This is a genomic window from Streptomyces sp. NPDC054841 (genome assembly GCF_053611045.1).
Map to the genome: position 1 here is coordinate 1 of NZ_JBSGZO010000027.1, position 42,723 is coordinate 42,723.

The window sequence follows — 42,723 nt, forward strand, 5'->3', positions numbered from 1 at the left end:
GCCCACGGCACCGCGCGAGGCATCCGGGTCCGCGTCCCCGCCGCCGTCGACCGCCGCGGCTGCGCCGCGCGGCACGCTCACCGCGCCGGTGTTCCCGGCGGCACCCGCCGTGACGGCGCCCGGCGAACCCGCTGCCCCGCCGCGCGCCGAGCGGGCGTCGGTCCGGCGGCTGAGGGCCCGGCGCAGGAGGGGGCGGGCCACCTCGCCCACGAGGAGGGCGAGCGTCAGGTAGAGGAGGGTGGCGAGCCAGAGGTAGCCCGGCCAGGCCAGGGTCTGCTGGAGCCAGAAGGGGGCGCCGGCGCGGCCGGAGGTGAGGGCGCCGACGGAGAGCAGGGGCAGCACGGTCACCGCCACCGTGCCCGCGCGGCGGGCGGCGCCGCCGCTCGCCGTCGTGTCGCGGACGAGACGCCGCCAGACGTACCAGTGGACGCCGCCCAGCAGTGCGAGCACCGCGACCATCACCAGCAGGACGATCAGCACGGCAGCCGTTCCCCTCACGCTTGTTGCTTGTCGCCTATCGCTTGTCCGCGTTCGAGTCCGCGTCAGCGTCCGCGTCGCGTTCGCGCCGCAATGCGCGTACGCCACGCAACCCGATCACTCCGACCACCGTCCCCAGGAGAAAGGACGTGATGGCGAGCAGCAGATGGACCCAGAAGTACGCCGTGGGTTCCCCCGCGTCGTCGAAAGCGAGCCCGCTGCTGTCCTTCCACAGGTTCTTGACGAAAGTGATCCAGATGAACCAGGTCCACACCCCGAACGCGAGCAGGAACCAGGAGACGGGGCGGCTGAGCTTCATGGACCCAGTATCACCGTCGTCCTCCGCGCGGGTGTGGCGGGGTCAGCCGGCCGCGCCCCAGGGGCCGGCCGGGTCCCGCGATGGGCTGTCCCGGCGGCACTCGCGGCGGGTCACCCCGCCGGTGTCAGCATCCGCGTCAACTCCATGTACGTTCTCGTCCGTGTCTGCTTTGAAGAAGACCGCATTGACGGTCGCCGCCGCCACGTTGTTGCCCGCACTCACCGCCGTGCCCGCGACCGCGGCCGCCAAGGCCGACAAGCAGGACGACAAGGCCCCGAAACCACCGGCGGTCATGTCCACGGTCGGCGGCACTCAGCTCGGCAAGCCGGGCACCCAGGTCAATCTCGCGCCCGGCGCCCCCGTCCTTCCGAAGGACGTGACGGGCCGGTCCTGGATCGTCGCGGACGCGGAGAGCGGTGAGGTGCTCGCCGCTCACAACGCGCACTGGCAGCTGCCTCCCGCCTCCACTCTGAAGATGCTCTTCGCGGACACCGTGCTGCCCAAGCTGCCCAAGAATCAGGAGTACACGGTCTCGAACCGCGACCTGGCCGGTGTCGGCGAGGGCAGCAGCCTCGTCGGGGTCAAGGAGCACCACACGTACTCCGTCCACGATCTGTGGCTCGGGGTGTTCCTCCGTTCGGGGAACGACGCCGTCCATGTGCTGGCGGAGATGAACGGCGGTGTCGACAAGACCGTCGAGGACATGCAGGAGCACGCGGACGAGCTCCAGGCCCTCGACACGCATGTCGTCACGCCGGACGGTTACGACGAGTCGGGCCAGGTGTCGAGCGCGTACGACCTGACTCTGTTCGCCCGCAGCGGGCTGCAGAAGGAGGACTTCCGGGAGTACTGCTCGACCGTCCGTGCCAAATTCCCCGGCGAGATGAAGCCGGGCAAGAAGCGCGAGACCTTCGAGATCCAGAACACCAACCGGCTCCTCACCGGCGAGTCGGGCATCACCCCGTACGAGGGCATCGCGGGCGTCAAGAACGGCAACACCACGCACGCGGGCGCGACCTTCACCGGTGTCGCGGAGCGGGACGGCAAGGTGCTGCTCGTCACCGTCATGAACCCGTCGTCGAAGGAGCCCCAGGCGGTCTACAAGGAAACCGCACGCCTCTTCGACTGGGGTTTCTCGGCGGCCGGGAAGGTGGAGCCGGTCGGCGAGCTGGTCCCGCCGAAGTCCGCGCGTTCGGGCCCGCCCAACGACTCCTCGCCGGGGACGACCGGCGAGGAAGGGAAGAAGAACCGGCCGGGACCGGCCAAGGCCTCCGCCACGGCGGACCGTGGTTCGAGCGGCGTCGGTGTCGCGATCGCCGTGACCGGCGGTGTGCTCGTGCTGCTCGCCGGGGCCGCGTTCCTGGTCAACCGGCGCTGGCCGCTGCCGGATCTGGTCCGTCGCCTTCCGCGCCGCTAGGCCCTGTCCTGCCCTGGCCTGCCCTGCTTGCCCTGGCCTGCTCTGGCTGCCCTGTCGGCCCTGTCTGGGGGGCCTCCCCGCCGCCGGCGGCCTCGTCGGGGGCGGGGCTCCGGTCCGTCGCCGTCCACGCCGCGCAGTACAGGAGCAGCTTCGCGGTGAAGTTGATCCACAGCAGCAGCGCGACCGGTACGCCGAACGCGCCGTACATCGAGTTCGCCGCAACTCCCGAGATATAGCCGCTGAGCAGCAGCTTCAGCAGCTCGAAGCCGACTGCTCCGAGCAGCGCCGCGACGATCAGCCGGCCGCGCGGCGGATGCACGCCGGGCAGCAGCGTCAGGACGTACAGAAGCATCAGGAAGTCGGCGAGGGCCGCGACGGCGAGGGCGGCGATCTGGAGCAGGACGCCGCCCGCCCCGTCGCGGTCGATGCCGAGCCGGTCCGCGCTCCAGCCCACGGCGCTCGAGCCGAGGGCCGAGGCGGCGAACGAAGCCAGGCCGACCGCGCCCAGCCCGAGCAGGACGACCGCGTCCTTGCCCTTGCGTACGAAGAGGTTGCCCTCGTCCTTGTCGTCGAGGCCCCAGACGACGCGCAGGCACTCCCGCATCGAGCCGATCCAGCCGATCCCGGCGAGCAGCAGCAGCGCACCGGCGATCAGGCCGACCGTGCCCGCGTTGTCCACGAGTGCGCCGAGGTTGAGCTGTTCCGAGATGCCGGGCACCTGTTCGGCGAGCCTGTCCTCGATCTCCTTGAGCCGGTCCTTGCTGAGCAGCGCGGCACCGATCGCCGCGGCGACCGTGATCAGCGGGAAGAGTGCGAGAAAGCTGATGAAGGTGATCGCGGCCGCGAGCCGGGTCCAGCGTGCCTCCTCGAGCGTTTCGTACGAGCGCCAGGCGTGGGTCCGCATCAGCCGCTGCACGAGCGGGCCGATGACAGGGAGTCGGGTCAGCCAGTCCATGGCGTACGTCTGCCCTCCCGCGGAAAGCCTGATCCGAATACGAGGGTTCTCGTCCCCCAGAAGCGCAGGCAGGTGGCGAGGGCCATACCGACACCGAACCCGGAGACGGTGTCCGCGCGGGGCGAGGTGAACCCGAGTCCGTAGTGGGAGGCGGCGAGGCAGAGCAACTGCACGAGGGCGCCGGCCGCGTTGACGCCGAAGAAGACGGCGTACTCCCGCCAAGCGACGCGGCGTGGGGCGTGACGACGTCCGACTTGACGTCCTTGATGTCCGACTTGACGTCCGCGGTGTCGTCCGCCGTACGTCCCGAGGGCGTTGCCGAGATACGCGACGGTGCACCCGGCGACGAAGGAGAGGGCTTTCGCGGGGAGTGGTTCCCAGCCGGCCGGGCCGCGCAGCGCGAGGAAGAGGGCGAGGTCGGCGGCGTACGCACAGAGTCCGACCAGGGCGAACGACAGCAGTTCCGTCGCCCGCGCGACCAGAGGCCCGCGCGCCGGTCCGCTCATGGGCGCGCTCACCGGTCCGCTCACCGACCCGCTGACAGGTCCGCTCACCGACCCGCTCACGGGTCCGCTCATGGGTCCGCTCATGGGTCCGCTCATGGGTCCGCTCACAGGTCCGCGACCGCCATGGCGTAGATCCCCAGCCACACGAGTCCGATGACGGCGAGCGGGCGGTCGCGGAGGACCACGTCCTCGGGGGCTCCGGCGGCGCCACGATCGGCGAAGACCGCGTACCGCAGCACCGCGAGGATGAACGCGACCATCGAGAGCTGACGCCAGGGCAGCAGCGACCCATTGGCGGTGCCGCCGCTCTCCAGCGCCCACAGGCAGTAGCCGAGGACCGCGACCCCGGCCGCCAACTGCCAGACGAAGCGGAGATATCCGGTGGTGTACGAGGTGAGCAGCGCCCGGGTCGCGCCGTCCGAGCCCGCCATCTCCACGGCTTCCGAGTACCGCTTGGCGGCCACCATGAAGAGCGCGCCGAAGCCGGCGGTGATCAGGAACCAGCGGGACAGCGGGATGGACAGCGCCACACCGCCGATCATCGCGCGCATCAGGAATCCGGTGGTGACGATCGCCAGATCGACGACGAGGACATGCTTGAGGCGGACGCAGTAGGCGAGCTGCATCACGACGTACCCGGTCAGCAGCGCGGCGGTCATCGCGTTGCACAGGACCACCGCGGCGGCGATCGCGGCGGCCCCTAGAATCGTCCCGGCCGCGTAGGCGACCGGGACGGGCACCTGCCCGGCGGCCACCGGGCGCGCGCACTTCACCGGGTGGGCCCGGTCGGCCTCGGCGTCGAGAGCGTCGTTGATCAGGTACACGGCCGAGGCGGCGGCCGTGAACAGAGTGAAGACGACTGCCAGTTGAAAGGCTGTATGCCGGGAGAACAGCTCTCCGGCCGCCGCCGGGGCCGCCGCGACCAGCACATTCTTGATCCACTGGCGTGGCCGTACGGTCCTGATCAGCCCGAGGGGCAGACTCAACGGCCTGATCCTGACGGGCGTGGGCCCCTCGGGCCGGCGCCCCGGCTGGTCCAGCAGTGCGGTGCTGCGCTCAGACATGGGTGCCCCCGGCACCGGGGCGCAGCCCCGAGGCGGCGCTGCTCGTCGCGCGGCCCTGGCTCCGGACCGGGTACCGGACCATGTGCCTGACCGGGGCTCGGCCCGGGGCCCGGAGCAGCGCGGGGCCGGCGTTCTGCCCGGCCCCCAGCCACGCGACGCCCAGCCCTGCCGTGAGGCCCCCGAGGAGGGCGCCCGCGGCCACGTCGGTCGGGTAGTGGACGCCGACGACCAGCCGGGACACGCACATCGCGGCGGCCAGCGGCGGCACCAGCCGGCGACCGGCCGGGCTCAGTGCTCCGAAGGCGACGGCGGCGGCGGCCGCGGAGGTGGCGTGCGAGCTGGGGAAGGAGTGCCGGCTCGCGGTGCGTACGAGCGGTTCGTACACCGGCGGTTCGGGGCGGGGCCGGCGCACCACCTGTTTGAGGCCCATGCTCGCGAGATGGGCCGCACCGATCAGCGCGGTGCCGCGCAGCCAGCCGCTGCGCCGCTCCGGGTCGGCCGCCGCGCACAGGAGGCCCGCGGCGATCCACAGCGCGCCGTGCTCGCCGCTGTGCGACAGCGCGCGGGCCGCCGCGGCCACCCGCGGTTCCCTTCCGCAGTCCCGCATCGCGGCCAGCAGCCGGCGATCGACGCCTGAGCATGACGACCATCCAGACCGGCCCGACCAGCCGGACCGGAACGCCCTGTCCGAACCATCCGGGCTGTCCGAGCTGTCCGAGCTGTCTGCCCTGTCGACCTTTCGCATCTGCCACCCCTTTCCATGGACCAGGAGCGACTCTTCTCAACACAAGGTCGACATTTGTGGTCATCTTTAATGACACCCGTTTAATCACCCGTTCGGCGAGTCCACGAACATTAGGAGCGAACCTCTCATAAAGGGCGATAGCGTCGCGCGCATGTCTGCCGACTCCTCCGCCGTCCCCGGCTCCGTCCACGCGCCGGACGTGCCCGGCGCACCCTCGTACCCGGTGGAGGCCGGGCCCTCGTCCCTCGTTCCCGAGCAGCCCGCCGGGGACGACGGCTTGCCGGTCGCGGTGACCGGCTGGGGCCGCACCGCCCCCACGACCGCGCTGCTCGTCCGCCCCCGTACGTACGAGGAGGCCGCGGCGGCGGTACGCGGCTGCGGGGCGCGCGGCTCCATCGCGCGCGGCCTCGGCCGGGCGTACGGCGACGCGGCGCAGAACGCGGGCGGCGCGGTCCTCGACATGACCGGCCTCGACCGGATCCGCACCATCGACGCCGAGCGGGGCGTCGTGGTGTGCGACGCGGGAGTCAGCCTGCACCGGCTGATGGAGGTGCTGCTGCCCCTCGGCTGGTTCGTGCCGGTCACGCCCGGGACCCGCTACGTGACGGTCGGCGGCGCCATCGGCGCCGACATCCACGGCAAGAACCACCATGTCTCGGGCTCGTTCTCCCGCCATGTCCTCTCCCTGGAGCTGCTCACGGCCGACGGTGAGCTGCGTACGGTGATCCCCGGCACCGACCTCTTCGACGCGACGGCGGGCGGCATGGGCCTCACCGGAGTGATCCTCTCCGCCACGCTGCAACTCCACCGCGTCGAGACGTCACTGATGTCCGTCGACACCGAACGGGCCGCCGACCTGGACGACTTGATGGCCCGGCTCACCACCGGCGACCACCGCTACCGCTACTCGGTCGCGTGGATCGACCTCCTCGCACGCGGCGCGGCGACGGGCCGCTCGGTGCTCACCCGCGGGGAGCACGCGCCCCTCGACGCGCTCCCGCCGCGCGCGCTGCGCCGGCCTCTGGAGTTCCGCCCGGGCCGCTTCCCCGCCGCCCCCCGCTTCGTACCGGAAGGGCTGCTCGGCCACACGTCCGTGGCCCTCTTCAACGAGCTCTGGTACCGCAGGGCGCCGCGCGCACGCAGGGGCGAGCTGCAGAAGATCTCCGCGTTCTTCCATCCGCTCGACGGGGTCCCGCACTGGAACCGGATCTACGGGCGCAGTGGCTTCGTCCAGTACCAGTTCGTGCTCGGGTACGGCCAGGAGGAGGCGCTGCGCCGGATCGTGCGGCGCATCGCGAGCCACCGCTGCCCGGCGTTCCTCGCCGTGCTGAAGCGGTTCGGCGAGGGCGTCCCGGGCTGGCTGTCGTTCCCCATGGCCGGCTGGACGCTGGCCCTGGACATCCCGGCCCGGCTGCCGGGGCTCGGCGCCTTCCTGGACCAGCTGGACGAGGACGTGGCGGGGGCCGGCGGACGGGTCTACCTGGCCAAGGACGCGCGGCTGCGGCCGGAGCTGCTGGCCGCGATGTACCCCGGGCTCGACCGCTTCCGGGCGCTGCGCGCCGAACTGGACCCGCGCGGAGTGTTCATGTCGGACCTGTCCCGCCGACTCTCGCTGTGACGCCCGCTGTGACGCCCGGTGACCCTCGTTGTGACCCCGCAGTCGCCTGTGACCGCCGGGCCGGCCATGACCTCCGGGACGGGCCGGCCACGACCTCTGAGATGAAGGAGCGCGCACCGTGAAGGACGCCTTCGGCACCCCCCAGTCCCTGCTCGTCCTCGGCGGTACGTCGGAGATCGGCCTGGCCACCGCGCGCCGGCTGGTGGCCCGCCGTACCCGCAAGGTCTGGCTGGCCGCCCGCCCCTCCCCCGCCCTGGACGCGGCCGCCGGCAGTCTCCGGGAACTGGGCGCGGACGTACGTACGGTCCCCTTCGACGCGCTCGACCCCACCGAGCACGAGGAGACCCTCGGCAAGATCTTCACGGAGGGCGACATCGACATGGTGCTGCTCGCCTTCGGCGTCCTCGGCGACCAGGCGCACGACGAGGCCCGGCCGCTCTCGGCGGTCCGGGTCGCCCAGACCAACTACACCGGAGCCGTCTCCTCCGGGCTGGTCTGCGCGGGCGCCCTGCAAGCCCAGGGCCATGGCTCGCTCGTCGTGCTGTCGTCGGTCGCGGGTGAGCGGGCCCGGCGCGCCAACTTCATCTACGGGTCGTCGAAGGCCGGCCTCGACGCGTTCGCCCAGGGCCTGGGCGACGCCCTGCACGGCACGGGCGTGCACGTCATGGTGGTCAGGCCCGGGTTCGTACGGTCGAAGATGACGGCAGGGCTGGCGGAGGCGCCGCTGGCCACGACGCCCGAGGCGGTCGCCGAAGCGATCGAGCGGGGCCTGCGGCGGCGCTCGGAGACGGTGTGGGTGCCGGGGGCGCTGCGGGTGGTGATGTCGGCGCTGCGGCATGTGCCGCGGCCGCTGTTCCGCCGCCTCCCGGTGTGAGAGGGCGTCTCTGGTGTGACGGGCCCTCCCGGTGCGGGACGACGCCTCGTGGGCCGGGCAGGCGCCTCCCGGTGCGGGAGGCGCCGGCGTCACCGTGGAGTCGCGGCCGGTTCGTCCACCGGGGCGCTCTGCGCCGGAACGTTGGGCAGGCTCTGGCCGCCCCCGAACGCGTACTCCTGGAGCTTGCGCCACACGCCGTCCGCGCCCTGCTCGTACAGCGCGAAGGACGTGCAGGTCCACCGCGCCTCGTACCCGGCCAGCTCCTCGTACGCCCGGTCCATCCCCTCTTCGGCGATGGCGTGCGCGACCGTCACATGCGGGTGGTACGGGAACTGCAGCTCCCGCACGAGCGGCCCCGACGCGTCCCGCACGCGCTGCTGGAGCTGCGTGCAGGCGGAAGCACCCTCGACGACCTTGACGAAGACGACCGGCGAGAGCGGGCGGAACGTGCCTGTGCCGGACAGCCGCATCGGGAACGGCCGGACCGTCGCCGCGACCCGCACGAGGTGCGCCTCGACCGCCGGCAGGGCGGAGGCGTCGGCCTCGGTGGGCGGGAGGAGGGTGACGTGCGTGGGGATGCCGTGCGCGGCGGGATCCCCGAAGCCCGCGCGCTGCTCCTGGAGCAGGCTGCCGTAGGGCTCCGGGACCGCGATCGAAACGCCGAGCGTTACGGTCCCCACGTCGTTCTCCTATCGGGTGTCCGGATTTCGATGTTTTAGACGTTTTCGAGGGTTTCGATGGTCTGTGCAGCCGCCAGTGTGACGGCTGCGGCAGTGGTCCCGCCAGGGTCCTTGGACTCGGTGCCCGCCAGGGTCCTTGGACTCGGCGGCCTCAGTGCTTGGCAGGCAGGAAGCCCACCCGGTCGTAGGTCTGGGCGAGGGTCTCGGCGGCGACCGCGCGGGCCTTCTCCGCACCCTTGGCCAGGATGGAGTCCAGGGTCTCCGTGTCGTCCAAGTATTCCTGGGTACGGGCCCGGAACGGAGTGACGAACTCCACCATCACCTCGGCAAGGTCGGTCTTCAGCGCACCGTAGCCCTTGCCCTCGTACTTCTGCTCCAGATCCGGAATTCCCGTACCGGTGAGGGTGGAGTAGATGGTCAGCAGGTTGCTGACACCGGGCTTGTCGGCCGGGTCGAAGCGGATGACCGTGTCCGTGTCGGTGACCGCGCTCTTGACCTTCTTCGCGGTCGTCTTCGGCTCGTCGAGCAGATTGATCAGGCCCTTGGGGGTGGACGCCGACTTGCTCATCTTGATGCCCGGGTCCTGCAGGTCGTAGATCTTCGCCGTCTCCTTGAGGATGTACGGCGCCGGGAGCGTGAACGTCTCGCCGAAGCGGCCGTTGAAGCGCTCCGCGAGGTCGCGGGTGAGCTCGATGTGCTGGCGCTGGTCCTCGCCGACCGGGACCTGGTCGGCCTGGTACAGCAGGATGTCGGCGACCTGGAGGATCGGGTACGTGAAGAGGCCGACGGTGGCCCGCTCCGCGCCCTGCTTCGCTGACTTGTCCTTGAACTGGGTCATCCGGGACGCCTCGCCGAAGCCGGTGAGACAGTTCATGACCCAGCCGAGCTGGGCGTGCTCGGGGACATGGCTCTGGACGAACAGGGTGCAGCGCTCGGGGTCGAGGCCCGCGGCGAGCAGCTGGGCGGCGGCGAGCCGGGTGTTGGCACGCAGTTCGGCCGGGTCCTGCGGAACGGTGATCGCGTGAAGGTCCACGACCATGTAGAAGGCGTCGTGGGTCTCCTGGAGCGCGACCCACTGGCGGACCGCTCCGAGGTAGTTGCCGAGGTGGAACGAGCCTGCGGTGGGCTGGATTCCGGAGAGCACACGAGGACTGTCAGAGGCCATGTCCAGCATTCTCTCAGGTACCGCCGACCGGACGGGAACCGATCGCCGGTGTGCGGTGTATCAAGAGTGTGGGAATGCGGGAGGGGACCCTGGAGGGGGGCCGCACTCTGACCGTCGTCGACGAGGCAGCGGTGATCGCGCGCGTGCGTTCCGGGGAGCCCGAGGCGTACGCGGAGCTGGTGCGCGCGTATACGCAGGTGGCGCTGCGCGCCGCTGTGGCCTGCGGTGCCGGCGCCGACGCGGAGGACGTGGTGCAGTCCGCCTTTTTCAAGGCGTATCAGTCACTGGGCCGGTTCCGGGAGGGTTCGGCGTTCCGGCCGTGGCTGCTGCGGATCGTCGTCAATGAGACGAGGAACACAGTGCGGTCGGCGGTGCGGATGCGGGAGCTCGCGGGGCGCGAGGCGATGCTGCTGGGTCCCGCCGAGCCTCTGATACCGGACACGGCGGATCCGGAGGCCGCGGCGGTGGCGGAGGAGCGCCGCGGGCTGCTGCTCACCGCCCTGGACGCGCTGAGTGAGGAGCAGCGGCAGGTCGTGATCCACCGCTATCTGCTGGAGCTGGACGAGACGGAGACGGCTCAGGCGCTGGGCTGGCCGCGCGGCACGGTCAAGTCCCGGTTGAACCGCGCGCTGCGGAAGCTGGAGCGGCTGCTGCCGGACGGCCCCGAAGGGGGTGACGGTCATGGATGAGCGGGAGCTGCCGGACGGACTTCGGGACGAGCTGCGGAACGGGCTCCGGGACGAGCTGCGGGAGCTGGGCCGGCGCCTGCCGGTCCCGGACGTCGACGGGGAGTCGATGGCCGAGCGCGTGCTGGCCCGGATAGTGGCGGAGTCGGTGCCGGTGCCCGTGCCGGAGCCGGTCCATGGGCGAGCGGGTTCGAGGAACTCGTGGCTCCCGGGAAAGTCGTGGCTCCCGAGGAACTCGTGGCTCTCGTGGATACGGCGCCGCCGACGTGCGCTGACCGTCGTGCTGTCGGGCGCGCTGGTGGTGCTGGCGCTCACTCCCCCGGTGCGGGCCGCCGTCGCGGACTGGTTCGGATTCGGCGGCATCGAGGTGCGCTACGACCCGTCGGCCACACCCTCGCCGGGCGCGAAGGTGCCGCCGTGCCCCGCCCCGGTCGCCCCGGCCGAGGCCGCGCGGCAGGCCGGCTTCGCGGCACGGGTGCCGGCGGCACTGGGCGAGCCGGACGCGGTGTCGGTGAGCGTGGTGCCCGGCGGCCTGAGGGCGATCAGCCTCTGCTGGTACGAGCCGTCGGGGACGGTCCGGCTCGATGAGTTCCCGGCACGTCTGGACCTCGGTTTCACCAAGCAGGTCCGGGTCCATCCGGAGGGGGTGGAGCTGTCCGGCGGGCGGTTCGGGGTGTGGTTCGCCGAACCGCATGTGCTGCGGTTCCCGCTGACCGACGAGACCGGGCAGCAGTGGACCGAGTCGCGGCGTACGGCGGGGCCGACGCTGCTGTGGATGTCCGCCGACGAGCGGACGACGCTGCGGCTGGAGGGCGTGGCGGGCTTCGCCCGTGGCCGGGAGATCGCCGAGTCCACGCCGTGAGGACCGGCAGGGATCTCCCCGACCGGTCTCGGTGACCGGCGGCCGTACGCGGCCGGAAAGCCGCCGGAGAGCGGACGGAAAGCGGACCGGAAGCGGACGGAAAGCCGCCGGAAACTGGTCGCCGTGGAGTGGGAACCCGGAGGGCTCGGGCGGTGTACCAGAAGTGACGCCGACGCGGTGCGGACGGTCCGGACCGGTCATGGCGTCGGCAGGGGGAAGCATGCGACTGCTACGACGACTCGCCGCGCTGGTGACGCTGCTCGCCATGAGCCTGGCCGCGGCCCTGTTCCTCGCACCGGGGGCGCTGGCCGGGGGGCCGACGAGTGTGCTGATCTCCTCCCCGGAGAGCGGGGAGACGGCGGGGCTCTCCTACTCGAACGCGGAGTACGACCAGCTGTCCGCGCTGCTGGGCTCCGGCTCCTCGGGCGAGACGAACCGGCCGCCGACCCTGGACGCGATGACCGGAATACGCCAGATCAATGTGACGTGGATGCTCCACGACGTCACTCCATGGCGGGTGGACCGCGTCTATCCGTCGGACGACGGGGGCGCGGTCTGGATCCACACGACGTCCAATGTTCCGGAGTCGCACGACGGCCTGTGGCACAAGGCGGCCAAGCCGGCCGAGCTGACGGCCCTGCTCAAGCGGCTCAGAGTGATGGGGAAGAAGAGCGCCGAGGGTGTACCGGGCATCCCCCCGCAGTCGTCCTGGGAGACCGGCGGGGCGGCAGCGGAGCAGCCTGGCCAGGCGGCCGCGCCCGCCGGTGGCCCCACCGACTGGTGGTGGGCGATACCGGGCTTCGTCGCCGGTGCGGCGCTGGGGCTGGCACTGCAGCCGCTCGCGGCCCGCCTGCCGCGCCCGCTGCTCGGCGGACGTGACACAGAGCGGGACTCCGGGCCCCGCCAGCAGCTCCTGGACCTCTAGTGCCGTGGCCGCGCGCGCTCAGGCGGTGACTCTGGTGGCCCGGGGCGCCGCCCCGGGCCACTCCCCCTACGCTCGCGGGCGAAGGGGGACCCTCAGCTCAATCGCCGAAGGGGCTGTTTTCAGCCCGCCCGGCGATTGAGGACGGACACTTGGGCCCGGCTGCCGGAGGAGCAGCCAGGTACCGGCCCTCTCCGGAGCCCGCCCGCAGGGCGCACGAGGGTATGGCGCCCGCGCCCGGGGATCGGCAGGGACCGGGGCCGCCGGACGGGGCTGGGCGCCCCCGGGTCAGGCCGGCAGGCCGGGGGCGGGGAAGGCGGACATCAGGTCCGCGACCTCGGTCCGGATGGCGGCCAGTGCGTCCTCGTCGCCCGTGCGGGCGGCGGTGACGCCACGGTCGATCCAGTCGGCGACCGTCGGCATGTGCTCGGAGGTGAGTCCGCGAGAGGTGAGGGAGGGGGTGCCGATGCGGATGCCGGAGGGGTCGAAGGGCTTCCGGGGGTCGTAGGGCACGGTGTTGTAGTTGACCACGATCCCGGCCCGGTCCAGGGCCTTCGCAGCGACCTTGCCCGGGACGTCCTTGGGGGTGAGGTCCATCAGAATCAGATGGTTGTCGGTGCCGCCGGAGACCAGGTCGAATCCGCGGGCGAGCAGCTCCTCGGCGAGGGCCTTGGCGTTGGCGACGACCGCGTGCGCGTAGTCACGGAAGGAGGGCTGGGCCGCCTCGTGCAGGGCGACCGCGATGGCGGCGGTGGTCTGGTTGTGCGGGCCGCCCTGGAGGCCGGGGAAGACTGCCTTGTCGATGGCCTTGGCGTGTTCCTCGCGGCACATCAGCATGGCGCCGCGCGGCCCGCGCAGCGTCTTGTGGGTGGTCGTGGAGATCACGTCGGCGTGCGGGACCGGCGAGGGGTGGGCGCCGCCCGCGATCAGGCCGGCGATGTGCGCGACATCGGCGACGAGCACGGCGCCGGACTCGCGGGCGATCTCGGCGAAGGCCGCGAAGTCGATGGTGCGGGGCAGCGCGGTGCCCCCACAGAAGATGATCTTCGGCCGCTCCTTGAGGGCCAGTTCGCGTACCTCGTCGAAATCGATGAGGCCGGTGTCCTGGCGCACGCCGTACTGGACGCCGCGGAACCACTTGCCGGTGGCGGACACACCCCAGCCGTGAGTGAGGTGGCCGCCCATCGGCAGGGCCATGCCCATCACGGTGTCGCCGGGCTCGGCGAAGGCGAGATACACGGCGAGGTTGGCCGGGGAGCCGGAGTAGGGCTGGACATTGGCGTGGTCGACGCCGAAGAGGGCCTTGGCCCGGGCGATGGCGAGCAGCTCGACCTGGTCGATGTTCTGCTGGCCCTCGTAGTAACGGCGGCCGGGGTAGCCCTCGCTGTACTTGTTCTGGAGGACGGTTCCGGAGGCTTCGAGCACGGCGTGCGAGACGTAGTTCTCGCTGGGGATGAGCCGCAGGGTGTCGGCCTGCAGCCGCTCCTCGGCACCGACGAGCGCGGCCAGTTCGGGGTCGGCGGCGGTGAGCGCGGGATGGTTGTGCTGAACGGGAAGAGTCATGGCGTCCTCCGGGGCAGGCGGTCGGTGTCCCGGGTGCAGCTGGGGCTTCCCCGGCCGGAGGCAGGGGGCGGGCGGCACCCACGCGGGAATTCGGTTCCCGGGGTGCCCAGGCGGGCGGCACCTCGTAGGTTCTGCCGCACACGGCTTCCCCGCGGTTCGTTCCGCGTACGCCAGTCGCCGTGCGTACCGCCCACCCTACTCGCGGCGGCCCGCGAGCCCGGTCACGGGTTCAGAAACCGCAGGGAAACGGGAAGGTCTCCGGCGAGCCGCGACAGAAGCTCAATGTTTCTTCACCGGGTGACCGAGCGACGATAGAAAGGGGCACCACCCCAGGCCCTGGTCCGACCCAGCGACCCATGCCGCAGGACGAACGGAGACCCCGTGTCTGCAACGGAGAGAGCGATCGCCTCCGCGGAGGCGCACAGCGCCCACAACTACCACCCGCTGCCCGTCGTCGTCGCCTCGGCGGACGGTGCGTGGATGACCGATGTCGAGGGGCGCCGCTTCCTCGACATGCTCGCCGGGTACTCGGCGCTCAACTTCGGCCATGGCAACCGGCGGCTGATCGATGCCGCGAAGGCCCAGCTGGAGCGGGTGACGCTGACCTCGCGCGCGTTCCACCACGACCGGTTCGCCGACTTCTGTACGCAGCTCGCGGAGCTGTGCGGCATGGAGATGGTGCTGCCGATGAACACCGGGGCGGAGGCGGTGGAGACCGCTGTGAAAACCGCCCGCAAGTGGGGCTACAAGGTCAAGGGCGTCCCGCCCGGTCAGGCGAAGATCGTTGTCGCGGCGAACAACTTCCACGGCCGGACGACGACGATCGTCAGCTTCTCCACCGACCCCGAGGCACGGGCCGACTTCGGTCCGTACACGCCGGGCTTCGAGATCGTCCCGTACGGCGATCTCACCGCCCTGCACGCCGCGGTCAGCGCGAACACGGTGGCGGTGCTGCTGGAGCCGATCCAGGGCGAGGCAGGCGTGCTGGTGCCGCCGGCGGGCTATCTCGCCGGCGTCCGTGAGCTGACCCGCGAGCGGAATGTGCTGTTCATCGCGGACGAGATCCAGTCCGGCCTGGGCCGCACCGGCCGCACCTTCGCCTGCGAGCACGAGGGTGTCGTCCCGGACATGTACATCCTGGGCAAGGCGCTGGGCGGCGGTGTCGTGCCGGTGTCGGCGGTCGTGTCCTCCACCGAGGTGCTCGGCGTCTATCAGCCGGGGGAGCACGGCTCGACGTTCGGCGGCAATCCGCTGGCCTGTGCGGTGGCGCTGGAGGTCATCGCGATGCTGCGCACCGGCGAGTTCCAGCAGCGCGCCACCGAGCTGGGCGAGCATCTGCACCACGAGCTGGGACTGATGGTGGGCGGCGGCGCGGTGCAGGCCGTGCGCGGGCGCGGCCTCTGGGCCGGGATCGACATCGCCCCTTCGCACGGCACCGGCCGGGAGATCTCCGAGAAGCTCATGGACCGCGGTGTCCTGGTCAAGGACACGCACGGTTCGACGATCCGGATCGCCCCGCCGCTGGTGATCAGCAAGGAGGACCTGGACTGGGGCCTGGACCAGCTTCGGGCGGTGCTGGCGGGCGAATGACCCGGGGCGGTGCGCCGGGTCACTCGCCCGCGGGGCCCGGCGCACCGCCTGGAGGCCCATGGGACCTCCAGGCGTCCCGGGAGGTGCTGGGACCGCCTGTGCCCTGTCCGGGCCCTAGAGGATCACATGCGGCAGGAAGCGTGCGTACTCGTCGGTGATCAGTCCGGACGACTCCCGGATCCCGAGCCCGGCGGCCTCGTCCTCGACGACCCATGCGCCGAGGACGACCCGGTTGCCGTCGAAGTCGGGCAGCGGCGCCAACTCCTGGTAGCAGCAGGCCTCTTCCCGTACGGCATGGCCCGCGGCAGAACCAGTGCCCGGCTCATGGATGGTGACGCCCGCGCCTTCGCGGCCCAGCAGCGGCTTGGCGACGTAGCCGCCGGTGGCGGCGAGTTCGCGCGGACCGTCGAGATAGGCGGGCAGCAGATTCGGGTGCCCCGGGTAGAGCTCCCACAACACCGCGAGCAGCGCCTTGTTGGACAGGAGCATCTTCCAGGCGGGCTCGATCCAGCAGGTGGTGCCGGTGCCGCCGCCGTTGTCCAGGGTGTCGAGGACGTGCGGGCCGAAGCGGTCCGTGGTCAGCCACTCCCACGGGTAGAGCTTGAAGCAGCTGCGGATGAAGCGCAGCCGGTCGTCCACGAACCGTCCCGAGAGCCGGTCCCAGCCGATCCGTTCGACCGACAGAGCCTCGGTGGCGAGCCCGGCCTGCTGAGCGGTTTCGCGCAGATACGCGACCGTCATCAGGTCCTCGCCGAGCTCGTCCCCGTCGGAGTGCACGAAGTGCACCGGGCCGGGTGGCAGCAGCGGCGCCTGCCGTTTCCAGGCGTCGACGAGCCGCTCGTGCAGAGAGTTCCACTGGTCGGCGCCGGGGAAGCGTTCCTCCATCCAGAACCACTGGGGGCTGGCCGCCTCCACGAGCGAGGTGGGGGTGTCGGCGTTGTACTCCAGCATCTTGGCCGGTCCCGTGCCGTCGTAGCGCAGGTCGAACCGCCCGTAGATGGAGGGAAGTTCGGCACGGCGCCGCCAGGACTCGGCGACCCGCCGGGCCAGCCGCCGGTCGCTGATGCCGAGGTCCGCGAAGCGGTCGTTCTCCACGATGTGCGCGGCCGCGGCCAGGCACATGGCGTGCAGCTCCTCGACGACCTCCTCCAGCGCCTCGACCTCGGGCAGCGAGAACTCGTAGTACGCGCTCTCGTCCCAGTACGGCCGCAGCGAACCGTCCGGGTAGCGGGTGAGCGGATAGATGAGCCCCTGCTCCTCGACGGTTTCCTGCCAGCCGGGGCGGGGTTCTATGGTGTGACGCTTCATCGGTACGTACGTGTCCCGGCTCAGCCGCCGCCGCTGCTGGATCCGCCGAAACCGCCGCTGTCCACGGCCGACTTGTCGTAGCTGCCGCCCGTGACCTTGCCGCTGCGGACGCTGCCGCCGTAGTAGTAACGGCCGGAGGTGTGCCCGTCCCCGTCGTCGTCCTCGCACTTGTAGTCGGGCAGGACCTCGTACGTCACGGGGTCGATACACCTCTCGTCCGGCTCCGAGCCGCAGGACGTGAGCGTCGCCGCGAGCACCCCCATACCGCCGAGCACCACTGTGCCCGACCTCAGCCTGCGCCGCGCCATCCCTCCGGCCTCCCCGTCCTCGTACACATCAATCCAGTCAACGAATCGCCGCACACACTAGATGGCCGCGCCGCCCCGCTGTAAGCCCGGTCCACGAACCCTCCCCAACTAGAGTCGTTTTGTGTTCTTTGGGATGCTCTGTGCGATTGCCTCCGCCGTCTGCTACGGCCTGGCCACCGTCCTCCAGGCGGTCGCCGCCCGTAGCGTCGTCGATCCGGCCTCGGCGTCCGGGGTGGACCCCGCGCTGTTCCTGCGCGCGGTGCGGCAGTGGCGGTATCTCGTCGGACTCGCACTGGACGGGTTGGGGTTCGCGCTGCAGATCGTGGCGCTGCGGCTGATCCCGATCTACGCGGTGAGCGCGGCGCTCGCCGCGAGCCTGGCGGTGACGGCGGTGGCCTCGACGCGGGTGCTGTCGGTGCGGCTCAGCCGGGTCGAGTGGACCGCGGTCGGCGTGGTCTGCGCGGGCCTCGCGATGCTGGGGCTCGCCTCGGGTCCGGAGGGCGAGACGCCCGCGCCGCCCGAGCTGAAGTGGGTGCTGCTCGGCACGGCTGTCGCGGTCCTGCTGATCGGCGCGGCCGCGGGCCGGCTGCCGGGCCGCTCCCGGGCGCTGGTGCTGGGCCTGGGCGCGGGCATCGGCTTCGGGGTGCCCGAGGTGGCGGTGCGGCTACTGGACTCGGTGGACTTCACGAACCCAGCGCTGTACGCGCTGCTGCTCGGCGGGGCGGCGGCGTTCCTGCTGCTCACCTCGGCCTTCGCGCGCGGCTCGGTGACCACGGCGACGGCGGGTCTGGTCCTGACGGAGACCCTCGTCCCCTCGGCGGTCGGCGTCATCTGGCTCGGTGACCGCACCCGGGAGGGCCTCGCCTGGCTCGCCGTCGCCGGCTTCGCGATCTCGGTGGCCGGCGCGCTGGCGCTGGCGCGCTTCGGGGAGCTTCCGGCGGTCCCGGGGCAGGACCCAGGCCCTTCGGCGCCCGTGCGGGGGTAGGGCGCCTGCGGCGGGCCACGCGGCGGAGCCGCACGTCGACGCAGCCCCCCGCCCCGCCCCTTCCCGAAACTGGGGGCCTGCCCCCAGCCCCCGGGCCGTACCCGGTACCGCCCGGGCGGCCCGGGTGTCCGTCCTCAATCGCCGGACAAACTCCCCCGAGCAGCGCACGGCCTCCATCGGGGAGGCGTTCCCGGGCAGAAGAAGGATCTCGTGTCCGCGTAGACCCCACGAACTCCGCCCGAGTACGATGCCGCACTTCGGCCGGGCGGATACAGGGGCGCCTTCGTGGGTCCGGGGTCAGGCTGCGCGGCGGGCCCTGACAGCGTCCGTGTACAACTCGCGCGTCAGATTTTCCACGCCGATGCCCAGCTCAAAGAGCACTGCTCGCACGTCGTCCAGGGCGCCCTGCACCTCGTGGTCTTCTACGAGTGTCTCCACTTCGAGGAACGTCCCGTCGACCTCCGGCACTCGGACGAGGGTGGCGAGCATCTGCCGACCTCTGGCCTCGAACTCGTAGTTGCGGCAGCGCTTCTCGAAGGCGATGACTGGCACGTAGCCCAGACCCCGGAGCATCGCGTGAACCGCCTCGGGGTCGGCGACGCGTGTCTCATGCTCGGGCTTCGACCCGGACGCCTCGTCCACCTTCGCGTCCTTGAACGTGAGTACCGAGCGCGTGTCGTCCGGACCATGGACGGTACGGACGCGGAGCTCCTGGTCGCGCTTGTCCAAGCCGCCTTCAGGGTCGTCGTAGTAGGTGTCCTTGTACACCTCAGCCCGCCCTACTGCGAGCCTGTCAAGCCTGCGCAGCACCTCCTCGGGCGCGTGCACGCGGGCCTTCAGCTCAGCCTCGATCACCGGCTGCTCCCCAATCTCTCGTCTCACACAGTCCGCTCGGCGCCGTCGAGAATGGCGTCAAACATCCGCAGGAAGCCCCGGTAGAACGGGCCGTGCGGCGTCTCCATCACCTTGTACGTCGCCGACTCGTGCCCCTCCCACCCCGCATCGAAAGCGCCTACGAACATGGTGGAGTCCGTCCGAATGATGCGCCAGGTCGGCAGCATGCCGTACCGGTACACCTGAACGTCGCACGTTGCGGCGAGTTCACGCAGGCGGGCCTCCGCGAGCTGTACCCCACCCGCGAGGGATTCGGTCGACTCACCGATCTCGGCAGCTCGTTGGGCGAGCGCAGGCGATCCGGGGTCGAGGAGCAGGACCCGTACCTGTAGGCCGTTGCCGCCCTGCTCCCGGGGCAGGCAGGCCCGCAGGAGTGAGTCGTTCAGCCCGATGAGGCCGAGGCCGCGGACGGCGAGGACGTCAAGCTGCTGCGCTGCGCGGGCGTTCTGCTGGATCTCCTCACGGGCGGACGCCTGAGAGGCGTAGACCCGGACCACTTCCGGGAACGCCGCCAGGTCGAAGGCTGCACCGCCGCTGCGTTTCTCCCTGCTCGCTGCGAGGCCAAGCAAGTGGCGCGTGTCGTCGGGCATGTTCAGCCCGTCCGCGATCCGCTCGTAGACGTCGAGGCGGGACACCTCGCGGCGGCCGTTGATGATCTCGTTGACGCGGCCCTGCGTCATGCCAATCGCGGCCGCGATCTTCGCCTGGCTGGCTCCGGCGTACTGCTGCGCGTACCGGAACACCGCGCCGATGTCCCTGGCGCGTAAGGCCTGCCGCACCTCGGCGCGCTCCCAGGCCCACTCGGGCAGCTCGATCGCTGCCAGCATCGTCGGCATGCCGCAACCCCCGGTATCCACACGTGGAATGGGAAGTCATCCCATGGTGAGATTACCGCTCGGTTATCGAGTGCGCACGGTCCGTCACAGGATCCTGCCTGCATGACGAACCGAACCGCGCACGACTGGCTCCCCACCGGCCGCGTCGTCTCCATGCGGCCCGCCGGCGAGTGGTGGGATGCCGTCAGCGTCCCGCGCGGGCTCGCCCTCGCCGTCCTGGGCCAGCTCGGCAACCAGACCGGCGCCGTGATCGAGGACCCCAGGGGCAACACGCTCTACTGGCTTGTCGAGCCCGGCGGCGCATCCGGCTGGGAGTTCAATCCTGCCGCCTCCGTCCGGGTCCTGGGCGAGACCACACACATTGCCGTCCCGGGGCCACAGCGCACTACTGGTCCGCAATGGCGGGTACCGCCGACGCGCAGCCGCTGCCTTACCGACCCGCAGGCCTTGAAAACGGCCCTGTGCGCCGCCGTCCAGTCCACGTTCGGCCCCCGCATCGGAGCGGAGCACTTCGGATGACGACAATCATCAAGCGGGCAGGGTGGACGCTGGGGGCTGATCGGTCCGAAGGTGTGTCGCCGCCGATCCGCGAGATGGAGTGCACCACCTGCATGGAGCGGTCCGAAGCCAGGACAGGGCAGCTCGGACCGGACTCATGGGCCATCAGCCACACGGGCCGGACCGGGCACACCGGGTTTCGGGAGATCGTGACCGCCTTCCTCCGCGCCACGCCCGCGCCGGGCAATCCCCTCTACGAAGGGAGCTCGTCGTGATCTGCGGAAAGTGCCACCAGACGATCCGACCCGGTGAGAAGTACACGTCACACGACATCCACTCAGCCTCCGGGCCCGGCGCCACCGTGCACCAGCACGTCACCTGCCCGCCCCGGCGATAGACCCCCGCCCACTGTCGGTACGGCGGCAACGCCAGCGGGCGGGCCCGGTAAGACACCCGGTCCCCGCACCCCCAACCCTGGACAGGTCGAGCGCGGGGGCCGGGTCCTCACCACAGCGCACCACTACCAGAGAGGCCCAACCGTGGGAACCATCAGCAACGGCCACAGCACAAAGGCATACGAGAACCCGAACGCCACCGGCCTGGACTGGCGCAAGGCCAGCCGCACGGACCTTGACCCGATCCTGAAGGACTGCGTCATCCTCGCCGCGGTACCGGACGCCAAGGACCACCTGTCCCCCCACGTCCCGGACGGAACCCGCATGGTGGCCCTCTCCGACGACAAGGACCCCGCCAGCCCGGTCCTGTACTTCACCCGCGCGGAGCTCCGGAAGTTCTTCGAGGGTGTGAAGGCTGGCGAGTTCGACGACCTCATGGCCACCGACGCGGAGATGGAGCAGGCCGCCGCCGTGGCTGTCTGACCATGAACGCGGAGCAGGTCGCGAAGGCGTTCGCGCACGTGCAGCAGCGCTTCGGGCGCACCCCGTGCCGGGCATGCCGAGGCCGCAACACCGTCGCGCTCGTGTACGAGGGCGCGGTCGTCGTCTCGTGCGAGGACTGCGGAGAAGCCACCCGCAAGGGGCAGCCCGTACAGCATCCCCGCTGAGCAACCCGCCCGAGACCGCCCCCGCCGGTCATCTGTCCCGTCGTCCGGCCAGCCGGGGCCCATTCGCATACGAGCTCGGTGAGGGGTACGCCGACGGCGTCGGCGATCCGGATCAGGGTGTCGAGCAATTCCTGCGGAACCCGCAGCAGGGCACTCCGGTGCAGGCGGCGTTCCGGGCCGCCTCCCGCCTCCCGCCTCCCTGCGGTGGACGCGGTCGCGGTCGGTACGGACGACCTCGACCACCTGCGGGAGCTGACCGACTCCCTGGACGTCGAGGTCAGCGAGGAGACTGTCATGCACCGTCCTCCAGCCTCCAGCCCCGCGCAGCGGCCCACCCGGCCCATCCGGCGGTACAGGGCAGAGCCCCCGCCCCCCTTTACGGCAGCACCCGGCACAGCGCGTCCAGCGCCCCCGACCAGGCACTGTCCGAGGGGGTGCCGTAGCCGACGACGAGGGCGTCGCGGCCCGGCGGGGTGGAGGGGTGGCGGTAGCGGGAGAGGCCCTCCAGGGCGAGACCCTGCCAGGCCGCCGCCTGGACCACCGCGCGTTCCGTGCCCGGCGGGAGTTCGAGGACCGCGTGCATCCCGGCCGCGATGCCGCTCACGCGGATGCCGGGGGCGCGTTCCGCGAGCGCCTCGACGAGTTGGTCACGACGGCGCCGGTAGCGCAGCCGCATCCCGCGTACATGACGGTCGTACGCGCCCGACGCGATGAACTCCGCGAGCGTCAGCTGGTCCGGTGTGCCCGACGCCCAGTCCACCCCGCCCTTCGCCCCGGCGACCTCGTCCGCCAGGCTCTCCGGCAGGACCATCCAGGCGAGCCGCAGCCCGGGCGCCAGGGACTTGCTCGCCGTGCCCAGATAGACGACCCGCTCGGGGTCGAGTCCCTGGAGCGCTCCGATGGGCTGGCGGTCGTAGCGGAACTCCCCGTCGTAGTCGTCCTCCAGGATCAGCCCGCCCGTACTCCGCGCCCAGTCGACGGCGGCGGACCGCCGGTCGGGGTGGAGCGCCACGCCCATCGGGAACTGGTGCGCGGGCGTGAGCAGCACCGCTCCCACCCCTTTCAGCTCCGGCAGCTCCTCCGTCCTCGTGCCGCGCTCGTCGAAGGGCAGCGCGGGCAGCCGCAGTCCCGCGTCGCTCAGCCGGTTCCAGTGCAGATCGAGCCCGTACGACTCCACCGCCACCTCCCGCACCCTCGCCCTGCGTCCTGCGGACGTGGGGGGACCCCCGGCGCGCAGCACCGTCGCGAGCAGCATCAGCCCGTGCACGAAACCGGAGCAGATGACGATGCGGTCCGGGTCTGTGTACACGCCACGCGCCCGGGCCAGATAGTCGGCGAGGACGGTGCGCAGCTCGATCCGGCCACGCGGGTCGCCGTAGCCGAACGCTTCGTTGGGCGCGGCCGTCAGGGCCCGCCGGGCCGCCCTGAGCCATTCGGCGCGCGGGAACGACGCCAGGTCCGGAGTACCGGGCATCAGGCTGTACGCGGGCCCGCCCCTCGCGGGGCCGGGACGTGGCCCGGGGGCCGAGGGCCTGCGCGGGCTGGGCGTGGCCCGCGGGGCGACCCTGGTGCCCGAGCCCTGCCGGGCGGTGAGCCAGCCCTCGGCGACGAGTTCGGCGTACGCGTCGGCGACGGTGTTGCGCGCCATGCCCAGGTCCGCCGCGAGCGTACGGGACGACGGCAGCCGGGTGCCCGGCGCCAGCCGTCCGGTGCGCACGGCGTCCCGCAGCGCGTCCATGAGACCCGTGCGCAGACCCGTACCGCGCAGCTCGACATGGAGGTCCGCCCCGAAAGTGGCCCAGTCATCCGCCATGGAAATGGACCATACCTCTGTGCCATGAGCCTCGTACGGTGATCTCCATGACGAACCGCACGTTCAACGCCGAGCACACGCCCCGCATCGAGTGGGCCAAGCACGCTCCCGAGGTCTACAAGGCCATGATCAAGCTTGAGGTGGCCGCCCGGCGGGGCCTCGACCCGGTGCTGCTGGAGCTGGTCAAGATCCGCGCATCGCAGATCAACCACTGCGCGTTCTGCCTCGACATGCACACGAAGGACGCACTCGCGGCGGGCGAATCGGTCGACCGCATCATCCAGCTGAGCGCGTGGGAGGAGTCCCAGCACTTCTACACGGCGAAGGAGATCGCGGCGATCGAGCTGACCGAAGCGGTCACGGTGCTCACGGACGGCTTCGTACCGGACGATGTGTACGAGAAGGCGGCGAAGCACTTCGAGGAGCCGGAGCTGGCGCAGCTGATCGCCGCGATCACGGTGATCAACGCGTGGAACCGCTTCGGTGTCTCGACCCGCATGGTGCCCGGCCACTACACGCCGGGCCAGCACCAGCACTGAGGCACCAGCACCGCAGCACCGCAGCACCACCACCGCAGCATCAGCACTGAGGCACCAGCACCAGCACTGAGAGGTCTCGTATGTCGGTCAAGGACCCAGTCAGCGACTTCCGTGCCCTGCACCACGGCCGCGCGCCCGAGGACCCGCTGGTTCTCCCCGGCCCCTGGGACGCGGCGAGCGCCCGGGTCTTCGCGGACGCCGGCTTCCCGGCACTCGCGACGCCCAGCGCGGGCGTGGCGGCGTCGCTCGGCTACGAGGACGGCGAGACGCCCGCCGACGAGATGTTCGCCGCGGTCGCCCGGATCGTCCGCGCCGTGGACATCCCCGTTTCCGCGGACATCGAGGCGGGCTACGGCCTCCCCGCGAAGGAACTGGTCCAGCGGGTCCTCGACACCGGCGCGGTCGGTGTCAACCTGGAGGACTCGGGACCCGGCAAGACCCTCGTCGAGCCGCAGCGCCAGGCGGAGCGGCTCGCGGCGGTGCGGGCGGAGGCGGGTGACGCGCTCTTCGTCAACGCCCGCGTCGACACGTTCATCCGCGGGGTCGCCGACCCGGAGGCGGCGATCGAACGGGCGCGGCTGTACGTCGCCGCGGGCGCGGACTGCGTCTACCCGATCGGGGCTCCGCCCGAGGCCCTGCCGCGCCTCCGCGAGGCGATCCAGGGCCCCATCAACGCCGGCAAGTCCCCCGGCACCCCCGCCATCCCCGAGCTGGGCCGGCTCGGCGCGACGCGGATCACCTTCGGCCCGGGCCTGCTCCTGCGCACGCTGGAGTCGGTACGCGAACTGGCGACAAGCCTGCGCACCTGACCGGGGGCTCCGCGCCTCACTCGCCGGACGGGCTCATCTTGAGATCCTCCGGAGAGTGAGGCGCGTGGTCCGGGGCGGCGCCCCGGCGGGGACCACGGGCCCCGCCCGTCACTTCTGGCGGGGACCACGGGCCCCCGGCCGTCACTTCTTCGGCAGCCACGCCTTCCAGGTCGCCTCGTTCGCCTTCACCCACTTCTCCGCCGCCGCCTCCGGCGACAGCTTCTGGTCGGCGATCATCAGGGCGACCTCGTTCTGCTGCTCGGTCGTCCACTTGAAGTTCTTCAGGAACTGGGCCGCCTCGCCGCCGTTCTTCGCGAAGTCCGCGTTGAAGTACTTCTGCAGCGGCGTGTTCGGGTAGGCGCAGGCCACCTTCTTCGGGTCGGCGTCACAACCCGCCTTGTTCTCGGGCAGCTTGACCTCGACCATGTCGATCTGGGCGTTCAGCCACTGCGGGGTCCACCAGTACGTCAGGAAGGGCTTCTTCTCCTTCGCGTACTTCTTGATGGCCGTGATCTGGGCGGCCTCGGAACCCGAGTAGTTCGTCTTCAGGTCCAGCTTCAGATTGTTGATGATCGCGTCGTCGTTCGTGACGTAGTCGGGCGAGCCCTCCAGCAGCTCGCCCTTGTCACCGCTCTCAGCGGTTCTGAAGTCCTTGGCGTACTTGTTGAGGTTCTTCCAGTCCGTGACATCGGGGTGCGCGTCCGCGAAGTACTTCGGTACGAACCACCCGATGTGGCCGGTGACGCCGAGGTCGCCGCCCTTGACGACGGTCTTCTTCGTCTCGACGTACTGCTTCTCCTCCTTGGGATGGCCCCAGTCCTCGAGGATCGCGTCGGTGTCGCCCTTGGACAGCGCGTCCCAGGCCAGCACCTCGCCCATCTGCTGGGTCTTGACGGTGTAGCCGAGTTCCTTCTCCAGGATGTGCTGGGCGACGGCGACATTGGCCTGGGCGCCGACCCAGGAGGGGACGGTCAGCTTCACGGTCTTCTTGCCGCCGACGTCGTTGCTCTTGCCGGTGTCGGCGGCGCTGCACGCGGTGAGGCCGAGGACGCCGAGGGCGCCGACGACAGCGGTGGCGGTACGGAGGGTGCGCATGGTGGTGCTCCTGTCGAAAAGGTGAGTAAAGGTCAGCGGTGTTTGCGGGCGGGCCGCTGCGTGATCCGGTCCAGGACGAGGCCGAGGCAGACGATGGCGACTCCGGCCGTCATGCCGAGGCCCATCTCGCCCCGGGAGAGGCCCTTGACGACGTCGTAGCCGAGGGCCCCGCCGCCGACGAGTCCGCCGACGACGACCACGGCCAGCACCAGCACGACGCCCTGGTTGACGGCGAGCTGCAGCGCCGGGCGGGCGAGTGGCAGCTGGACGCCGAAGAGCTGCTGGCGCGCGGAGGCGCCGAGCGAGCGGGACGCCTCCAGCGCGGCCGGGTCGACCTCACGCAGGCCCTGGGTGGTGATACGGACGACGGCGGGCAGTGCGTAGACCACGGCCGCGACGATCGCCGACGTACGCGTGGCGCCGAAGAGCGCGACGACCGGGATCAGATACACGAACTGCGGCATCGTCTGCATCGCGTCGAGCAGGGGCCGCAGCCAGCGTTCCAGCCGTCCGGCGCGGGCGCACAGCACCCCCGCGAAGAAGCCCAGCACCAGCGTGATCACCAGCGCGGCGAGCACCTGGGAGAGCGTGTCCAGGGATTTCGTCCAGACGCCGAGCGCCCCGATCGCCGCCATCGCGGTGGTCGCCGTGAGCGCCGCGGCCCAGTTGCCGACGAGCCAGGCCGTGGCGGCGACGATCAGCAGCACCGACCACCACGGCAGCCAGGCCAGGGTGTCCCGCAGGGGGTTGAGGATCCACAGCGTGAACTCCCGCGCCCACACCTCGGCGAAGGTGAGGTTCTCGGTGATCCACTCCTGGGCCTTGTTGACGGGCGTGGAGATCTCGTACGTCCATGCCTCGGGCCAGGTCGTGGTGCGTACGGCGGTGGCCGCGGCGACGAGCACGGCCACCAGCGCCCAGGCGCGTCCGCCGTGCAGCCAGCTCCCCGCGGGGGCGGGCTCGCCGATACGGTCGCCCGCGGCCGCGGTCGTACGGTCCAGCCAGATCGCGATCAGCACGATCGGGACGCCCGCGGCGAACGCCTTGCCGACGTCCGTCGTCGACAGCGCCGAGTACACCTCCTCGCCGAGGCCGCCCGCGCCGACGAGCGCCGCGATGACGACCATCGACAGCGCCATCATGATCGTCTGGTTGAGGCCGAGGAGCATCTGCTTGCGGGCGAGCGGGAACCGCGCGGTCCACAGCCGCTGCCAGCTGCTCGCGCCGAGCGACGCGGACGCCTCCAGCACGGCCGGGTCGGCGCCGCGCAGTCCGAGCGCGGTGAGCCGGGCCATCGGCGGGGCGGCGTAGATCACCGTGCAGAACAGCGCGGCGGGCGTGCCCGTGCCGAAGACCAGCACGAACGGCAGGAGATACGCGAACGCCGGCAGCACCTGCATCGTGTCGAGCACCGGCCGCAGCGCCCGGTCCACCCGGTCGGACAGCCCGGCGGCCAGCCCGATCAGCGCGCCGAGCAGGGCCGCGACCGCCACGGACACCACCATCAGCGCGATGGTGATCAGCGTGGCGTCCCACATCCCGAGCAGCCCGCACACGGCGAACGCGCCGAGCGCGGTCAGCGCGACGCGCATCCCGCGCCGTCCCAGCCCGGCGGCCCGCCATGCGACCAGCACTCCCCCGGCGAGCACCCCGAGCCAGCCGAGCCCGTCGAGAAGCTGGTAGACGGCGTCGACCGCGTCGGTGGCGGTGTTGGACAGATGCAGCAGGAAGTAGAGGAAGAGCGGGTGGGTGTCGCGGTTGTCGATGACCCAGGCGTTGGCGTCGTCGAGCGGCTGCGAGATGTCGACGGTCAGCGCGGAGGGCCAGCCCCCGCCGCCGAGCAGGGTGATGCCGAGCACGACCAGTACGGCGACGGCCGCGACGCCTGCGACCAGCCCGCGGCGCCGTCGTACGACGTCCCGCAGGCCGCGGCCCGGCTGCTGGGACCCGCCCACGGCGTCGGGGGTCCTGGCCGTCTTGGACACGTCGTTCATGGTGACGCTCATCGGGACCACCGCCGGGGGTTCGGGGGCGGAGTCCCCACGTCCAGGGAGCCGTTCACGCCGCCACTCCCTCGGTCGACAGCCCCGCCACCACCGCGAGCAGCGCCGCGTGGTCGACGATGCCCACGCACCGGCCGTCCTGCATCACCCGCGCGGGGACACCCGCGCGGGCGACCGCCTCGATCGCCTCGGAGACCGTGGCGTCGGGGGCGACGGCCGGGCCCGATTCGGGCTCCTCCGCGCCCACCGGCCGCATCGCCGTGCGGACCGTCATGACCTGCTCACGCGGCACATCGCGGACGAAGTCCCGTACGTAGTCGTCGGCCGGCGAGCCCACGATCTCCTCGGGCGTGCCGAGCTGGACGATCCGCCCGTCCCGCATCAGCGCGATCCGGTCGCCGAGGCGCAGCGCCTCGCTCAGGTCGTGGGTGATGAAGACCATCGTGCGGCCCTCCTCGCGGTGCAGCCGGATCACCTCCTCCTGCATGTCGCGGCGGATGAGCGGGTCGAGCGCACTGAACGGCTCGTCGAAGAGCAGCACTTCGGGGTCGACCGCGAGCGCCCGGGCGAGCCCGACGCGCTGCTGCTGACCGCCGGAGAGCTGCCCGGGGCGCCGGTTCTCCAGGCCTTCGAGGCCGACCTTGGCGATGACCTCGGCGGCCCTTTCGCGGCGTGCGGCCCGTCCCACGCCCTGGATCTCCAGCCCGTAGGCGACGTTGTCGAGGACGCAGCGGTGCGGGAGCAGTCCGAAGTGCTGGAAGACCATGGCGGCGCGGTGCCGGCGCAGCTCGCGCAGGCGCGCCTTGTCCATCGACAGCACGTCCTCGCCGTCGATCGCGATCGACCCGGACGTCGGCTCGATCAGCCGCGTCAGGCAGCGCACGAGCGTCGACTTGCCCGAGCCGGACAGGCCCATGACGACGAAGACCTCGCCCTTGCGGACGTCGAAGCTGACGTCGCGGACGGCTGCGGTGCAGCCGGTGCGTTCGCGCAGCTCGGCGGGGGTCAGGGCGCCGAGCTCCGGCGACCCGGGCACCCGGCCCGCCCTCGGCCCGAAGACCTTCCACAGCTCGCGCACCGCGAACACCGGCGGCTCTTTCGTGATGTCGTCGGCGGTCATCTGGCTCCTCGGGCTCATCGCGCTCGTCGCGCTCGTCGGGCTCATCGGGCCTCACTCCCCGTCAGCAGGTCCGCGCATTTCTCGCCGACCATCAGCACCCCGATCATCGGGTTGACGGCGGGCATCGTCGGGAAGACGGACGCGTCGGCGATACGGATTCCGTCGAGTCCCCTGACCTTCAAGTCCGGGGACACTACGGCAAGTTCATCAGCGGACGCTCCCATTCGGCAGGTACCGGCGGGGTGGTACACCGTGTGCGCGACCTTGCGCGCGTACTCGCTCAGCTCCTCGTCACCGGTGACCTCGGGCCCCGGGCACACCTCCCGCTTCAGCCAGCCGGCCAGGGGTTCGGACTTCGCGATCTCACGGGCGAGGCGGATGCCGTCGACGAGGGTGCGGCCGTCGTGATCGTCCTCGTCGGTGAAGTAGCGGAAGTCGAGCGCGGGCTTGGTCTGCGGGTCGGCGCTCGTGAGGTAGAGGCGGCCGCGGCTGCGCGGCTTGGGGATGTTGGGCGTCATCGACACCCCGTGCGGCGGGCGTTCGTAGCCGAGCCGCTCCGGGTTGTCGGTGAACGGTATTTGGTAGAAGTGGAACATCAGGTCCGGGCCCCGCTGCTCCGGGTCCCGCCGGACGAACAGCCCGGCGTCGGAGTCCATCGCCGAGTTCTCGGGTATCGGCCCGTGGGTTTCCCACACGATCACCGATTCGGGATGGTCGAGGAGGTTCTCGCCGACGCCCGGCAGATCGTGGACGACGGGGATGCCGAGTGCCCCCAGGTCGCCCTTCGGGCCGATACCGGAGTGCAGCAGCAGCCTCGGGGTGTCCACCGCGCCCGCGCAGACGATCACTTCGCGCCGCGCCTCGACGAGCAGTTCCTCGCCGTTCTTGGTCCGCACCCGGACACCGCGTGCCCGGGTCCCCTCCAGCTCCAGCCGGTACGCCCAGGTTTCCAGCAGCAGTGTGAGGTTCGGCCGCCGGTCCATGACCGGGTGGAGATAGGCGACGGACGCGGACGACCGCTTGTTGTTCTCCGGGTGGTACGCGAGGTCGAAGAAGCCGACGCCCTCGTCGAAGGGCTTCTTGTTGAAGCCTTCCACGCGCGGGACGCCGAGCGCGGCCTGGGCGGCGTCGACGAAGTCGCGGGCGATGGCGTTACGGTCCGCCTCGTCGACCGGCACGATGTGGTTGAGAAGCCGGTCGTAGTACGGGTCCATGGCGGCGGCGTGCCAGCCGTCGGCCCCGGCCTCGGCCCACTCGTCCCAGTCGGACGGCAGCGGCTTGAAGGCGATGAGGGTGTTGTGCGACGAGCAGCCGCCGAGGACGCGGGCGCGGCTGTGCCGGATGTGGGAGTTGCCGCGGGGCTGTTCGGTGGTGGGGTAGTCGTAGTCGAGCTCGCCGCCGAGGAGCCCCATCCAGCGGCGCAGCGTGAGGACGTCCTCCCGGTCGACGTCGCTCGGGCCGCCCTCGATGACGGCGACGGTGACATCCGGGTTCTCGGTGAGGCGGGAGGCGATCACCGATCCGGCGGTGCCGCCCCCGATGACGACATAGTCGTACTCGGTCATGTGCATGTACTTCCCTGCTCCCCGTTTCCAGCCGGGTTCAGCCCGCGAACCAGCGCACGGGGCGCGGGGCGAGGTTCTGATAGATGTGCTTGCTCTCGCGGTATTCGGCGAGCCCGGCGGGGCCGAGCTCCCGGCCGATGCCGGACTTGCCGAAGCCGCCCCACTCCGCCTGGGGGAGGTAGGGGTGGTAGTCGTTGATCCAGACGGTGCCGTGGCGCAGCCGCCCCGCCACGCGCCGGGCGCGCCCGGCGTCACCGCTCCAGACGGCACCCGCGAGCCCGTACTCGGTGTCGTTGGCGAGCGCGACGGCCTCGTCCTCGGTGCGGAACGTCTCGACGGTCAGGACCGGGCCGAAGATCTCTTCGCGGACGACGCGCATCTCGCGGTGGCACTGGTCGAGGACGGTGGGCCGGTAGAAGTACCCCTCGTACCCGGGACCTTCGGGCCGCACGCCGCCCGCCCGCAGCACGGCTCCCTCGGCGAGCGCGGAGGCGACGTACTCCTCGGTCTTCACCAGCTGCTGCGCGGATACGAGCGGTCCGCACTCGACGCCCTTGTCCGTTCCGCGGCCGATGCGGATCTTCTCGGCGCGGCGGGCGAGTTCGCCGACGAAGCGCTCGCGCAGGGACTCCTCGACGATGAGACGGGAGCCGGCCGAGCAGACCTGGCCGCTGTGGATGAACGCGGCGTTGAGCGCCTGGTCGACGGCGGTGTCGAACGCCTCGTCGGTGGTGCAGGCGTCCGCGAACACCACGTTGGGGTTCTTGCCGCCGAGCTCCAGGGCGACCTTCTTGACGCCGGCGGCGGCGGCACGCATCACCTTCGTACCGCTGGCGAGTCCGCCCGTGAAGGAGACGAGGTCGACGTCGGGGTGCTCGGCGAGGCGCGCGCCGACCGGGTCGCCGGGGCCGGTGACGATGTTGGCGACGCCGTCGGGCAGCCCCGCCTCGGCGAGCAGCCGGACGAGCGCGACCGTGGTGAGCGGGGTGATCTCGCTCGGCTTGATGACGAAGGTGTTGCCGGCGGCGAGGGCCGGGGCGATCTTCCAGCTGGCCTGGAGGAGGGGATAGTTCCAGGGGGTGATGAGAGCGCACACCCCGACCGGCTCGTGCACGACCACGCTGTGGATGTCCGGGGACCCGGCGTCCACGACGCGCCCGTTCTCGTTCATGACCAGATCGGCGAAGTACGCGAACGCGTCCGCGACGCAGTCGACGTCGACGCGCCCTTCCTCCGCCGTCTTGCCGGCGTCCCGGCTCTCCAGCAGCCCGAGCTCCTCGCGGTCCCGCCGCAGCAGCCCGGCCACGCGCCGCAGCAGCGCGGCCCGCTCGGCCACCGGTGTACGGGGCCACTCGCCCTGGTCGAACGCGCTGCGAGCGGCGGCGATCGCGGCGTCGGTGTCCTCGGCCCCGCCTTCCGCCACGACCGCGAAGGGCGTGGCGTCAGCGGGGTCGAGGATCTCGCGCGTGGCCCCGGAGGCGGCTTTGCGCCACTCTCCGTCCACGTGGATGGTCAGTTGTGCCGACACGTCGCGTTATGCCTTCCGTTCCCGTTATGTCTCCCACCAGCGAGAACTGGTGATCGGGGCGCCTGCCCCGGAGGGCGGAAAGCATGCGCGAGGCATGGCCGGAAGTAACGCGCGTCACTCCATGCCGAGGTCACCGGCGAGGCCGTCGGCCGGTTCGTCGCCGGGTTCGTCCTGGACGCGGAGCCCGGCGATCCACAGGGGCATCAGCCAGTGCGCGACCAGTACGGCGAACAGCACGGGGAAGATCAGAACCTCACCCCTCAACCCCCCGAACCAGCTGACCGCCCCCGCCCCGGCCGTCGCGCCGAACAGCAGCCAGGTGGCCAGCCGCTGTGCCCGCGCCTGCACCCGATCACGCTCGGAACGCTGCCGCTCGTCCAGGACCCGGCCGCGCAGTTCCAGCAGGCCGCGGGTGGATGCATTGATGAAGCCGGTGACCACACACCAGGGCAGCAGCAGCCCGGCCAGCGCGAACATGGGCCACCACGCATCCCCGAGGGTCATCGCCGTCCACGCCACCACCGAGGCGGCGGTGAGCAGAACGTGCGCCCCGACGATCATCCGCCTGCGTGTGACCGTGGCGTACGCGGCTGCTCCCTCCCGGCTGTTCATGATCGCGTACATGCGCCGGTCGTGGCGCGACATCGCCTCCGTCATGACTTCCTCCCGTAGACCTCGTCCGTGAGCGGCTGGAACGGCTCCAGGGAGAACAGCGCCTCCACCGGCAGCCCGAAGTACCGGGCGACCTTCAACGCCAGGTCGAGGCTCGGGTTGTACTGCCCGCGCTCGATGTAGCCGATGGTCTGGTAGTGGACGCCCACCGCCTCGGCCAGCTGCTGGCGGGACACTTTCCGCTCGGCCCTGACGACGGCCAGCCTGTTGTGCACCTGCTCACTCATGTATAAGGAGTACTACATTTGAGTGGATCACTGCAACAGGCTGGGGCAGGGGTAGTCGGGCCGCATCCGATGCGGCGAGCACGCGACCAGGCACACCGACAGAAACCGCTGCCCGGTGAGCCACCAGCCGCCCACGACGTCTTCCCCCGTGGCGAGACGCTCGGCGACCACGCCGAGCCGGCCCTCCAGCCCGTCGCGCTCGTACGAGGACGAGAACATCTCCGCATGCGCGCGGGCCTGGCTCCCGTACCACCGGGCCGCCACGATCGGATCCGTCCACGTCCCCTGGACGAACGAGGCAGGCTTCAGCAGCCACTGCGCGACCTCCAGCGGAGGCACCGGGGAGGCCCTGAACTCCGGATGCTCATCCCGGCGGGGGCCGTCCCGATGCAGATCGAAACCGCTGCCGAGCCAGGTGTAGCCGTGATGGTGCCTGCGCATGCCGCCTTCTCCCCGCTGGCCGACGGGGCGGCCGGAGCCGCCCCGCCCCTTACTCACTGACGGCCGCAGCCGTCACCGTCACCGCAACCGCCGCTCTCGTTTCCGCCCTGCCCGTCGTCGTCCTCCGGGTCGGCCTTGACCACGTCCAGCGGGTAGCGCATGGTGACCTCCAGTGCGCAGTCCTCGGCCCGAGGCCCGTCCCCGCGCCGCCGTGCACTTGCAGTGGGCCCGCCTTATGGGCCCGCCCCGCCCCGGCCGGGGTTCCCTGGCCGGTTGCGCCGACCGGAGGCGGGGAGCTCTCAGCCGGACCGCCCGCGCCGTAGGGCTTCTGCGAGCGCGGCGGCGGGCGTCAACGCGGCGGGGACGCGCGGGGCGTGGGCGGGGCAGGCGTAGACGTTGTGGCCGGGGCCGCTGGCGGCGTGGACCTCGTCTACGAGGACGGGGGCGTCGGTGAGGGCACCGCACTTGTGGCAGTACTGAGGGGACATGGGGCGACCTCCGCAACGGTCACGATTGACGTTGCGAAGAGCGTCGGGCTGAGACAGGTCACCACTCAACGAACTTCTACGCACTTGCAGGTGTTCACCCGAGCACGTCGATCGCTGAAGTGATCAGCTTCCTTGCAGGAGCCCCGTAGGTCGCGATTCCGGCCAACTCCGTGAATGCCCGAACGTATTCGGTGATTCCACGCGGCTGTCGCACATTGAGGTGTGCGCTTACCAGTTCCACACCGATCTGCTCGTCGTCGTAGATCGAGAAGGCCTCAGTCGGCCAGGCATTCCCGCGCGGAGCGCCCATGGGGATCACGCCCAGGCTGACGGACGGCAACGCAGCCACCGTAATGAGCTGACCAAGCTGAGCGGCCATGGTGGCCGAGTCGCCAATCACGGTGCGAAGAACCCACTCCTCGACGAGGAAGGCGAATCGACGACCAGCAGAGTGGAGAATGCGCTGGCGCGCCATCCTCGCGGCCACGGCTTCAGAGACGTCACCTGGCGCCTCCCGCAGGGAGGCAACCGTCTCCAACACGGCACGGGTGTAGTCGGGTGTCTGAAGCAAGCCGGGCACTACCCACGACTGGTAGAAGCGGAAGCGGTGCGTTCTCTCGTAGAGAGGCAAGACGGATTCCTGCACGCGCTTCAGACCGGCGCGTTCCAGCCGCCGCCAGTCGACGTACATCTCCTCTATACCCCGGGCCGTGGCTATCAGGTCCCTGACCTGGTCCTCCGCACCGCACACTCCAGTCCAGACACGGATGTCGTCATCCGAGGGAAGAGTGACGCCGTTCTCGATCCGGGAGGACTTGGACTCATGCCAGCCGGCACGGGCGGCGAACGCCCGTGCCGTCTTGAACCCTGCAGCCTGACGGATCTCCCGAAGCCGCTTACCCAGGGACTTGCGGGCCTCCTGAACAGCTGAGGAAGGCGATGCGCTCAACGGACTGCTCGCTACCGTCCCAGGTCAGTACAACCGGTATTCCTCGTGCGGGACAGCCCGTTCCCACACCGATTCGAAAGCCGACGAACAGAGATGCACCACGGCCGGGTCGGTCGTGCGCTCCTCATCGCCTTCTGGGGAGAGTTCTCCGTCACCAGTGAAATGAAGGAAGAGGACCAGGCTGTCGTCGAACAGCCAGAAGTCGTTTCCCGGGAGCGCGAGGTCCGACGCCCGACGTCGGGGCAACCAGCGGACCTGCTCCCCGGCCTCAATGTTTCCAGGCGTCACATGGTGCTCAAAGCGGATGTAGTCCGCGACGGGCTCGGAGACGATTCGCGCGCGTCGTACGGCAACGCCCCGCCCGGTGATTTCCCGCATCAGAGCGAGCCACGGGCTCGTCTCTTGATCCAGGTAGCGGGACTCGTTACGTACGCCCTGCCGCCAGGCGATGTACTCCGGGTCGGACTGCATGTAGCCGTCCCGCATCTCCAAGTGCACGGCGGACCGCTTGGCCAGCCGGAACAGCTCATCAAACGTGGGCTCCTCCGCCACCGTTCACCTCCGGGAAGAACTGCATCAGACGCTTCGGGATCTCGACGACAGTCTCATGATCCGGAAGGTCCAGCTTGGACAGACGCTCACCGTCCAGGACCTTCCAGCCTTGGACCAGATAGTTGTCCGTCTCGTCGTCGTAGTACACCGTCGGGGACTTGCCCTCGGGCGAGTCGGGGTCCTTACCCAGCAGATGCAGAGTCATGGCTTCCTCCATGCTCGTGGGCCTACGATTTCCACACCTGACCTTGCACCCAACTCTCCCAGCAGCGCGTTGAACTTGCAGACACTTGCATCGATTTAAGGTTCAGACTGTTGGTCCTGCTGGGGAGGGTCGTCCCCATGACGACGACACCCCGCCGCGCCCACGAGACATGGGGCGAGACCCTGCACGCCGGGACCGGCCCCGTGCAGGACGCCTTCCTGGAGCTGGTGCGCAGGACCCGCGACTCCCGCCACTACTGCGACAACATCATCTGGGGGAACCTCCAGACGACGGACTACGCCCGTGCCGTCTTCCGCAGGGTCGTCGACTTCCACGGAATCCCGGACGACGTCGAAGCCGGGGTGGCACGCCGCACCGCCCGCGCCCAGTTCATAGGCCAAGGCGGCCGCACCTACCACACGCTGCTCGGCGAGCAGGCCCTGCGGAGCAACCTCGGCGGTGCGGACGTGATGCGCGGCCAGCTCGCCCACCTGCTCAATGCCCTCGACCTGCCGGGTCTCAGGCTCGGCGTGATCCCGGCGCGGGCGGAGCTCGCCCTGTACCCCGGGCACGCCTTCTCGATCTTTGACACCGAGCAGGTCAAGGTCGAGACGTACGCCTCCGGCCTCAACATCACGGACAAGGGCGAAATCGCCGCCTACGAGAAGGCATTCGCGCTGCTGGAGCGGTCCGCCGTGTACGGCCAGGACGCCCGCACCCTCATCGAAGCCGAGCTGCAAGCCCTCGGCTGAACCCCATAGGGCCAGGGACATGACCGCAGCCGCGGACGGCATCAACTCCGCCGGGACAGGTCCCGCACTGCGCCGGCGTACCCCAGGGCGAGCCCCACCGAGCACACCGCGATGACCAGCAGCACGGCGGCGACCGGGGTCACGAAGAAGGGGAGGAAGTCGAGCGTGTAGCCGTCCGACCATGTGCACGTCGAGCTCACGGGTATCAGGCTGTCGTGGTTCGACTCCAACGGCGGGGTCCCCGATATGCCCGACGCCCCGTACCGCTCAAGCATGCAGGTGTAGGACGCGGTCCCCGACCGCAGGTAGCACATGACCCCGTACACATAGAGCGCGAGCGCGACCGTCGCGCACAGCACAGCAACATCCCTGAACGTCCCCGCGGTCGTGGGGGCGCGCAGGCCGCGACGGGCGATCAAGGCTCCGTTCACCCTGGTTGAGCCGCCCGATCAGGGCATGTGCGCTTATCTCGAAGTGCAGGACATCGGCCGCCTGATCACCAGTCGCCGGGTGGTCAGTCAGCTTGCCAGGCGGTATGGAATCCTCCAGAGCCAAGCCCTCTCCCCCGAGGATTCGGCTGAGTTCGTCAAGCAGTTGGCGACAGGAGGACGATGAGCGATCTGACATGGTTCAAGTCCAGCTACAGCGGCGGAGGCGGTCAGGACTGCATCGAGGTCGCTGCCGAGCCCACCACCATCCACGTACGCGACTCCAAGGACGTCACCCGGCCCGTGCTCGACTTCACGCGCGACCAGTGGGCAGTCTTCGTCGAGTACGCATCCGCGTAAAACCGCAGGTCCCACCGGATCGCGGATTTCCGCGACTCGGTGGGCCACGACGCGGTGGGGCACGACGCCCCTAAAGAACTGGGGTAAGAAACTCCCAACCACCCCTCCAACTCCCCTTGTCACCTGATCAGGTGACGGGGTGGCATATTCCGGGGCAGGCACGGTACGTTCGCGCCACAACAGCACACAGAAACGGCCCCCGGCGGGACGGCAATCCCGGTCCGAGGGCCTGTTCACCAGGAAGTTAGGCCCTTCCCAATGACTTCAGCGCAGTCTATCGCGCCCATTTCCAGCGGCGTGGTTCATGTACGACACCGCCACCACGACAACTTCACCGTCGTCGGCAACCACCTCGCCCAGCACACGAACCTCTCCGCGACCGCGATCGGCCTCGCCGTCCACATCCAGTCGCTGCCCGACGGTGCCCAGGTCCGCGTCCAGGCTCTGACGCAGCGCTTCCCGGAGGGCGAGGACCGTATCTCCGCCGCGCTCAACGAGCTGGAGGCCGCGGGGTACCTCTGCCGCAGCAAGTACCGCACCGCCCGGCAGCGGATCTGCACCCGGACCACGTACTACGAGTGCCCCGGCGTCAAGCCGCGGACCAAGCCCAGGTCCAGGCCGTCGGCCCCACTGCGGCGCGTCAGCCTGGTCAAGCGCCCACGCCCGCGGCCCATCGACCCGCTGCTCCACCAGCCCGCCGTCGAGCTCCTCGCCGGGCTCCGCTCCCTCGACCCGCGCCTCCACCTCGCCGCACGGGACATCAGGGAGCTCGCCCCGGCGGTCAAGGACTGGCTGGACCGCGACGTACCGGCCGCCCAGGTCGCCCGTACGCTCACGTCGAAGCTCCCCCTCGGCGCCATCCCCTTCCCGGCCAGACTGCTCGCGTACCGCCTCGCCGAATGGCTGCCGCCCGAGCTGCCGTCCCCGCCCCCGCCATCCGGCCCGGCGATCATCCCGTTCCAGGACTGCGAGGGCTGCGACCGGCCGTTCAGATCCCCGGAGCCCGGCCGCTGCCGGGACTGCCGGGGTGGACCTGGCGCCTGACCACGGACCGGCGTTCCTCAGCCCGCAGTTCCGTCAGCGCGAAGCAGCCGACGCACAGAACGAGCAGTCCGGCGATCAGTTCGGCGGTGTTGACGAAGCCGAGCAGGGCGCCTCCAGGCGGAGCCGAGACCGCCGCGAAGTCCATCCAGCCGCTGGAGCTGAAGGCGGCGCCCACACCGGTCCACGCCATCGCCAGCGGTACGCGCACGCGCGCCGCGCCCCATCGGCGGAACACCAGCGCGTACAGGCCCGCCGCGCCGACGAGGGCGGCAATGCCCTGGATCAGATCCTTTGTGCGGCCGACGGCACCGCGGCTGTCGGTCCAGCCGGCGTTCATGCCGAACTCCGCCCCCAGCCCCCCGAGGACGCGCACCGACCCGGCGAGGACCAGGAACGCGAGCGCGAGCGCGGTGAGCACCTGCTGCATGCCGCGCGTACCCGCCGGGTCCGTCAGTTCGCGTACCCGGGTGCGCAGGAGATCGCCCCAGCGCTCGTCGGCGTACAGCGCGAACGCGCTGAGCAGGACGAGCCCTTCGGCAATGAGCCCGCTGTAGACGACGCCGAACACCCAGGGCTGGAGGAGGTCGTTGGAGGCTGCCGGGTTCTCGGCACCCGTGACGGCGATGGCGCCCAGGCCGAGCGGCACGGTCAGCATGAGGACGACGAGCATGCCCGTCGCCACCCACATCGGGAAGAGGATCAGCCAGGCGCGTACACGAAGACCGCCGGGGCGGGTCAGCGTGTGGGCTATCAGCGCCGCGATCCCGTCCATCGCGAAGGTCACCACGTTCACGGCGATCCACTGCGCCTTCGAGATGCCGCCCATGTCGTTCACACCGACGTTGAGGCCGAGCACCCACAGGAGCTTGAGCGTCAGGTAGGGCATGCACGCCACGACGGCGAGCCGGGCAAGGCGCCTGCGTCGCCGGGTGAGTGAGGGAGCCGGAATGCGGAGAGTGTCCATGCGCACGACTCTCGGACAGGACCCGACGGTGGCGCGTCGTGCCGCAGGCCGAGCGGCTCCCCCGCGCGGGGGAGTCACGCACGGTGTCGCGGAGCCGGCCTCCGTGCCAATAGGTCGCAATGTGTCCTATTTCCCGCCTAACGTCGAAGACGCCGGGTGCTCCACCCGGAAATTCCCGCGGTCAAGCACGCCTGAGGCAGCCGACCCGACCAACTCTTGACTTCGGACAAATCGGGAGGACAATTCTCCTTACACCGGACAACCGGAGAGAGCCGCACCAGTCGGCGGAGACGTCCACCGACCCGCGTGACCCATCCCTCGGCTCTGGCTAGGCCCCCGGCAGAACCCCGCGAGGACCGGCGCTTCAGCGACGACTGAGGTACACGGAAATCGAAGCGGACTACCGGGGACTGTTTTGTGTCCGGCCGGTTGTCCCGTCGGTCCTGGCCGGACCGTTGTTTGTCCCGTCGGTCTACGCCGGGCCGTTGTGTGTCCGGTCGGTCTTCGCTCCTCTGGCGACGACGAAGGCCGTCAGCCGTGCGGTGCCGAGACCGAGCGCCGCCCAGCCGCCACTGAGGCCGAGCACCGCGAAAGCCGATGTCGGGAACTTCTCGGTCATCCGGGCCAGGGCGTCGCCCTCGGCGTCACCGGTGAGCCCTCCCGCCAGGTCCTCCATGCCCGGATTGTGACCGACCAGCAGGACCGTCCCCACACCTTCGGGCACCTCCCGCAGGACGCCGACCAGCTCCGCCGGATCCGCCCCGTACACGCGTTCCTCGTAGCGCACCGGCACCTCCGTGCCCAGTTGCGCGGAGGCGAGGTCCCAGGTCTCGCGCGCCCGCCGGGCGGTCGAGCAGATCACCAGGTCGGGCACGCACCCCGTCTCGCGCAGGAGCCGTCCGGCCGCCGGGGCGTCCCGCCGGCCGCGCGGCGCCAGCGGTCGGTCATGGTCCGCGACGTCCGGCCAGGCGGACTTGGCGTGCCGCAGCAGCACGAGACGGGCGGCGTCTCGCTCGTTCCTGGGACCGGGTTCCATGGGCCCAGGCTCGCAGAGAGCGCTGTGGGGCGCTACGCAGCCGCGCAGCGCCCCACAGTCCGTACCGGGAAATCAGATGAGGCCGAGGCCGCGCACCGCGTCGCGCTCCTCCGCCAGCTCCGCGACCGACGCGTCGATGCGGGTGCGGGAGAACTCGTTGATGTCCAGGCCCTGGACGATCTCGTACTTGCCGTCCTTGCAGGTGACCGGGAAGGAGGAGATCAGGCCCTCCGGGACGCCGTAGGAGCCGTCCGACGGGATGCCCATGGAGGTCCAGTCGCCCTCGGCGGTGCCGTTGACCCAGGTGTGGACGTGGTCGATCGCGGCGTTCGCGGCCGAGGCGGCCGAGGACGCGCCACGGGCCTCGATGATCGCGGCGCCGCGCTTGGCGACGGTCGGGATGAACGTGTCGGCCAGCCAGGCCTGGTCGTTCACGACCTCCGCGGCGTTCTTGCCGGCGATCTCCGCGTGGAAGATGTCCGGGTACTGGGTCGCGGAGTGGTTGCCCCAGATGGTGAGGCGCTTGATGTCGGAGACGGCGGCACCGGTCTTGGCGGCCAGCTGCGAGATCGCGCGGTTGTGGTCGAGGCGGGTCATCGCGGTGAAGCGCTCGGCCGGTACGTCCGGGGCGGCGGCCTGCGCGATGAGCGCGTTGGTGTTGGCCGGGTTGCCGACGACGAGGACCTTGATGTCGTCCGCGGCGTTGTCGTTGATGGCCTTGCCCTGGGGCTTGAAGATGCCGCCGTTGGCCTCCAGCAGGTCGCCGCGCTCCATGCCCTTGGTACGGGGACGGGCACCGACGAGCAGCGCGACGTTGGCACCGTCGAAGGCGACGTTCGGGTCGTCGCTGATGTCGATGCCCTGGAGCAGCGGGAAGGCGCAGTCGTCGAGCTCCATGGCGGTGCCCTCGGCGGCCTTCAGGCCCTGCGGGATCTCCAGGAGGCGGAGCTTGACCGGCACATCCGCGCCGAGCAGGTGGCCGGAGGCGATGCGGAAGAGCAGCGCGTAGCCGATCTGGCCGGCCGCGCCGGTGACGGTGACATTCACGGGAGTGCGGGTCATGGCGATCTCCGTAAGACAGCTGGCGGTGGGGGTCCCTACCCCTGATGCTGGATACCTCCACCGTACTGATCGATCTCTCGACGTGAAGAGATATCCAGCGGTCAGGCTATCGGACGGGGACCCCTGTGGACCGCCACCCCCTTGTGGCCCGGCTCACGGGAGCGGCTCACTGCTCCTTCGTGCAGCCCTTCGTGCCGGTGGTGAGCGTCGCGCACGCCTTGGCCTCGGCCTCGTCGGTCACGGCGACCATGAAGGTGTACGCGTCCTTGTCGGCGTTCACGAGGCCGCTCTGGGTCGCGTCCCCCGCGGCTATCGAGACCTTGTCGCCCGGCGTCGCCTGGGTGATACGGGCCCACGCGGCCGCGCACGTCTTGCTGTAGCGCACCTCGACGAGGGCCGTGCCGACCTTCACCCGCGAAGCGGTCGTGGCGAACTGGCCGCCGCACCCCATGCTCTCGGGGTCCTGGCCGGTGCAGTCGGCCCCGGAGCACTTGACCCCCGCCGGCAGCTGCGGATCGCTGGTCGTGGGAGCGGCGGTCGGCGTGGCAGCCACGTTCTTGCCTCCGCCGTCGCCGTCCCCGCCGCCCCCGAGATCGGTCAGCAGGACGGCCGCCGCGATCACCAGCAGCGCGCCGACGACGCCCGCGAGGAACATCGTCATCTTGCGCCGTCCGCGCCCCTGGTCGGGGGACGCGGGAGCGGCGGGCCCACCGGTACGGGGCGGCGGAACGGAGCGGCCGCCGCCCTGCACGGGGACGTACTGCTCATGCTCGGGACCGGCCGGCGGCGCGGCGGTCCGCGAGGCGCCGGGCTGCCCGGTCGGCCCGAACTCTCCCAGCGCGGCCCGCGCCTGGGAGATCCGGATGGCCTCCATGGTCATGTCGTGGCGCATCTCGGCGCGGCTCCAGGCGCGCTCCGCGAGCTCCCACATGGTCGTGAGGTGGAGCGGGTTCGTCCCCGTCACCTCGGCGAGTGCGACGATCGCGCGCTTGGGCGCGAGCAGCCGCCCGTTCAGATAGCGCTCCCACGACGTCTTGCTGTAGCCGGTACGGTCCGCGACCGCGGCGATGCTGAGCCCGCTGCGGTCGACGAGTCGGCGCAGCTGGCTGGCGAACTCCTTGACCTGCGGGTCCAGTTCTTCCGGTAGCGCCTTCCAACGAGGCATTACTTCCCCCCTTGTCCCCCGAACGTGCCTGATGTGCCCGCTCCCCCTACGCCCTGAGGGCGTGGGGGGACCCCAGTGGTGCCCCAGCCACGCCCTCGGGCAGCCGTCACGGACTCGTACGAGTTACGGACTCGTCCGCGTAGTGGACTACCCAGAGGGATGCGCGGAGCCAGGATGACAGTTCCTGACCCCGGGGCGTACGGGGGGCATTCGGGACATTGGCGTACCCCCGAGTGCGCCCCTGCTCTGAAGCCCGCCCCAGTCTCGCATCCGTTGCCTGACGATCACACCATGGCGGAACCGTCACTTCCGTGCCACAGGCCCCGGACGTTTCTTGTGCCTGTTTGGCGCGTGCATGACTCTGGATCACGAGACGGCGCCCGTCCTCCCTCGGGGGAGAGGACGGGCGCCGTCACGGCGGATCGGCGTGGGGGGGGGGGGGGGGGCCACCCCCCCGCCCGGGGCCGCCCCCCGTATTTTTTGCGGCCCCCGGCCCCCCCCCCCCCCACTTAACTCGGCGGGGCCCCCCGACAGTGAACACGGAGGAGCGTTCGTGACGACGATGCTGGAG

The 42,723-nt window shown here is 70.9% G+C and carries 48 protein-coding genes, 1 pseudogene and 1 riboswitch; of the genes and pseudogenes, 18 read left to right on the forward strand and 31 right to left on the reverse strand.

Translation table 11 applies throughout. The features are described from left to right. Both ACWGI8_RS06295 and ACWGI8_RS06300 read right to left on the reverse strand, forming a co-directional pair. A pseudogene (locus tag ACWGI8_RS06295) lies at positions 1–459 on the reverse strand (metallophosphoesterase); the annotation flags it as partial. A gap of 55 nt (positions 460–514) precedes the next feature. Further along, positions 515–796, reverse strand: a complete 282-nt coding sequence (locus ACWGI8_RS06300; protein ID WP_453658950.1) for an SCO4848 family membrane protein — start codon at positions 794–796, stop codon at positions 515–517. A gap of 160 nt (positions 797–956) precedes the next feature. Between ACWGI8_RS06300 and ACWGI8_RS06305 the strand changes: the two genes are divergently transcribed. Further along, entirely contained in the window at positions 957–2,213 is a 1,257-nt protein-coding gene (locus tag ACWGI8_RS06305) for a D-alanyl-D-alanine carboxypeptidase family protein (RefSeq protein ID WP_453658951.1), read from the forward strand. Here the strand turns inward: ACWGI8_RS06305 and ACWGI8_RS06310 are convergent. The 4 genes from ACWGI8_RS06310 to ACWGI8_RS06325 form a co-directional block, all read right to left on the reverse strand. Further along, complete coding sequence (locus tag ACWGI8_RS06310) at positions 2,161–3,168, reverse strand: YihY/virulence factor BrkB family protein (RefSeq protein WP_453658952.1); 1,008 nt, start codon at positions 3,166–3,168, stop codon at positions 2,161–2,163. The two genes, ACWGI8_RS06305 and ACWGI8_RS06310, sit on opposite strands and share 53 nt — an antisense overlap. After that, positions 3,156–3,674, reverse strand: coding sequence for a GtrA family protein (locus ACWGI8_RS06315; protein ID WP_453658994.1), 519 nt, complete (start codon positions 3,672–3,674; stop codon positions 3,156–3,158). Before ACWGI8_RS06315 ends, ACWGI8_RS06310 begins: the two co-directional genes overlap by 13 nt. A gap of 104 nt (positions 3,675–3,778) precedes the next feature. Then, positions 3,779–4,738, reverse strand: coding sequence for a decaprenyl-phosphate phosphoribosyltransferase (locus tag ACWGI8_RS06320; RefSeq protein ID WP_453658953.1), 960 nt, complete (start codon positions 4,736–4,738; stop codon positions 3,779–3,781). Beyond that, positions 4,731–5,318 (reverse strand): phosphatase PAP2 family protein, encoded by a 588-nt coding sequence (locus ACWGI8_RS06325; RefSeq protein ID WP_453658954.1) that lies wholly within the window; start codon positions 5,316–5,318, stop codon positions 4,731–4,733. The genes ACWGI8_RS06320 and ACWGI8_RS06325 overlap by 8 nt, the downstream gene beginning before the upstream one ends. 316 nt (positions 5,319–5,634) lie before the next feature. Here ACWGI8_RS06325 and ACWGI8_RS06330 point away from each other — a divergent pair, with 316 nt between their 5' ends. Next, the gene (locus ACWGI8_RS06330) at positions 5,635–7,101 is read left to right on the forward strand and encodes an FAD-binding protein (RefSeq protein ID WP_453658955.1); all 1,467 of its coding nucleotides are present in this window, start codon (positions 5,635–5,637) and stop codon (positions 7,099–7,101) included. Between the two features lie 118 nt (positions 7,102–7,219). Further along, the gene (locus ACWGI8_RS06335; protein WP_453658956.1) at positions 7,220–7,975 is read left to right on the forward strand and encodes a decaprenylphospho-beta-D-erythro-pentofuranosid-2-ulose 2-reductase; all 756 of its coding nucleotides are present in this window, start codon (positions 7,220–7,222) and stop codon (positions 7,973–7,975) included. Between the two features lie 89 nt (positions 7,976–8,064). On the opposite strand, the gene ACWGI8_RS06340 is transcribed toward ACWGI8_RS06335, so the two are convergent. Further along, positions 8,065–8,655, reverse strand: coding sequence for a 2'-5' RNA ligase family protein (locus tag ACWGI8_RS06340; protein WP_453658957.1), 591 nt, complete (start codon positions 8,653–8,655; stop codon positions 8,065–8,067). A 151-nt stretch (positions 8,656–8,806) separates the two neighbouring features. Beyond that, positions 8,807–9,820, reverse strand: coding sequence for a tryptophan--tRNA ligase (trpS, locus tag ACWGI8_RS06345; RefSeq protein ID WP_453658958.1), 1,014 nt, complete (start codon positions 9,818–9,820; stop codon positions 8,807–8,809). A gap of 74 nt (positions 9,821–9,894) precedes the next feature. On the opposite strand from trpS, the gene ACWGI8_RS06350 reads away from it, so the two are divergent. The 3 genes from ACWGI8_RS06350 to ACWGI8_RS06360 all read left to right on the forward strand — a co-directional run bounded on the left by ACWGI8_RS06350 (position 9,895) and on the right by ACWGI8_RS06360 (position 12,293). Next, on the forward strand, positions 9,895–10,509 hold the full coding sequence (locus tag ACWGI8_RS06350) for an RNA polymerase sigma factor (RefSeq protein WP_453658959.1): 615 nt from the start codon (positions 9,895–9,897) through the stop codon (positions 10,507–10,509). Continuing rightward, positions 10,502–11,368 (forward strand): hypothetical protein, encoded by an 867-nt coding sequence (locus ACWGI8_RS06355; RefSeq protein ID WP_453658960.1) that lies wholly within the window; start codon positions 10,502–10,504, stop codon positions 11,366–11,368. The genes ACWGI8_RS06350 and ACWGI8_RS06355 overlap by 8 nt, the downstream gene beginning before the upstream one ends. Positions 11,369–11,588: 220 nt before the next feature. Continuing rightward, positions 11,589–12,293, forward strand: a complete 705-nt coding sequence (locus tag ACWGI8_RS06360; RefSeq protein ID WP_453658961.1) for a hypothetical protein — start codon at positions 11,589–11,591, stop codon at positions 12,291–12,293. A gap of 285 nt (positions 12,294–12,578) precedes the next feature. Here ACWGI8_RS06360 and ACWGI8_RS06365 read toward each other — a convergent pair whose 3' ends face one another. Next, positions 12,579–13,853 carry a serine hydroxymethyltransferase gene (locus tag ACWGI8_RS06365; RefSeq protein ID WP_453658962.1) on the reverse strand — a complete coding sequence of 425 codons (1,275 nt, stop codon included), beginning with the start codon at positions 13,851–13,853 and terminating at the stop codon, positions 12,579–12,581. 97 nt (positions 13,854–13,950) lie between these two features. Continuing rightward, a riboswitch (ZMP/ZTP riboswitch) is annotated at positions 13,951–14,041 on the reverse strand. 193 nt (positions 14,042–14,234) lie between these two features. On the opposite strand from ACWGI8_RS06365, the gene rocD reads away from it, so the two are divergent. Then, positions 14,235–15,443: an ornithine--oxo-acid transaminase gene (gene rocD / locus ACWGI8_RS06370; RefSeq protein WP_453658963.1), complete on the forward strand. Its 1,209-nt coding sequence runs from the start codon at positions 14,235–14,237 to the stop codon at positions 15,441–15,443. 114 nt (positions 15,444–15,557) lie between these two features. Here rocD and ACWGI8_RS06375 read toward each other — a convergent pair whose 3' ends face one another. Together ACWGI8_RS06375 and ACWGI8_RS06380 are read right to left on the reverse strand one after the other, a co-directional pair. Further along, the gene (locus ACWGI8_RS06375; RefSeq protein WP_453658964.1) at positions 15,558–16,751 is read right to left on the reverse strand and encodes a glutathionylspermidine synthase family protein; all 1,194 of its coding nucleotides are present in this window, start codon (positions 16,749–16,751) and stop codon (positions 15,558–15,560) included. A 20-nt stretch (positions 16,752–16,771) separates the two neighbouring features. Further along, positions 16,772–17,059 (reverse strand): hypothetical protein, encoded by a 288-nt coding sequence (locus ACWGI8_RS06380; protein WP_453658995.1) that lies wholly within the window; start codon positions 17,057–17,059, stop codon positions 16,772–16,774. Between the two features lie 121 nt (positions 17,060–17,180). Between ACWGI8_RS06380 and ACWGI8_RS06385 the strand changes: the two genes are divergently transcribed. Further along, on the forward strand, positions 17,181–18,044 hold the full coding sequence (locus ACWGI8_RS06385; protein ID WP_453658965.1) for a hypothetical protein: 864 nt from the start codon (positions 17,181–17,183) through the stop codon (positions 18,042–18,044). 297 nt (positions 18,045–18,341) lie between these two features. Here the strand turns inward: ACWGI8_RS06385 and cyaB are convergent, their stop codons facing one another. Both cyaB and ACWGI8_RS06395 read right to left on the reverse strand, forming a co-directional pair. Next, positions 18,342–18,899: a class IV adenylate cyclase gene (gene cyaB / locus ACWGI8_RS06390; RefSeq protein WP_453658966.1), complete on the reverse strand. Its 558-nt coding sequence runs from the start codon at positions 18,897–18,899 to the stop codon at positions 18,342–18,344. 23 nt (positions 18,900–18,922) lie between these two features. Further along, the gene (locus ACWGI8_RS06395) at positions 18,923–19,774 is read right to left on the reverse strand and encodes a helix-turn-helix domain-containing protein (RefSeq protein WP_453658967.1); all 852 of its coding nucleotides are present in this window, start codon (positions 19,772–19,774) and stop codon (positions 18,923–18,925) included. A 102-nt stretch (positions 19,775–19,876) separates the two neighbouring features. On the opposite strand from ACWGI8_RS06395, the gene ACWGI8_RS06400 reads away from it, so the two are divergent. The 4 genes from ACWGI8_RS06400 (at position 19,877) to ACWGI8_RS06415 (ending at position 21,335) form a co-directional block, all read left to right on the forward strand. Next, positions 19,877–20,293: a hypothetical protein gene (locus ACWGI8_RS06400; protein WP_453658968.1), complete on the forward strand. Its 417-nt coding sequence runs from the start codon at positions 19,877–19,879 to the stop codon at positions 20,291–20,293. Next, positions 20,290–20,547, forward strand: coding sequence for a DUF7848 domain-containing protein (locus ACWGI8_RS06405; RefSeq protein WP_453658969.1), 258 nt, complete (start codon positions 20,290–20,292; stop codon positions 20,545–20,547). Before ACWGI8_RS06400 ends, ACWGI8_RS06405 begins: the two co-directional genes overlap by 4 nt. A gap of 264 nt (positions 20,548–20,811) precedes the next feature. Continuing rightward, complete coding sequence (locus ACWGI8_RS06410) at positions 20,812–21,150, forward strand: DUF397 domain-containing protein (RefSeq protein ID WP_453658970.1); 339 nt, start codon at positions 20,812–20,814, stop codon at positions 21,148–21,150. Positions 21,151–21,152: 2 nt separating this feature from the next. After that, positions 21,153–21,335, forward strand: coding sequence for a hypothetical protein (locus ACWGI8_RS06415; protein ID WP_453658971.1), 183 nt, complete (start codon positions 21,153–21,155; stop codon positions 21,333–21,335). 376 nt (positions 21,336–21,711) lie between these two features. Here ACWGI8_RS06415 and pdxR read toward each other — a convergent pair whose 3' ends face one another. Next, positions 21,712–23,148: a MocR-like pyridoxine biosynthesis transcription factor PdxR gene (gene pdxR, locus ACWGI8_RS06420; protein WP_453658972.1), complete on the reverse strand. Its 1,437-nt coding sequence runs from the start codon at positions 23,146–23,148 to the stop codon at positions 21,712–21,714. Positions 23,149–23,195: 47 nt separating this feature from the next. Here pdxR and ACWGI8_RS06425 point away from each other — a divergent pair, with 47 nt between their 5' ends. Both ACWGI8_RS06425 and ACWGI8_RS06430 read left to right on the forward strand, forming a co-directional pair. Beyond that, entirely contained in the window at positions 23,196–23,687 is a 492-nt protein-coding gene (locus ACWGI8_RS06425) for a carboxymuconolactone decarboxylase family protein (protein WP_453658973.1), read from the forward strand. Positions 23,688–23,767: 80 nt separating this feature from the next. Continuing rightward, a complete protein-coding gene (locus ACWGI8_RS06430) occupies positions 23,768–24,496 on the forward strand; it encodes an isocitrate lyase/PEP mutase family protein (protein WP_453658974.1) in 729 nt (242 codons plus the stop codon). Between the two features lie 141 nt (positions 24,497–24,637). Here the strand turns inward: ACWGI8_RS06430 and ACWGI8_RS06435 are convergent, their stop codons facing one another. The 12 genes from ACWGI8_RS06435 to ACWGI8_RS06490 form a co-directional block, all read right to left on the reverse strand. After that, positions 24,638–25,591: an ABC transporter substrate-binding protein gene (locus tag ACWGI8_RS06435; RefSeq protein ID WP_453658975.1), complete on the reverse strand. Its 954-nt coding sequence runs from the start codon at positions 25,589–25,591 to the stop codon at positions 24,638–24,640. A 32-nt stretch (positions 25,592–25,623) separates the two neighbouring features. Then, the gene (locus tag ACWGI8_RS06440; protein WP_453658976.1) at positions 25,624–27,597 is read right to left on the reverse strand and encodes an ABC transporter permease; all 1,974 of its coding nucleotides are present in this window, start codon (positions 27,595–27,597) and stop codon (positions 25,624–25,626) included. A gap of 52 nt (positions 27,598–27,649) precedes the next feature. Next, positions 27,650–28,732, reverse strand: a complete 1,083-nt coding sequence (locus ACWGI8_RS06445; RefSeq protein ID WP_453658996.1) for a quaternary amine ABC transporter ATP-binding protein — start codon at positions 28,730–28,732, stop codon at positions 27,650–27,652. Between the two features lie 23 nt (positions 28,733–28,755). Next, entirely contained in the window at positions 28,756–30,285 is a 1,530-nt protein-coding gene (locus ACWGI8_RS06450) for a GMC family oxidoreductase (RefSeq protein WP_453658977.1), read from the reverse strand. Between the two features lie 31 nt (positions 30,286–30,316). After that, the gene (locus ACWGI8_RS06455) at positions 30,317–31,807 is read right to left on the reverse strand and encodes an aldehyde dehydrogenase family protein (protein WP_453658978.1); all 1,491 of its coding nucleotides are present in this window, start codon (positions 31,805–31,807) and stop codon (positions 30,317–30,319) included. Positions 31,808–31,921: 114 nt separating this feature from the next. Continuing rightward, positions 31,922–32,464 (reverse strand): hypothetical protein, encoded by a 543-nt coding sequence (locus ACWGI8_RS06460; protein WP_453658979.1) that lies wholly within the window; start codon positions 32,462–32,464, stop codon positions 31,922–31,924. After that, entirely contained in the window at positions 32,461–32,706 is a 246-nt protein-coding gene (locus ACWGI8_RS06465) for a helix-turn-helix transcriptional regulator (protein WP_453658980.1), read from the reverse strand. The genes ACWGI8_RS06460 and ACWGI8_RS06465 overlap by 4 nt, the downstream gene beginning before the upstream one ends. A gap of 27 nt (positions 32,707–32,733) precedes the next feature. Next, a complete protein-coding gene (locus ACWGI8_RS06470; protein WP_453658981.1) occupies positions 32,734–33,147 on the reverse strand; it encodes a hypothetical protein in 414 nt (137 codons plus the stop codon). Positions 33,148–33,446: 299 nt separating this feature from the next. Next, positions 33,447–33,635: a hypothetical protein gene (locus ACWGI8_RS06475; protein ID WP_453658982.1), complete on the reverse strand. Its 189-nt coding sequence runs from the start codon at positions 33,633–33,635 to the stop codon at positions 33,447–33,449. A gap of 94 nt (positions 33,636–33,729) precedes the next feature. Further along, positions 33,730–34,584, reverse strand: coding sequence for a helix-turn-helix domain-containing protein (locus ACWGI8_RS06480; protein ID WP_453658983.1), 855 nt, complete (start codon positions 34,582–34,584; stop codon positions 33,730–33,732). A 24-nt stretch (positions 34,585–34,608) separates the two neighbouring features. Then, entirely contained in the window at positions 34,609–35,136 is a 528-nt protein-coding gene (locus ACWGI8_RS06485) for a DUF6879 family protein (protein ID WP_453658984.1), read from the reverse strand. Next, on the reverse strand, positions 35,114–35,341 hold the full coding sequence (locus tag ACWGI8_RS06490; RefSeq protein ID WP_453658985.1) for a hypothetical protein: 228 nt from the start codon (positions 35,339–35,341) through the stop codon (positions 35,114–35,116). Before ACWGI8_RS06490 ends, ACWGI8_RS06485 begins: the two co-directional genes overlap by 23 nt. Before the next feature lie 137 nt (positions 35,342–35,478). Here ACWGI8_RS06490 and ACWGI8_RS06495 point away from each other — a divergent pair, with 137 nt between their 5' ends. Beyond that, positions 35,479–36,093 carry a DUF5753 domain-containing protein gene (locus ACWGI8_RS06495; protein WP_453658986.1) on the forward strand — a complete coding sequence of 205 codons (615 nt, stop codon included), beginning with the start codon at positions 35,479–35,481 and terminating at the stop codon, positions 36,091–36,093. A gap of 41 nt (positions 36,094–36,134) precedes the next feature. Here ACWGI8_RS06495 and ACWGI8_RS06500 read toward each other — a convergent pair whose 3' ends face one another. Next, a complete protein-coding gene (locus ACWGI8_RS06500; RefSeq protein WP_453658997.1) occupies positions 36,135–36,512 on the reverse strand; it encodes a hypothetical protein in 378 nt (125 codons plus the stop codon). Here ACWGI8_RS06500 and ACWGI8_RS06505 point away from each other — a divergent pair. The 3 genes from ACWGI8_RS06505 (at position 36,481) to ACWGI8_RS06515 (ending at position 37,925) form a co-directional block, all read left to right on the forward strand. Continuing rightward, positions 36,481–36,708 (forward strand): Scr1 family TA system antitoxin-like transcriptional regulator, encoded by a 228-nt coding sequence (locus ACWGI8_RS06505; protein ID WP_453658987.1) that lies wholly within the window; start codon positions 36,481–36,483, stop codon positions 36,706–36,708. The two genes, ACWGI8_RS06500 and ACWGI8_RS06505, sit on opposite strands and share 32 nt — an antisense overlap. After that, entirely contained in the window at positions 36,705–36,881 is a 177-nt protein-coding gene (locus ACWGI8_RS06510; RefSeq protein WP_453658988.1) for a DUF397 domain-containing protein, read from the forward strand. Before ACWGI8_RS06505 ends, ACWGI8_RS06510 begins: the two co-directional genes overlap by 4 nt. A gap of 297 nt (positions 36,882–37,178) precedes the next feature. Continuing rightward, positions 37,179–37,925 (forward strand): helix-turn-helix domain-containing protein, encoded by a 747-nt coding sequence (locus ACWGI8_RS06515; protein WP_453658989.1) that lies wholly within the window; start codon positions 37,179–37,181, stop codon positions 37,923–37,925. Here ACWGI8_RS06515 and ACWGI8_RS06520 read toward each other — a convergent pair. The 4 genes from ACWGI8_RS06520 to ACWGI8_RS06535 form a co-directional block, all read right to left on the reverse strand. Then, the gene (locus ACWGI8_RS06520; RefSeq protein WP_453658990.1) at positions 37,870–38,889 is read right to left on the reverse strand and encodes a hypothetical protein; all 1,020 of its coding nucleotides are present in this window, start codon (positions 38,887–38,889) and stop codon (positions 37,870–37,872) included. The two genes, ACWGI8_RS06515 and ACWGI8_RS06520, sit on opposite strands and share 56 nt — an antisense overlap. A 472-nt stretch (positions 38,890–39,361) precedes the next feature. After that, positions 39,362–39,925 (reverse strand): SixA phosphatase family protein, encoded by a 564-nt coding sequence (locus tag ACWGI8_RS06525; RefSeq protein WP_453658991.1) that lies wholly within the window; start codon positions 39,923–39,925, stop codon positions 39,362–39,364. A gap of 72 nt (positions 39,926–39,997) precedes the next feature. After that, positions 39,998–40,987 carry a malate dehydrogenase gene (locus ACWGI8_RS06530; protein WP_453658992.1) on the reverse strand — a complete coding sequence of 330 codons (990 nt, stop codon included), beginning with the start codon at positions 40,985–40,987 and terminating at the stop codon, positions 39,998–40,000. A gap of 166 nt (positions 40,988–41,153) precedes the next feature. Continuing rightward, entirely contained in the window at positions 41,154–42,152 is a 999-nt protein-coding gene (locus ACWGI8_RS06535) for an XRE family transcriptional regulator (RefSeq protein ID WP_453658993.1), read from the reverse strand. Positions 42,153–42,723: the final 571 nt, after the last annotated feature.

Excerpts from the sequence above, each read along its gene's own strand:
- ACWGI8_RS06365 (WP_453658962.1), bottom strand. The coding sequence starts at position 13,853 with ATGACTCTTCCCGTTCAGCACAACCATCCCGCGCTCACCGCCGCCGAC.
- ACWGI8_RS06400 (WP_453658968.1), top strand. The coding sequence starts at position 19,877 with ATGACGAACCGAACCGCGCACGACTGGCTCCCCACCGGCCGCGTCGTC.
- ACWGI8_RS06350 (WP_453658959.1), top strand. The coding sequence starts at position 9,895 with ATGCGGGAGGGGACCCTGGAGGGGGGCCGCACTCTGACCGTCGTCGAC.
- ACWGI8_RS06330 (WP_453658955.1), top strand. The coding sequence starts at position 5,635 with ATGTCTGCCGACTCCTCCGCCGTCCCCGGCTCCGTCCACGCGCCGGAC.
- ACWGI8_RS06425 (WP_453658973.1), top strand. The coding sequence starts at position 23,196 with ATGACGAACCGCACGTTCAACGCCGAGCACACGCCCCGCATCGAGTGG.
- ACWGI8_RS06320 (WP_453658953.1), bottom strand. The coding sequence starts at position 4,738 with ATGTCTGAGCGCAGCACCGCACTGCTGGACCAGCCGGGGCGCCGGCCC.
- ACWGI8_RS06530 (WP_453658992.1), bottom strand. The coding sequence starts at position 40,987 with ATGACCCGCACTCCCGTGAATGTCACCGTCACCGGCGCGGCCGGCCAG.
- ACWGI8_RS06380 (WP_453658995.1), bottom strand. The coding sequence starts at position 17,059 with ATGGCGCGGCGCAGGCTGAGGTCGGGCACAGTGGTGCTCGGCGGTATG.
- ACWGI8_RS06520 (WP_453658990.1), bottom strand. The coding sequence starts at position 38,889 with ATGGACACTCTCCGCATTCCGGCTCCCTCACTCACCCGGCGACGCAGG.
- ACWGI8_RS06310 (WP_453658952.1), bottom strand. The coding sequence starts at position 3,168 with ATGGACTGGCTGACCCGACTCCCTGTCATCGGCCCGCTCGTGCAGCGG.
- ACWGI8_RS06535 (WP_453658993.1), bottom strand. The coding sequence starts at position 42,152 with ATGCCTCGTTGGAAGGCGCTACCGGAAGAACTGGACCCGCAGGTCAAG.
- ACWGI8_RS06360 (WP_453658961.1), top strand. The coding sequence starts at position 11,589 with ATGCGACTGCTACGACGACTCGCCGCGCTGGTGACGCTGCTCGCCATG.
- ACWGI8_RS06435 (WP_453658975.1), bottom strand. The coding sequence starts at position 25,591 with ATGCGCACCCTCCGTACCGCCACCGCTGTCGTCGGCGCCCTCGGCGTC.
- ACWGI8_RS06405 (WP_453658969.1), top strand. The coding sequence starts at position 20,290 with ATGACGACAATCATCAAGCGGGCAGGGTGGACGCTGGGGGCTGATCGG.
- pdxR (WP_453658972.1), bottom strand. The coding sequence starts at position 23,148 with ATGGCGGATGACTGGGCCACTTTCGGGGCGGACCTCCATGTCGAGCTG.
- ACWGI8_RS06300 (WP_453658950.1), bottom strand. The coding sequence starts at position 796 with ATGAAGCTCAGCCGCCCCGTCTCCTGGTTCCTGCTCGCGTTCGGGGTG.
- ACWGI8_RS06460 (WP_453658979.1), bottom strand. The coding sequence starts at position 32,464 with ATGACGGAGGCGATGTCGCGCCACGACCGGCGCATGTACGCGATCATG.
- ACWGI8_RS06430 (WP_453658974.1), top strand. The coding sequence starts at position 23,768 with ATGTCGGTCAAGGACCCAGTCAGCGACTTCCGTGCCCTGCACCACGGC.
- ACWGI8_RS06465 (WP_453658980.1), bottom strand. The coding sequence starts at position 32,706 with ATGAGTGAGCAGGTGCACAACAGGCTGGCCGTCGTCAGGGCCGAGCGG.
- ACWGI8_RS06445 (WP_453658996.1), bottom strand. The coding sequence starts at position 28,732 with ATGAGCCCGAGGAGCCAGATGACCGCCGACGACATCACGAAAGAGCCG.
- ACWGI8_RS06475 (WP_453658982.1), bottom strand. The coding sequence starts at position 33,635 with ATGTCCCCTCAGTACTGCCACAAGTGCGGTGCCCTCACCGACGCCCCC.
- ACWGI8_RS06440 (WP_453658976.1), bottom strand. The coding sequence starts at position 27,597 with ATGAGCGTCACCATGAACGACGTGTCCAAGACGGCCAGGACCCCCGAC.
- ACWGI8_RS06525 (WP_453658991.1), bottom strand. The coding sequence starts at position 39,925 with ATGGAACCCGGTCCCAGGAACGAGCGAGACGCCGCCCGTCTCGTGCTG.
- ACWGI8_RS06415 (WP_453658971.1), top strand. The coding sequence starts at position 21,153 with ATGAACGCGGAGCAGGTCGCGAAGGCGTTCGCGCACGTGCAGCAGCGC.
- ACWGI8_RS06490 (WP_453658985.1), bottom strand. The coding sequence starts at position 35,341 with ATGACTCTGCATCTGCTGGGTAAGGACCCCGACTCGCCCGAGGGCAAG.
- ACWGI8_RS06510 (WP_453658988.1), top strand. The coding sequence starts at position 36,705 with ATGAGCGATCTGACATGGTTCAAGTCCAGCTACAGCGGCGGAGGCGGT.
- ACWGI8_RS06450 (WP_453658977.1), bottom strand. The coding sequence starts at position 30,285 with ATGCACATGACCGAGTACGACTATGTCGTCATCGGGGGCGGCACCGCC.
- ACWGI8_RS06470 (WP_453658981.1), bottom strand. The coding sequence starts at position 33,147 with ATGCGCAGGCACCATCACGGCTACACCTGGCTCGGCAGCGGTTTCGAT.
- ACWGI8_RS06315 (WP_453658994.1), bottom strand. The coding sequence starts at position 3,674 with ATGAGCGGACCGGCGCGCGGGCCTCTGGTCGCGCGGGCGACGGAACTG.
- ACWGI8_RS06355 (WP_453658960.1), top strand. The coding sequence starts at position 10,502 with ATGGATGAGCGGGAGCTGCCGGACGGACTTCGGGACGAGCTGCGGAAC.
- ACWGI8_RS06375 (WP_453658964.1), bottom strand. The coding sequence starts at position 16,751 with ATGAAGCGTCACACCATAGAACCCCGCCCCGGCTGGCAGGAAACCGTC.
- ACWGI8_RS06495 (WP_453658986.1), top strand. The coding sequence starts at position 35,479 with ATGACGACGACACCCCGCCGCGCCCACGAGACATGGGGCGAGACCCTG.
- trpS (WP_453658958.1), bottom strand. The coding sequence starts at position 9,820 with ATGGCCTCTGACAGTCCTCGTGTGCTCTCCGGAATCCAGCCCACCGCA.
- ACWGI8_RS06395 (WP_453658967.1), bottom strand. The coding sequence starts at position 19,774 with ATGCCGACGATGCTGGCAGCGATCGAGCTGCCCGAGTGGGCCTGGGAG.